Annotated in this window: 50 protein-coding genes and 2 tRNA genes (2 of these 52 only partly in view); 31 read left to right on the forward strand and 21 right to left on the reverse strand. The window is 58.5% G+C overall.

Annotated features, from left to right (window positions below):
- On the reverse strand, window positions 1-278 hold the start of the coding sequence (locus BLR63_RS27660; protein WP_010562655.1) for a lactate permease LctP family transporter. 1,417 nt of this gene lie to the left of the window's left edge; 278 of the gene's 1,695 nt are visible here — the first part of the coding sequence; its start codon is at window positions 276-278; the stop codon falls past the left edge of the window.
- Between the two features lie 260 nt (window positions 279-538).
- Here BLR63_RS27660 and BLR63_RS27665 point away from each other — a divergent pair, with 260 nt between their 5' ends.
- The gene (locus BLR63_RS27665; protein ID WP_010562656.1) at window positions 539-1,306 is read left to right on the forward strand and encodes an FCD domain-containing protein; all 768 of its coding nucleotides are present in this window, start codon (window positions 539-541) and stop codon (window positions 1,304-1,306) included.
- Window positions 1,307-1,341: 35 nt separating this feature from the next.
- Here the strand turns inward: BLR63_RS27665 and smpB are convergent, their stop codons facing one another.
- Window positions 1,342-1,824 (reverse strand): SsrA-binding protein SmpB, encoded by a 483-nt coding sequence (gene smpB, locus BLR63_RS27670; protein ID WP_010562657.1) that lies wholly within the window; start codon window positions 1,822-1,824, stop codon window positions 1,342-1,344.
- 168 nt (window positions 1,825-1,992) lie between these two features.
- Here smpB and BLR63_RS27675 point away from each other — a divergent pair, with 168 nt between their 5' ends.
- Together BLR63_RS27675 and BLR63_RS27680 are read left to right on the forward strand one after the other, a co-directional pair.
- Window positions 1,993-2,427, forward strand: coding sequence for a type II toxin-antitoxin system RatA family toxin (locus tag BLR63_RS27675; protein WP_010562658.1), 435 nt, complete (start codon window positions 1,993-1,995; stop codon window positions 2,425-2,427).
- Entirely contained in the window at window positions 2,420-2,722 is a 303-nt protein-coding gene (locus BLR63_RS27680; protein ID WP_010562659.1) for an RnfH family protein, read from the forward strand. The genes BLR63_RS27675 and BLR63_RS27680 overlap by 8 nt, the downstream gene beginning before the upstream one ends.
- 281 nt (window positions 2,723-3,003) lie before the next feature.
- Here BLR63_RS27680 and BLR63_RS27685 read toward each other — a convergent pair whose 3' ends face one another.
- Both BLR63_RS27685 and BLR63_RS27690 read right to left on the reverse strand, forming a co-directional pair.
- On the reverse strand, window positions 3,004-4,029 hold the full coding sequence (locus BLR63_RS27685; RefSeq protein ID WP_010562660.1) for an IS110 family RNA-guided transposase: 1,026 nt from the start codon (window positions 4,027-4,029) through the stop codon (window positions 3,004-3,006).
- A gap of 112 nt (window positions 4,030-4,141) precedes the next feature.
- Window positions 4,142-4,669: an outer membrane protein assembly factor BamE gene (locus BLR63_RS27690; RefSeq protein ID WP_010562661.1), complete on the reverse strand. Its 528-nt coding sequence runs from the start codon at window positions 4,667-4,669 to the stop codon at window positions 4,142-4,144.
- A gap of 98 nt (window positions 4,670-4,767) precedes the next feature.
- On the opposite strand from BLR63_RS27690, the gene fur reads away from it, so the two are divergent.
- Window positions 4,768-5,172, forward strand: a complete 405-nt coding sequence (gene fur / locus BLR63_RS27695; RefSeq protein ID WP_010562662.1) for a ferric iron uptake transcriptional regulator — start codon at window positions 4,768-4,770, stop codon at window positions 5,170-5,172.
- Between the two features lie 86 nt (window positions 5,173-5,258).
- Here fur and recN read toward each other — a convergent pair whose 3' ends face one another.
- Window positions 5,259-6,932: a DNA repair protein RecN gene (recN, locus tag BLR63_RS27700; RefSeq protein ID WP_010562663.1), complete on the reverse strand. Its 1,674-nt coding sequence runs from the start codon at window positions 6,930-6,932 to the stop codon at window positions 5,259-5,261.
- A 254-nt stretch (window positions 6,933-7,186) separates the two neighbouring features.
- Between recN and grpE the strand changes: the two genes are divergently transcribed.
- From grpE to BLR63_RS27740, 8 genes are all read left to right on the forward strand, one after another.
- On the forward strand, window positions 7,187-7,747 hold the full coding sequence (grpE, locus tag BLR63_RS27705; RefSeq protein WP_010562664.1) for a nucleotide exchange factor GrpE: 561 nt from the start codon (window positions 7,187-7,189) through the stop codon (window positions 7,745-7,747).
- 102 nt (window positions 7,748-7,849) lie between these two features.
- Window positions 7,850-9,766: a molecular chaperone DnaK gene (dnaK, locus tag BLR63_RS27710; protein WP_010562665.1), complete on the forward strand. Its 1,917-nt coding sequence runs from the start codon at window positions 7,850-7,852 to the stop codon at window positions 9,764-9,766.
- Window positions 9,767-10,082: 316 nt separating this feature from the next.
- Window positions 10,083-11,207, forward strand: a complete 1,125-nt coding sequence (gene dnaJ / locus BLR63_RS27715; protein ID WP_010562666.1) for a molecular chaperone DnaJ — start codon at window positions 10,083-10,085, stop codon at window positions 11,205-11,207.
- Window positions 11,208-11,217: 10 nt separating this feature from the next.
- Window positions 11,218-12,024: a 4-hydroxy-tetrahydrodipicolinate reductase gene (gene dapB / locus BLR63_RS27720; RefSeq protein WP_010562667.1), complete on the forward strand. Its 807-nt coding sequence runs from the start codon at window positions 11,218-11,220 to the stop codon at window positions 12,022-12,024.
- 259 nt (window positions 12,025-12,283) lie between these two features.
- Window positions 12,284-13,420 carry a glutamine-hydrolyzing carbamoyl-phosphate synthase small subunit gene (carA, locus tag BLR63_RS27725; protein ID WP_010562668.1) on the forward strand — a complete coding sequence of 379 codons (1,137 nt, stop codon included), beginning with the start codon at window positions 12,284-12,286 and terminating at the stop codon, window positions 13,418-13,420.
- 105 nt (window positions 13,421-13,525) lie between these two features.
- Window positions 13,526-16,747 (forward strand): carbamoyl-phosphate synthase large subunit, encoded by a 3,222-nt coding sequence (carB, locus tag BLR63_RS27730; RefSeq protein WP_010562669.1) that lies wholly within the window; start codon window positions 13,526-13,528, stop codon window positions 16,745-16,747.
- On the forward strand, window positions 16,744-17,220 hold the full coding sequence (gene greA / locus BLR63_RS27735; protein ID WP_010562670.1) for a transcription elongation factor GreA: 477 nt from the start codon (window positions 16,744-16,746) through the stop codon (window positions 17,218-17,220). The genes carB and greA overlap by 4 nt, the downstream gene beginning before the upstream one ends.
- A gap of 28 nt (window positions 17,221-17,248) precedes the next feature.
- On the forward strand, window positions 17,249-17,653 hold the full coding sequence (locus tag BLR63_RS27740) for a hypothetical protein (RefSeq protein ID WP_010562671.1): 405 nt from the start codon (window positions 17,249-17,251) through the stop codon (window positions 17,651-17,653).
- A gap of 9 nt (window positions 17,654-17,662) precedes the next feature.
- Here the strand turns inward: BLR63_RS27740 and BLR63_RS27745 are convergent, their stop codons facing one another.
- Window positions 17,663-17,971 (reverse strand): YhbY family RNA-binding protein, encoded by a 309-nt coding sequence (locus BLR63_RS27745; RefSeq protein WP_010562672.1) that lies wholly within the window; start codon window positions 17,969-17,971, stop codon window positions 17,663-17,665.
- Window positions 17,972-18,076: 105 nt separating this feature from the next.
- Between BLR63_RS27745 and rlmE the strand changes: the two genes are divergently transcribed.
- The 16 genes from rlmE (at window position 18,077) to BLR63_RS27825 (ending at window position 34,298) form a co-directional block, all read left to right on the forward strand.
- Complete coding sequence (gene rlmE, locus BLR63_RS27750) at window positions 18,077-18,727, forward strand: 23S rRNA (uridine(2552)-2'-O)-methyltransferase RlmE (RefSeq protein ID WP_010562673.1); 651 nt, start codon at window positions 18,077-18,079, stop codon at window positions 18,725-18,727.
- Between the two features lie 200 nt (window positions 18,728-18,927).
- On the forward strand, window positions 18,928-20,838 hold the full coding sequence (ftsH, locus tag BLR63_RS27755; protein ID WP_010562674.1) for an ATP-dependent zinc metalloprotease FtsH: 1,911 nt from the start codon (window positions 18,928-18,930) through the stop codon (window positions 20,836-20,838).
- A gap of 8 nt (window positions 20,839-20,846) precedes the next feature.
- A complete protein-coding gene (gene folP, locus BLR63_RS27760; protein WP_010562675.1) occupies window positions 20,847-21,698 on the forward strand; it encodes a dihydropteroate synthase in 852 nt (283 codons plus the stop codon).
- A 16-nt stretch (window positions 21,699-21,714) separates the two neighbouring features.
- Complete coding sequence (gene glmM / locus BLR63_RS27765) at window positions 21,715-23,052, forward strand: phosphoglucosamine mutase (RefSeq protein ID WP_010562676.1); 1,338 nt, start codon at window positions 21,715-21,717, stop codon at window positions 23,050-23,052.
- A gap of 66 nt (window positions 23,053-23,118) precedes the next feature.
- A complete protein-coding gene (gene tpiA / locus BLR63_RS27770; RefSeq protein ID WP_010562677.1) occupies window positions 23,119-23,874 on the forward strand; it encodes a triose-phosphate isomerase in 756 nt (251 codons plus the stop codon).
- Window positions 23,875-23,878: 4 nt separating this feature from the next.
- The gene (gene secG, locus BLR63_RS27775; RefSeq protein ID WP_010206600.1) at window positions 23,879-24,262 is read left to right on the forward strand and encodes a preprotein translocase subunit SecG; all 384 of its coding nucleotides are present in this window, start codon (window positions 23,879-23,881) and stop codon (window positions 24,260-24,262) included.
- A 22-nt stretch (window positions 24,263-24,284) separates the two neighbouring features.
- Window positions 24,285-24,370 (forward strand) — tRNA-Leu (locus tag BLR63_RS27780).
- Between the two features lie 96 nt (window positions 24,371-24,466).
- Window positions 24,467-24,543 (forward strand) — tRNA-Met (locus BLR63_RS27785).
- A 140-nt stretch (window positions 24,544-24,683) separates the two neighbouring features.
- Window positions 24,684-25,142 carry a ribosome maturation factor RimP gene (rimP, locus tag BLR63_RS27790; protein ID WP_010562679.1) on the forward strand — a complete coding sequence of 153 codons (459 nt, stop codon included), beginning with the start codon at window positions 24,684-24,686 and terminating at the stop codon, window positions 25,140-25,142.
- Between the two features lie 47 nt (window positions 25,143-25,189).
- Entirely contained in the window at window positions 25,190-26,671 is a 1,482-nt protein-coding gene (nusA, locus tag BLR63_RS27795; RefSeq protein WP_008057419.1) for a transcription termination factor NusA, read from the forward strand.
- Window positions 26,672-26,698: 27 nt separating this feature from the next.
- Complete coding sequence (gene infB / locus BLR63_RS27800) at window positions 26,699-29,224, forward strand: translation initiation factor IF-2 (RefSeq protein ID WP_010562680.1); 2,526 nt, start codon at window positions 26,699-26,701, stop codon at window positions 29,222-29,224.
- 159 nt (window positions 29,225-29,383) lie between these two features.
- Window positions 29,384-29,779, forward strand: a complete 396-nt coding sequence (gene rbfA / locus BLR63_RS27805; protein ID WP_010562681.1) for a 30S ribosome-binding factor RbfA — start codon at window positions 29,384-29,386, stop codon at window positions 29,777-29,779.
- Between the two features lie 3 nt (window positions 29,780-29,782).
- Complete coding sequence (gene truB / locus BLR63_RS27810) at window positions 29,783-30,700, forward strand: tRNA pseudouridine(55) synthase TruB (protein ID WP_010562682.1); 918 nt, start codon at window positions 29,783-29,785, stop codon at window positions 30,698-30,700.
- Between the two features lie 115 nt (window positions 30,701-30,815).
- A complete protein-coding gene (rpsO, locus tag BLR63_RS27815; RefSeq protein WP_003176135.1) occupies window positions 30,816-31,085 on the forward strand; it encodes a 30S ribosomal protein S15 in 270 nt (89 codons plus the stop codon).
- Window positions 31,086-31,280: 195 nt separating this feature from the next.
- Window positions 31,281-33,386 (forward strand): polyribonucleotide nucleotidyltransferase, encoded by a 2,106-nt coding sequence (gene pnp, locus BLR63_RS27820; RefSeq protein ID WP_010562683.1) that lies wholly within the window; start codon window positions 31,281-31,283, stop codon window positions 33,384-33,386.
- Window positions 33,387-33,680: 294 nt separating this feature from the next.
- Window positions 33,681-34,298 (forward strand): BON domain-containing protein, encoded by a 618-nt coding sequence (locus BLR63_RS27825; protein WP_010562684.1) that lies wholly within the window; start codon window positions 33,681-33,683, stop codon window positions 34,296-34,298.
- 147 nt (window positions 34,299-34,445) lie between these two features.
- Here BLR63_RS27825 and BLR63_RS27830 read toward each other — a convergent pair whose 3' ends face one another.
- The 14 genes from BLR63_RS27830 to dksA all read right to left on the reverse strand — a co-directional run bounded on the left by BLR63_RS27830 (window position 34,446) and on the right by dksA (window position 53,852).
- Entirely contained in the window at window positions 34,446-37,376 is a 2,931-nt protein-coding gene (locus tag BLR63_RS27830; RefSeq protein ID WP_010562685.1) for a DUF748 domain-containing protein, read from the reverse strand.
- Between the two features lie 89 nt (window positions 37,377-37,465).
- The gene (locus BLR63_RS27835; protein WP_010562686.1) at window positions 37,466-38,482 is read right to left on the reverse strand and encodes a class I SAM-dependent rRNA methyltransferase; all 1,017 of its coding nucleotides are present in this window, start codon (window positions 38,480-38,482) and stop codon (window positions 37,466-37,468) included.
- 57 nt (window positions 38,483-38,539) lie between these two features.
- On the reverse strand, window positions 38,540-39,409 hold the full coding sequence (locus tag BLR63_RS27840) for an oxygenase MpaB family protein (RefSeq protein ID WP_010562687.1): 870 nt from the start codon (window positions 39,407-39,409) through the stop codon (window positions 38,540-38,542).
- 17 nt (window positions 39,410-39,426) lie between these two features.
- Complete coding sequence (gene acs, locus BLR63_RS27845; RefSeq protein WP_010562688.1) at window positions 39,427-41,364, reverse strand: acetate--CoA ligase; 1,938 nt, start codon at window positions 41,362-41,364, stop codon at window positions 39,427-39,429.
- Window positions 41,365-41,469: 105 nt separating this feature from the next.
- Window positions 41,470-43,134, reverse strand: coding sequence for a glucose-6-phosphate isomerase (gene pgi / locus BLR63_RS27850; RefSeq protein ID WP_010562689.1), 1,665 nt, complete (start codon window positions 43,132-43,134; stop codon window positions 41,470-41,472).
- A gap of 212 nt (window positions 43,135-43,346) precedes the next feature.
- Window positions 43,347-44,198 (reverse strand): pantoate--beta-alanine ligase, encoded by an 852-nt coding sequence (gene panC, locus BLR63_RS27855; RefSeq protein WP_010562690.1) that lies wholly within the window; start codon window positions 44,196-44,198, stop codon window positions 43,347-43,349.
- Window positions 44,195-44,995 (reverse strand): 3-methyl-2-oxobutanoate hydroxymethyltransferase, encoded by an 801-nt coding sequence (gene panB / locus BLR63_RS27860; RefSeq protein ID WP_010562691.1) that lies wholly within the window; start codon window positions 44,993-44,995, stop codon window positions 44,195-44,197. Before panB ends, panC begins: the two co-directional genes overlap by 4 nt.
- A 214-nt stretch (window positions 44,996-45,209) precedes the next feature.
- Window positions 45,210-45,704 carry a 2-amino-4-hydroxy-6-hydroxymethyldihydropteridine diphosphokinase gene (folK, locus tag BLR63_RS27865; protein WP_042946332.1) on the reverse strand — a complete coding sequence of 165 codons (495 nt, stop codon included), beginning with the start codon at window positions 45,702-45,704 and terminating at the stop codon, window positions 45,210-45,212.
- Window positions 45,705-45,706: 2 nt separating this feature from the next.
- Window positions 45,707-47,110 carry a polynucleotide adenylyltransferase PcnB gene (locus BLR63_RS27870; protein WP_078835327.1) on the reverse strand — a complete coding sequence of 468 codons (1,404 nt, stop codon included), beginning with the start codon at window positions 47,108-47,110 and terminating at the stop codon, window positions 45,707-45,709.
- 697 nt (window positions 47,111-47,807) lie between these two features.
- Entirely contained in the window at window positions 47,808-49,238 is a 1,431-nt protein-coding gene (locus BLR63_RS27875; RefSeq protein ID WP_010562693.1) for a sigma-54-dependent transcriptional regulator, read from the reverse strand.
- Window positions 49,239-49,260: 22 nt separating this feature from the next.
- The gene (locus BLR63_RS27880) at window positions 49,261-52,215 is read right to left on the reverse strand and encodes a sensor histidine kinase (RefSeq protein ID WP_162097522.1); all 2,955 of its coding nucleotides are present in this window, start codon (window positions 52,213-52,215) and stop codon (window positions 49,261-49,263) included.
- Window positions 52,199-52,375 (reverse strand): hypothetical protein, encoded by a 177-nt coding sequence (locus BLR63_RS31410; protein WP_003176118.1) that lies wholly within the window; start codon window positions 52,373-52,375, stop codon window positions 52,199-52,201. The genes BLR63_RS27880 and BLR63_RS31410 overlap by 17 nt, the downstream gene beginning before the upstream one ends.
- Window positions 52,376-52,437: 62 nt before the next feature.
- Window positions 52,438-53,325 (reverse strand): tRNA glutamyl-Q(34) synthetase GluQRS, encoded by an 888-nt coding sequence (gluQRS, locus tag BLR63_RS27885; RefSeq protein WP_010562695.1) that lies wholly within the window; start codon window positions 53,323-53,325, stop codon window positions 52,438-52,440.
- Between the two features lie 83 nt (window positions 53,326-53,408).
- Window positions 53,409-53,852 carry an RNA polymerase-binding protein DksA gene (dksA, locus tag BLR63_RS27890; protein ID WP_010562696.1) on the reverse strand — a complete coding sequence of 148 codons (444 nt, stop codon included), beginning with the start codon at window positions 53,850-53,852 and terminating at the stop codon, window positions 53,409-53,411.
- A 319-nt stretch (window positions 53,853-54,171) separates the two neighbouring features.
- Here dksA and BLR63_RS27895 point away from each other — a divergent pair, with 319 nt between their 5' ends.
- Window positions 54,172-55,344, forward strand: coding sequence for a pyridoxal phosphate-dependent aminotransferase (locus BLR63_RS27895; protein WP_010562697.1), 1,173 nt, complete (start codon window positions 54,172-54,174; stop codon window positions 55,342-55,344).
- Window positions 55,344-56,057, forward strand: coding sequence for a DNA/RNA nuclease SfsA (sfsA, locus tag BLR63_RS27900; RefSeq protein WP_010562698.1), 714 nt, complete (start codon window positions 55,344-55,346; stop codon window positions 56,055-56,057). Before BLR63_RS27895 ends, sfsA begins: the two co-directional genes overlap by 1 nt.
- Here the strand turns inward: sfsA and BLR63_RS27905 are convergent.
- On the reverse strand, window positions 56,054-56,371 hold the full coding sequence (locus tag BLR63_RS27905) for a Rieske (2Fe-2S) protein (RefSeq protein ID WP_010562699.1): 318 nt from the start codon (window positions 56,369-56,371) through the stop codon (window positions 56,054-56,056). The two genes, sfsA and BLR63_RS27905, sit on opposite strands and share 4 nt — an antisense overlap.
- Before the next feature lie 155 nt (window positions 56,372-56,526).
- Between BLR63_RS27905 and BLR63_RS27910 the strand changes: the two genes are divergently transcribed.
- Window positions 56,527-57,205, forward strand: partial view of a heme/hemin ABC transporter substrate-binding protein gene (locus tag BLR63_RS27910; protein WP_010562700.1) — the 5' portion only. Its footprint extends 200 nt past the window's final position; 679 of the gene's 879 nt are visible here — the first part of the coding sequence; the start codon lies at window positions 56,527-56,529; its stop codon lies beyond the right edge, outside the window.

Consider the following 57,205-nt stretch of genomic DNA (forward strand, 5'->3'; position numbering starts at 1 on the left):
AGTTTGTAGAGGAACACCGCCGCGACGATGATCCACGCGATAGGCCATAGGCCATAGGCAAAGCCGTAGCCGGCAGCGGCCAGCGCCATGTCTACCGGCATCTGGAAGGCGAAGATCGCCACCAGAATCGACAGCGCCAGGGTGATGCTCCCGGCCACATGACCTTTAAGGCGAAACACCGCCAGGGCCAGGAAGAAGAATACGATCGGAATAACGGCGGCCAGTGCGGACAGGCCGAGGCTGCCGAGCGGGCTATAGAGCTGTTGCCAGGTTTGCATATGGGGTGGCCCCTAATTGTTGTTGGTCAGGCACTGCGAGTCGATTTGGATAATTGGTAATACCAATTTACAATCGATGTGGGCTAGGTTAAAAGCGTTCGGGGTGGTGTGTCAATTTGCCGCTCGCGAAACTTTGGTCTAGGCAGGTGATAGGTCAGTGCTGATCGGGTGAATCGAAGGCGTTCTGATAGGTGCTGCAAGCGCGTCGATACGCCAGAATAGAAGGCCCGGCGAGTTGTCGGGATCGTGGAGAGTGAGTTATGGGGTTTGATCAGGTGCGTCAGCGCCGTTTGTCTGACGATATTGTCGAGCAACTTGAGGGCATGATCCTTGAGGGCACGCTGAAGTCGGGCGAGCGTTTGCCGGCTGAGCGGGCTTTGGCGGAGCGCTTTGGGGTGTCGCGTCCTTCGTTACGCGAAGCGATCCAGAAATTGGCGGCCAAAGGGTTGCTCGTCAGTCGCCAGGGCGGCGGTAACTATGTGGTGGAGTCCCTGGGGTCGACTTTCAGTGATCCGCTGTTGCACTTGTTGGAAAACAACCCGGAAGCACAACGCGATCTCCTGGAGTTTCGTCAAACCCTTGAAGCATCTTGTGCCTACTACGCGGCGTTGCGCGCGACTGAGGTTGATCGTGAGCGGCTGACGGCGGCATTCGAAGCGCTCCAGGATTGCTACACCCGCGATGATGAGGTGAGTCGGGTAGAGGAAGGGGCTGCGGACGCGCGGTTTCACCTGGCAATTGCCGAGGCCAGCCACAACGCGGTGTTGCTGCACACCATTCGCGGCCTGTTCGATCTGCTCAAGCGTAACGTGGTGACCAACATCGGCGGCATGTACCAGCAGCGCACGGAAACCCGCGACATGCTGATCAGTCAGCACCGGGATTTGTACTTGGCGATTATCGAAGGGCGCGCGGAGCAGGCGCGAGACGTTTCAACACGTCACCTGCTGTATGTGCAGGAAGTGTTGGAAGAAGTGCGTCAGGAGGTTCAGCGCGTTGCGCGTGCGCAGCGGCGCCAAGGGATGTAGCCGAGGGCGATCCCCTGGCTACACCGCTACAAGGGCTACTCTTCCTTGCCTTTGTTGCGCACAGCGCGATGCAGTTCCCGATCGGAATCGCGTTCGCGCTCGGTATCACGCTTGTCGTATTCCTTCTTGCCCTTGCCCAGTGCAATCTCGCACTTGACCAGGTGCTTGCTCCAATACCAGGACAGGCAGACGCAGGCATAGCCCTTCTGCTGTACGGCAGCGGCGAGCTTGTCGAGTTCGCGGGCATTGAGCAGCAATTTGCGCGTGCGCACCGGGTCGGCAATCACATGGGTGCTCGCGGTGGTTAGCGGAGTGATATGACTGCCGAGCAGCCAAGCCTCGCCGTCCTTGAGCAGCACATAGCTGTCGACCAGTTGCAGCTTGCTGGCACGCAGACTCTTTACTTCCCAGCCGGCCAGGACCAGACCAGCCTCGAACCGTTGTTCGATGAAGTAATCGTGTCGCGCTTTTTTATTTTGCGCGATGGTCCCTGTGGGGTGTTTCTTTTGTTTAGCCATAGGGGCGGCATTATAGGGAGTTGCGAGCGTGTCGGCTACGGTCAACCTGCGTGCTTGAGCGTGTTGGACGAATCCCGGACAATGCCGGCAGTTCTTTGCTTTTTTTCTTTCGCGAATTGGGCTGTTCTTTCGCGATGTTTGCCGCTCAGCTGTGGAAATAACGCACACATGACGACGCATATTCAACGTTCGGCGCTGTTGCCCTATCCGGCACAGGCTCTCTATGACCTGGTCAACGACGTGGCGCGTTACCCGGAATTTTTGCCTTGGTGTTCAACGGCCGAGGTGCTGGAAGGCAGTGATGAGTATATGGTCGCCAGTGTCGGTGTGGCGAAGGGGGGGCTTAGCCAGCACTTTGTCACGCGCAATGTGTTGGTGCCGGGGAAATCCATCGAAATGAATTTGCAGGAAGGGCCATTTACCCAATTGCATGGCGTTTGGATGTTCAAGGCCCTGACCGACAAGGCTTGCAAGATCAGCCTCGATCTTTCGTTCGATTACGCTGGGCCGATTGTGCGAGCGACGTTGGGGCCTTTATTCAACCAGGCGGCCAATACACTGGTGGATGCGTTTTGCCAGCGAGCCAAACAACTGCATGGTTGAGATTGAGGTGGTGCATGCCGCTCCGGACCGGCAGGTTTTACTGACAGTGGCGGTGCCTGTGGGCACCAGTTTGCGGGCAGCGCTGCAAATGTCAGGGATGGCTGCGCAATTTCCTGAGCTGAATCTTGCTGATTGTCCCTTAGGGATATTCGGTAAGGTGATCACTGCCCCTGAAGTGAGGGCCGTGCAGCCGGGGGACCGTATTGAAATCTACCGGCCCCTGCTGGCAGACCCTAAAGAGGTGCGCAGGTTGCGTGCGGCCAAGGCGGCTCGGGCGCGGCAACAGGATTCATAAGCTTGCCGAATCGCAGGCAATAAATCTATGGTCACCCCCATTTTTGCAATACTGATTAACGGGTGGTGTGGTTGGCTTGCTTAAATCTATCCGGCGTCTGTTTGGGGCATGCCCCAGCGCCACGATGAGAGTCGCGCCTGACGATCCTTAAAAACCCGTCGGCTTCTGAAGCCGATTTTTATGTCAGGATCTTCGCCAGGCCGGTGTGCCGTTCACATCATCTGTTGTTCAGCTATCGCAAAACCTGAAGGGTGAATCGTGGTACTGCAACAACTGCAGGGTCAGGCGTTCAAAGCGTCTGGCCCTGCTTCATATTGCGTATGGCGAGCGGCTATCGCCCAAGCGATACGCGCCAGTTTGTTAGCCAGGGCACAGGCCACGACATTTGAATGTCGTCGACTGAGCAAGGTTTTAACCCAGCCAGCCAGAGCGCCTTTCTGGTGATCCAGCCTCTGCATATAGACCCTGGAACATTGCACCAACAGTTGTCGCAGGTGCTTGTCCCCCCGCTTGCTGATCCCCAGCAGATTGGCCTTGCCGCCCGTGCTGTACTGCCTGGGCACTAAGCCAACGGAGGCAGCAAAGTCCCGACTGCATCGGTACTGCTTGCCATCGCCCATCTCCACAGCCAGCAGGCTGGCGGTGATCGGGCCGACACACGGCATGCTCAGCAAACGACTGCCCAGATCATCGTCGGCCAGTTGGCCCGCCAGTTCTTTATCCAGCGCTTTGATTTGCTCATCCAGATAGACGAAGTGATCGTGCAGGCGCTGCAATAAGACCGTCAGGCGAACGGGTAATTCGTGCTCGGCCCAAACGCTCGCCAAACGCTTCATGATGGCCAATCCCTTGGGCAGGCTGACCCCAAACTCCAGCAGAAAGCCGTGCATCTGATTAGCCGTTTTGGTGCGGTCATGCACCCATGATTCGCGCATCCGATGCAGCACAGACAGGGTTTGCTGGGATTCGGTTTTAGGCGTAACGAAGCGCATGGATGGGCGGGAAGCGGCTTCGCAGATTGCCTCAGCGTCGACGAAGTCATTTTTGTTGCCCTTGACGAAGGGCTTAACGAACTGCGGGGAAATCAGCTTGGCCGTGTGTCCCATTGCCGCCAACTGGCGAGCAACGTAGTGCGACCCCGCACAGGCCTCCATCACCACAACACAGCTCGGCACATTGCCGAAAAACTGCATCATCTGCGCCCGTGAGCATTTTTTGCGAAACACCTCGCGGCCCGACTTATCCTGGCCGTGCAGGTGGAAAGTATGTTTGCCGAGATCGATACCGATCAGTGCTGACTCGCTCATGATGATGGCCTCCGAAAACAAAACACCCCGTGAAAGCGTAGCCCTCACAGGGTGTTGGGGGTGACCATCTCATTAACCCGGCATACCGGGTTTTTTATCAGGCGCTGCATGCTTACTGCGGACTGGTGTCCAGAGGCTGCGGCGTTGGGACAGGAACAGTTTTCACGTCGTCGACGTCTCGCTGGATCTTGTCGAGCAAGGAGCCAGGCTTGGCCGGCACTTCGGACTTGGGCTTTTCGCTTTCCTGCGCAGGTGCAGTTACGTTGGCGCCGTTGTCCTTGCCGAGTAAGGCTTCATCGCGGCTCACGCCGGGCATGAAATCACCGGACAAGCTGACGAGCTGGTCATTGCCATTAAAAATGACGCTGACACGCTCCTGCTGGCGTTCACCGCCACCAGGCTGGATGCTGTAGAGGTAATCCCAGCGATCGGCATGGAAAGTGTCGGTCAGCAGGGGATTACCCATGATAAACCGTACTTGCCGTCGGGTCATTCCCGGGCGTAACTGGTCTATCATGTTCTGCGTGACGACATTGCCCTGTTGGATGTCGATTTTGTAAACCCCGGGGAATGAACAACCGGCGAGTGCGAGCAGTCCCACAAAGGTGAAACTGGTTAGCAAGAGCTTGGTGTTTTGCATCGGTGGGCGACTTCCACTATCTTGGCTGGGACAACGTAAACGCCGATCATACCCGTATTAAGAGAAGCTGCGAAGCAGCATCCGCGAGAAAGCTAACCATGGTTGAAAATAGCGAACTACGCAAGGCAGGTCTTAAAGTGACTCTGCCACGAGTCAAGATTCTACAAATGCTCGATTCTGCTGAGCAGCGTCACATGAGTGCCGAGGATGTTTACAAGGCGCTGATGGAGTCTAACGAGGACGTCGGCCTGGCCACGGTCTACCGCGTGCTGACCCAGTTTGAAGCCGCAGGGCTGGTGGTTCGTCATAATTTCGACGGCGGTCATGCAGTGTTTGAACTGGCGGATGGTGGTCATCACGACCACATGGTGGACCTGGATACCAATGAGGTTATCGAGTTCACCAGCCCCGCAATCGAAAAGCTCCAGCATGAAATCGCTGAGGAGCATGGATTCGATTTGGTCGACCACAATCTGGTGCTGTACATCCGTAAGAAAAAGTAAAAAAGCGACGCAGATCAATGCTGCAGAACGAGCGAAGGCGACCCTAGGGTCGCCTTCATGCTTTCTATCAGCAGGGAGTTTTCAGTTTAGGCCTTCGTTGCCACCACCATTTTTTTCGCGTGGGCTAGGGACTCTTTGGTCAAATCGATACCGCCGAGCATCCGTGCCACTTCCTCCACACGTTCCGACTTGTTCAGCTTGGACACAGCTGTGTGCGTCGCATCGCTGCCTCTTACTTTATGTACAAATAAATGCTGGTGACCTTGTGCGGCCACTTGCGGTAAGTGAGTCACCGTCAGCACCTGGCCGCGCTCCCCGAGACGGCGCAGTAATTGGCCAACAATCTCCGCTGTGGGGCCGCCAATACCCACGTCCACTTCGTCGAATACCAGTGTAGGTACCCGAGAGGTTTGGGCGGTAATGACTTGGATCGCCAGGCTGATTCGCGACAGTTCGCCCCCGGACGCCACTTTTGCCAGTGCCTTGAGCGGTTGCCCAGGGTTGGCGCTGACCAGCAGTTCTACGTGCTCCAGTCCATGGGGTTGCAGTTCATTACTGGTGTTGGCGTGCAGCTCAATGGTGAAGCGCCCGCCCGGCATGCCCAGGCGCTGAATTTCCAGCTCTACGGCGCTGGCCAGGCTGACGGCTGCTTGCTGACGCAAGTCGCTCAGTTCGCGGGCTTTCTCTTGATAATGACGGGCGAAAGATGCGAGCTCATCACCTAGCCGCTCGATGGATTCATCGTTTGCATTCAGGGTTTCGATTTCATCCAGCAGTTTTTGCTGCATCGTTGCCACTTCGGTGGGCTGGATTCGGTGTTTGCGCGCCAGGGTATAGATGGTGTCCAAGCGCTCTTCTATTTCCTGCAAGCGTGAGGGGTCGGCGTCGAAGTGGTCCAGAAAGCGATTCAGCTCGCCGACGGCTTCTTCCACCTGGATCTGGGCGCTGGTCAACAGGGTGGTGGCTTCACTCAGTGATCCTGAAGCGTTGTTCACGCTGGACAGCCGATTGAGGCTGGCTGTGAGTGCGTTAAGCACATTGCCCGAGTCGCTCTCGCTGCATTGTTCCACCACCTGGCGACAGATGCTCAGTAGGGTTTCGGCATTGGTGAGGTTCTTGTGTTCCTGCTCCAATTGCTCCAGTTCTGTCTCGCCAAGGGCCAGGCTTTCCAGCTCTTCTAGTTGATAGCTGAGTAGTTGGTGGCGAGCGCGTTGCTCGTCACCGGAGTTGGAGAGTCGCTCTAGCTCCTGGCGGGTCTGGCGCCAGCGCTGAGCGGCAAGCTGAACCTGGCGGGCAAGGTCGGTAGCGCCGGCGTACTCATCTAGCAGGCGGCGGTGAGTGTCGGTTTTCAGCAGGGACTGGTGTTCATGCTGGCTGTGGATGTCGATCAGCAGCTCACCCAGGGCTTTCAGGTCGCCAAGGGGGCAGGGCGTGCCGTTGATATAGCCGCGGGAGCGTCCTTCGGCGGTGATCACCCGGCGCAGGATGCACGGCCCGTCATTGTTCAAGTCGCGCTCGGCCAGCCAGGCTTCAGCTTCGGGAATATCCGCCAGGTCGAACGTCGCGAGGATGTCGGCCTTGTCTGCGCCAGGGCGCACTACGCCGCTGTCGGCACGGTCGCCAAGGGTCAGGCCCAGCGCGTCAAGCATGATCGACTTGCCGGCGCCGGTTTCGCCTGTGATTACGCTCATCCCGCGATCCAGTTCGAGATCCAGGTGTTCAACGATGGCGTAGTTATGTACGGACAGGTGCACCAGCATGAAGGCCGCTCCCAGGCTTTAGGTCTGGTTATTTATACAGTGTTTTGTTTAGCGCTGACAATCCTGATGCTTAGCTCGATTTGCTTGAACGGCTGTTTTTTTTAGCGCAACAAGGAATGAATAGGCAGGAATTGATCCTGATCATGGGAAAGACTTTTGGTAACGCCTGAGCCCTTGAAGCTTGAAATTGTGGCCCCATATACGGGAACAGAAGCGCGAGTTGAGTTCGCGCATGATTTTGAAAGGAGAAATCTATGGCTGACGAACAGACGCAGGATACGCAAACTCCAGACGCCAATTCGGCTGCCGGTGATGAGCTGGCGACCCGCGTGCAAGTGCTTGAAGAGCAATTGGCCGCAGCGCAGGACCAGTCTTTGCGTGTTGCCGCCGATCTGCAGAACGTCCGCCGCCGTGCCGAGCAGGATGTTGAGAAGGCCCATAAGTTCGCACTGGAAAAATTTGCCGGTGATCTGCTACCGATCATCGATAGCCTGGAGCGTGGCCTTGAGTTGTCCAACCCGGACGACGAAAACATCCGCCCAATGCGCGAAGGGATTGAGCTGACCCTGAAAATGTTCCAGGACACTCTGAAGCGTTATCAGTTGGAGGCGATCGATCCGCAAGGCGGCGAGCCGTTCAGTGCAGAGCACCATCAGGCCATGGCCATGCAGGAAAGTCCTGACCTTGAGCCTAACAGCGTGTTGAAAGTGTTCCAGAAGGGTTATCAGCTCAACGGTCGCTTGTTGCGCCCGGCGATGGTGGTGGTGAGCAAGGCTCCATCACCGGTTTCACCTTCGATCGATGAGCAGGCTTGAAATTCGTTGCAAGGCCCCCATCTATAAGTCAAGCGTTTAAGTGCTACCGCAGTTAGCCACCACTGCTGCGGCATCCAAATTCAAGTTTCGGGAGAGTAAATCATGGGCAAAATTATCGGTATCGACCTGGGGACCACCAACTCGTGCGTCTCTGTTCTGGAAAACGGCGTAGCAAAAGTTATCGAGAACGCCGAAGGCGCGCGTACTACGCCGTCGATCATTGCATACGCCAACGATGGTGAGATCCTCGTCGGTCAGTCGGCCAAGCGCCAGGCTGTAACCAACCCGCATAACACCCTGTACGCGGTAAAGCGTCTGATCGGTCGTAAGTTCGAAGAAGAAGTCGTACAGAAAGATATCAAGATGGTCCCTTACAAAATCGCCAAGGCTGACAACGGTGACGCCTGGGTTGAAGTAAATGGCCAGAAAATGTCGCCGCCACAAATCTCGGCTGAAATCTTGAAAAAGATGAAGAAAACCGCCGAAGACTACCTCGGTGAAGCCGTGACTGAAGCGGTGATCACCGTTCCGGCCTACTTCAACGACAGCCAGCGCCAGGCGACGAAAGACGCCGGCCGCATCGCGGGCCTGGACGTAAAACGTATCATCAACGAACCGACCGCAGCCGCTCTGGCTTACGGTATGGATAAAGCCAAAGGCGACCACACCGTCATCGTTTATGACCTGGGTGGCGGTACCTTCGACGTGTCCGTGATCGAAATCGCTGAAGTTGACGGCGAGCACCAGTTCGAAGTGTTGGCCACCAACGGTGACACCTTCCTGGGTGGTGAAGACTTTGACATTCGTCTGATCGATTACCTCGTTGATGAATTCAAGAAAGAAAGCGGCATGAACCTCAAAGGTGACCCGCTGGCAATGCAGCGTCTGAAAGAGGCAGCTGAGAAAGCCAAGATCGAGCTGTCTTCCGCTCAGTCGACCGATGTGAACCTGCCGTACATCACAGCAGATGCGACCGGTCCTAAGCACTTGAACGTGAAAATCTCGCGCGCCAAGCTGGAAGCGCTGGTTGAAGACCTGGTTCAGCGCACCATCGAGCCTTGCCGTATCGCGCTGAAAGACTCCGGTATCGATGTTGGCGCGATCAACGACGTGATCCTGGTCGGCGGTCAGACCCGTATGCCACTGGTTCAGAAATTGGTGACCGAGTTCTTCGGCAAAGAAGCACGTAAAGACGTTAACCCGGACGAAGCGGTTGCCATGGGTGCTGCTATTCAGGGCGCGGTACTGGCCGGCGACGTGAAAGACGTGTTGCTGCTGGACGTCAGCCCACTGACCCTGGGTATCGAAACCATGGGCGGCGTGATGACTGCGCTGATCGAGAAAAACACCACGATTCCTACCAAGAAGTCGCAAGTGTTCTCGACTGCCGATGATAACCAGGGCGCGGTGACCATTCACGTGCTGCAAGGTGAGCGCAAGCAAGCGGCGCAGAACAAGTCCCTGGGCAAGTTCGACCTGTCCGATATCCCGCCAGCACCACGTGGCGTGCCGCAAATCGAAGTGACCTTCGACATCGATGCCAACGGCATCCTGCACGTAGGCGCCAAGGACAAGGCCACCGGCAAGGCTCAGTCCATTGTGATCAAGGCTAACTCGGGTCTGTCGGATGAAGAAATTCAGCAGATGATCCGTGATGCTGAAGCCAACGCTGATGCTGATAAGAAGTTTGAAGAGCTGGCTGCTGCCCGTAACCAGGGTGATGCACTTGTTCACTCGACGCGCAAAATGGTCACTGAAGCTGGTGACAAAGTGACTGCCGAAGAGAAGGCTGCGATCGAAGCTGCCGTGGTTGCTCTGGAAGCCGCTGTTAAAGGCGACGACAAGGCTGCCATCGAAGCCAAGGTTGAGGAGCTGTCGAAAGTCTCCGCTCCGGTCGCTCAGAAAATGTACGCCGAACAAGGTCAGCCAGCTGACGGTGCCGCACATCAGGCAGAGCCTGAAGCCAAGCATGACGACGTTGTCGATGCTGAGTTCGAAGAAGTCAAAGAGCAGAAGTAATCTGCTCGACCGGTTGACCGCTATCAAGCGGTGACTGGTAGGATGTCGCCGCGCGGGAGCTTGCTCCCGCGTTGGCGTGTCTGGGGTATGCGAATTTTTACAGCATGCGACAACGCTCGGATGCTGGCGGTGTGATCGGGAATGCTCCTGCTTCCTGACTGGCAATCACCGCGTTTTTGGCTGGGTCTCGGCTGAAAGCAGTAATGACCAGGATCGTTGAATCGACGTGAGTTGGGTCCGGGCCTGTATTGGGGCTCAACGAGTTTGGCAAGGCTCAGGAGGGTCTGGCTGAACGTCCTTAAGAGTGCAAAGACTTATGGCAAAGCGTGACTATTACGAAGTATTGGGTGTGGAACGCAGCTCCACCGAGGTAGAGCTGAAAAAGGCTTACCGTCGCCTGGCGATGAAGCACCACCCGGACCGTAATCCGGATAACAAAGAATCCGAAGAAATGTTCAAAGAGGCCAACGAGGCCTACGAATGCCTGTGTGATCCCAACAAGCGTGCGGCCTACGATCAGTATGGCCATGCCGGCGTCGACCCGAGCATGGGGGGCGGCGGTGCTGGTTTTGGTGGTCAGAACTTCTCCGATATTTTTGGCGACGTATTCAGCGACTTCTTTGGCGGTGGTCGTGGTGGCCAGCGTGGAGGCGCCCAACGGGGCAGCGACCTGCGCTACACCTTGGAGCTGAACCTGGAAGACGCTGTGCGCGGCACCAGCGTCAACATCCGTGTGCCGACGCTGGTCAATTGCAAGCCTTGCGACGGTTCGGGTGCCAAGAAAGGCTCCGCACCGATCACCTGTCCGACCTGCGGCGGCATTGGCCAGGTTCGCATGCAGCAGGGTTTCTTCTCGGTGCAGCAAACCTGCCCGCGTTGCCATGGCCAGGGAAAAATCATTTCCGATCCGTGCGATGCGTGCCATGGCGAAGGTCGCGTAGAAGAGTACAAAACCCTATCGGTGAAAGTGCCGGCGGGTGTTGATACCGGTGATCGTATTCGTCTGTCAGGCGAAGGCGAGGCGGGAACTCAGGGTGGCCCGACTGGCGATTTGTATGTGGTGATCTCGGTGCGTGAGCACTCGATCTTCCAGCGTGATGGCAAGCATCTGTTCTGCGAAGTGCCGATCAGCTTTGTCGATGCGGCGCTTGGCGGTGAGTTGGATATTCCGACCCTTGACGGTCGGGTCAAGCTCAAGATCCCTGAGGGTACCCAGACCGGCAAGCAATTCCGGATTCGTGGTAAGGGTGTTGCGCCAGTGCGTGGTGGTGGTGCAGGTGACCTGATGTGCCGCGTTGTGGTGGAGACGCCGGTCAACCTGGGGCGTCGTCAGCGAGAATTGCTCGAAGAGTTCCGCAGTTCGCTGGAGGGGGATGACTCCCATTCGCCGAAAACTACTGGCTTCTTCGATGGCGTGAAGCGCTTCTTCGGTGACCTGTAAGGAGTTGAATATGCGACGTATAGCCGTAATGGGCGCTGCCGGGCGCATGGGCAAGGCACTTGTCGAGGCGGTGCAGCAGCGCTCACCGGCCTCCGGGCTGACGGCGGCGATCGTGCGCCCTGGCAGCACCTTGGTCGGTGCGGATGCCGGTGAGCTGGCTTCGCTCGGGCGTATCGGTGTGTCGTTGTCGAGCAGCCTGGAGCAGGTGGCTGATGAATTTGACGTGTTGATCGACTTCACTCTGCCGGACGTGATGCTGAAGAATCTCGCCTTCTGCCGCAAGGCTGGAAAGGCCATGGTGATCGGTACCACGGGCTTGAGTGTTGAGCAGAAGCAGTTGCTGGTCGAGGTGGGCAAGGATATTCCCATTGTGTTCGCCGCCAACTTCAGTGTGGGTGTCAACCTGTCGCTCAAGCTGCTGGATCTCGCTGCTCGGGTGCTGGGTGATGAGGCCGATATCGAAATCATCGAGACGCATCATCGTCACAAGATTGATGCGCCGTCGGGCACGGCTCTGCGCATGGGTGAGGCTATCGCTGATGCGTTGGGGCGTGATCTGTCGAAAGTGGCTGTGTACGGCCGCGAAGGGCATACCGGTGCGCGTGCGCGGGACACAATCGGCTTTGCCACCGTGCGCGGTGGCGACGTCGTCGGTGATCACACCGTGCTGTTCGCCACTGAAGGCGAGCGCCTTGAGATCACGCACAAAGCCTCCAGCCGCATGACGTTCGCCAAGGGGGCGGTACGTGCTGCTCTTTGGCTGGACGGTCGCGCGCCGGGGCTGTATGACATGCGCGATGTGCTGGATTTGCACTAGTCAGTAGCTAAAGTGGGGTCTCTGGATTATCCTAAGGCCCCGTTTTTAACCGCTCAGCGACGTCCTGTCGCATTCTCCTGCCTTTAAGGCTCATTAGCGGTGGACCAAAATAGCCTTTTTCTGTAAGCTACAGCTTTAGTGTGTCCACTAAAAGCGCGCAGAATTATTCAGTGAAGAAGCGGGGTGACGTGTCCATACGTCACTCCGCTTTTTTACAACCTGCGATCGCCCTTTCAGGCTTTATTTACGGGAGGTCTTCTTGACTAAGCCAGCCATACTCGCCCTTGCTGATGGCAGCATTTTTCGCGGCGAAGCCATTGGAGCCGACGGTCAAACCGTTGGAGAGGTGGTGTTTAACACTGCCATGACCGGCTATCAGGAAATCCTTACCGATCCTTCCTACGCCCAACAGATCGTTACCCTGACTTATCCACATATCGGCAACACCGGTACTACGCCGGAAGACGTCGAGTCTGATCGTGTCTGGTCGGCTGGTCTGGTCATTCGCGACCTGCCATTGGTGGCGAGCAACTGGCGTAATACCCTGTCGCTGTCCGACTACCTGAAAGCCAACAACGTTGTGGCAATCGCAGGTATCGATACTCGCCGCCTCACGCGCATCCTGCGTGAAAAAGGTTCGCAGAACGGCTGCATCATGGCCGGTGACAATATTTCCGAAGAGGCTGCGATCGCCGCCGCGCAAGGCTTCCCAGGCCTGAAAGGCATGGACCTGGCGAAAGTTGTCAGCGTCAAGGAACAATACGAGTGGCGTTCCACTGTCTGGGACTTGAAGACCGACAGTCACGCAACCATCGATGCGGCTGAGCTGCCGTACCACGTAGTCGCCTACGACTACGGCATCAAGTACAACATCCTGCGCATGCTGGTCGAGCGTGGTTGCCGTGTGACCGTGGTGCCGGCGCAAACTCCTGCCAGCGACGTGCTGGCGCTGCAGCCGGACGGTGTGTTCCTGTCCAACGGCCCGGGTGATCCGGAGCCATGCGACTACGCCATCAAGGCAATCAAGGAAGTGCTGGAAACCGATATCCCGGTATTCGGTATCTGCCTCGGGCATCAACTGCTTGCCCTGGCCTCCGGCGCCAAGACCCTGAAAATGGGGCACGGCCACCACGGCGCCAACCACCCGGTGCAGGACCTGGACACTGGCGTGGTGATGATCACCAGCCAGAACCACGGTTTCGCGGTGGATGAAGTGACCTTGCCAGCCAACGTCCGCGCGACTCACAAGTCGCTGTTCGACGGCTCCCTGCAGGGCATCGAGCGTACGGATAAAAGCGCGTTCAGCTTCCAGGGCCACCCTGAGGCCAGCCCGGGCCCGAACGACGTAGCGCCGCTGTTCGACCGTTTCATCAATGAGATGGCCAAGCGACGCTGACTGAGTGGCCCGCGGGCGGCCCCGATCCTCGGTGGCCCCCGCCGGCTCTTCAAAGATTGTTCAAGACGGCTTGCCGACTGACCTGCGGATTTGAGTGACAAACCCATGCCAAAACGTACAGACATAAAAAGCATCCTGATTCTCGGCGCTGGCCCGATCGTTATCGGCCAGGCCTGCGAATTCGATTACTCCGGCGCCCAGGCGTGCAAGGCCCTGCGTGAAGAGGGCTACCGCGTCATCCTGGTGAACTCCAACCCGGCCACCATCATGACCGACCCGGCCATGGCCGATGCCACCTACATCGAACCGATCAAGTGGCAGACCGTTGCCAAGATCATCGAGAAAGAGCGTCCGGACGCACTGCTGCCGACCATGGGTGGCCAGACCGCTTTGAACTGCGCCCTGGACCTGGAGCGCGAAGGCATCCTGGAAAAATTCGGCGTAGAGATGATCGGCGCCAACGCCGACACCATCGACAAGGCTGAAGACCGCTCGCGTTTCGACAAGGCCATGAAGTCCATCGGCCTGGCGTGCCCGCGTTCCGGTATCGCCCACAGCATGGAAGAAGCCAACGCGGTCCTGGAAACCCTGGGTTTTCCGTGCATCATCCGTCCGTCCTTCACCATGGGCGGCACCGGTGGCGGTATTGCGTACAACCGTGAAGAGTTCGAAGAAATCTGCGCCCGTGGCCTGGACCTGTCTCCGACCAAAGAGCTGTTGATCGACGAATCCCTGATCGGCTGGAAAGAGTATGAGATGGAGGTTGTCCGCGATAAGAAGGACAACTGCATCATCGTCTGCTCCATCGAGAACTTCGATCCGATGGGCGTACACACCGGTGACTCGATCACCGTTGCGCCTGCACAGACCCTGACCGACAAGGAATACCAGATCCTGCGTAACGCCTCACTGGCGGTACTGCGCGAGATCGGCGTGGAGACCGGCGGTTCCAACGTACAGTTCGGCATCTGCCCGACCACTGGCCGCATGGTCGTGATCGAAATGAACCCGCGGGTATCCCGTTCGTCGGCCCTGGCCTCGAAAGCTACCGGTTTCCCGATCGCCAAAGTCGCGGCCAAGCTGGCTGTGGGTTACACCTTGGACGAACTGTCGAACGATATCACTGGCGGCAAGACCCCAGCGTCCTTCGAGCCGTCCATCGACTACGTCGTGACCAAGCTGCCACGTTTTGCCTTCGAGAAGTTCCCCAAGGCTGACGCACGCCTGACCACGCAGATGAAGTCGGTCGGTGAAGTCATGGCTATTGGCCGGACCTTCCAGGAATCCCTGCAGAAGGCCCTGCGCGGCCTCGAAGTCGGTGTTTGCGGTCTCGACGAGAAACTTGATCTGAGCAACCCGGAAAGCATGAGTGTGCTCAAGCGCGAGCTGACCGTGCCGGGCGCCGAGCGTATCTGGTACGTTGCTGACGCGTTCCGTGCCGGCATGACCGTCGAAGACATCTTCGGCATGAACATGATCGATCCGTGGTTCCTAGTGCAGATCGAAGATCTGATCAAGGAGGAAGAGAAGGTCAAGACCCTGGGGTTGGCCAGCATTGATCGCGACACGATGTTCCGCCTCAAGCGCAAAGGCTTCTCCGACCAGCGTCTGGCCAAGCTGCTGGGTGTGACCGAGAAAAATCTGCGGACTCATCGTCACAAGCTGGAAATCTTCCCGGTCTACAAGCGCGTTGATACTTGCGCCGCCGAGTTCTCCACCGACACTGCCTACCTGTACTCCACTTACGAGGAAGAGTGCGAAGCCGCGCCGTCGGGTCGCGACAAAATCATGATCCTGGGCGGCGGTCCCAACCGTATCGGCCAGGGCATCGAGTTCGACTACTGCTGCGTACACGCCGCTCTCGCCCTGCGCGAAGATGGGTACGAGACCATCATGGTCAACTGCAACCCGGAAACTGTGTCCACCGACTACGATACCTCTGACCGCCTGTACTTCGAGCCAGTGACCCTGGAAGACGTACTGGAAATCGTGCGAGTCGAGAAGCCCAAAGGTGTGATCGTCCAATATGGCGGTCAGACCCCGCTGAAACTGGCGCGTGCCCTGGAAGCAGCCGGCGTACCGATCATCGGTACCAGCCCTGACGCTATCGACCGTGCCGAAGACCGTGAACGCTTCCAGCAAATGGTCGAGCGCCTGAACCTGCGTCAGCCACCAAACGCCACCGTGCGCAGCGAGGACGAAGCCATTCGTGCCGCCGCCAAGATCGGCTACCCCTTGGTGGTGCGTCCTTCCTACGTGCTGGGCGGCCGTGCGATGGAGATCGTGTACGAAGAAGAAGAGCTCAAGCGCTACCTGCGTGATGCGGTGAAAGTGTCCAATGACAGCCCGGTGCTGCTGGACCACTTCCTCAACTGTGCCATCGAGATGGACGTGGATGCGGTCTGCGACGGTACTGATGTGGTTATCGGTGCGATCATGCAGCACATCGAACAGGCGGGCGTTCACTCCGGTGACTCCGCATGTTCGCTGCCACCCTACTCGCTACCGGCGCACATCCAAGACGAAATGCGCGACCAGGTCAAGAGAATGGCCCTGGAGCTGGGTGTGGTCGGTCTGATGAACGTGCAGTTGGCGCTGCAGGGCGAAGACATCTATGTCATCGAAGTCAACCCGCGCGCTTCGCGTACCGTGCCTTTTGTTTCCAAGTGCATCGGTGTGTCCCTGGCGATGATCGCTGCCCGTGTGATGGCGGGTAAGACCCTGAAGGAAATCGGTTTCACCAAGGAAATCATTCCGAACTTCTACAGTGTGAAAGAGGCGGTGTTCCCATTCGCCAAATTCCCTGGCGTGGACCCGATCCTGGGCCCAGAGATGAAGTCCACCGGTGAAGTGATGGGTGTAGGCGATACTTTCGGTGAGGCGTTCGCCAAGGCCCAGATGGGAGCCAGTGAAGTGCTGCCGACCGGCGGTACTGCGTTTATCAGTGTCCGTGATGACGACAAGCCACTGGTTGCAGGCGTGGCCCGTGATCTGATCAACTTGGGCTTCGAGATCGTGGCCACCGCTGGAACCGCCAAGCTGATTGAAGCGGCGGGTCTTAAAGTGCGTCGCGTGAACAAGGTGACGGAAGGCCGTCCACATGTGGTCGATATGATCAAGAATGACGAAGTCACCTTGATCATTAACACCACCGAAGGTCGCCAGTCGATCGCGGACTCTTACTCCATTCGTCGTAACGCCTTGCAGCACAAAATCTACTGCACCACCACCATTGCTGCTGGCGAAGCCGTCTGTGAAGCGCTCAAGTTCGGTCCGGAAAAGACCGTGCGTCGCTTGCAGGATTTACACGCAGGATTGAAGGCATGATCAAATACCCAATGACCGTCCAGGGCGCCAAGGCCCTGGAAGAGGAGCACGCCCATCTGACCAAGGTCGTACGTCCAAAGTTGAGCCAGGACATCGGTACGGCCCGCGAGCTGGGTGATTTGAAGGAAAACGCCGAATACCACGCTGCTCGCGAGCAGCAGGGTATGGTCGAGGCGCGTATTCGCGACATTGAAGGCCGCATGCAAAACGCGGTCATCATTGACGTGACAACCATTCCTCATACCGGCAAGGTGATCTTCGGCACCACCGTGGAAATCGCCAACGTTGAGACTGATGAAAGCGTGACTTACCACATCGTGGGTGAGGACGAAGCTGATATCAAGAAAGGCAAGATTTCCGTAGGGTCTCCTATCGCTCGCGCCTTGATCGCCAAGGAAGAGGGTGATGTGGTGGTGGTCAAAACGCCCGGTGGCGTGATCGAGTACGAGATTGTTGAAGTTCGTCACGTCTGAAAGAAGGCGCCCGCTTCATGCGGGCGCCATGCTGTGGCAGCTCTCCCAGATGCTTTGGGTTGGCGGCCTGTGGCTGTTGCACATCGGTGTATTGCCGGTGTTGGGCTTGATTGGGCTGGCGCCGTTACTGATCGATGAGATCGATGGATTACTGAGTGTGCTGCTGGTGGGTTTTGCGGCGGCGTGCGTAACGCTTCAGGCGTTGGTGCTGGTCAAGGCCGAAGGTTTGGAGAGTTTATGGCGGGATATTCGTGGGCAACTGCTGTTGATGGCGCTGTATGCGTGTGCGATGTATTACGTCGTGCATGCCTGGCTGCCGGAAGCGTTGCGCTGGCAGCTATTCAGCTATCTTGTGCTAGGGTTTTCCGGCTTGGTGCTTGTTCTGCAGCCTGCACCGGGATGGAGTGGCGGGGCGCGCGAAGCACGCCCGTGACCCTTGCTGTTATTTGAAACGATGAACGTTCGACAGTTGTTTATTGACGCTGAAGTTCTTGCGATACAGCAACGCCATCTTGCCGATGACCTGGACCAGGTCCGCTTTGCCCACTTTGCACAATTCTGCAATGGCGGTCAGGCGCGCTTCGCGGTCAAGGATGTTGACCTTGATTTTGATCAGTTCATGATCGTTCAGTGCGCGTTCAAATTCGGCTAACACACCTTCAGTCAAACCGTTGTCTGCCACAATCAAAACTGGTTTCAGATGGTGGCCAATGGATTTGTACTGTTTCTTCTGCTCTTGAGTGAGCGGCATAATCTGACCCCTGCGTCTGATCTTGTAAAAAGCGGCGGCCAGTTTACCCGAGCGAGTCCGGGACCGCCCAGTTAATCACGACCCGTTTTATTTTCGAGGTGGCCCGTGGCCCGTTCCAAAACTAGCCTTAAGTGGCTGCAAGAGCATTTCAACGATCCTTATGTCAAAAAGGCGCAAAAGGACGGTTACCGTTCCCGGGCCAGCTACAAGCTGCTGGAGCTCCAAGACAAGGACAAATTGTTCCGCCCTGGCATGAGCGTGATCGACTTGGGTGCCGCTCCAGGTGGCTGGTCCCAGGTGGCCAGTCGTCTGATTGGCGGGCAGGGCCGGTTGATCGCTTCCGACATCCTGGAGATGGACAGCATCCCGGATGTGACCTTCGTCCATGGTGACTTTACCCAGGATGCGGTGTTAGCTGAGATCCTGCAGGCTGTGGGAAATTCGCAGGTGGACCTTGTGATTTCCGACATGGCCCCCAATATGAGTGGATTACCGGCGGTTGATATGCCGCGAGCCATGTTTCTGTGCGAGTTGGCGCTGGATCTGGCAGGACGCGTATTGCGCCCGGGTGGTGATTTCCTGGTCAAAGTCTTCCAGGGTGAGGGCTTCGACGAGTACCACAAGAACATCCGCAAGCTGTTCGACAAGGTACAGATGCGTAAACCGGACTCATCCCGGGACCGGTCCCGCGAGCAATACCTGTTGGCACGAGGCTTCCGCGGGATCGACGGCGCAGCGAGCGATGAGCGTCTTTGAAGGTTTTAAGGGAGTCGATAGGTTTTTTTATATCGCTTTCGTCACGAAGCTTTACGAATATTGTGTAGTCAAAGTTTCACAAAGGGTTACAGACGGCGCCTGCCAGAGTCGTAGGTAATGTAGTAAGTTAGGCCGGTGAATATCATGCGAAGCGCGCGCCAGTAGCGGAGCTTGCTTCAGAGGGTAGTTAATTGAACGATATGGCAAAGAATCTGATCCTGTGGTTGATCATCGCGGCTGTCCTGGTGACGGTGATGAACAACTTCTCCAGCCCTAACGAGCCGCAGACCCTCAACTATTCCGACTTCATCCAGCAAGTTAAGGATGGCAAGGTCGAGCGCGTAGCGGTTGATGGCTACGTGATCACCGGCAAGCGCAACGATGGCGACAGCTTCAAGACCATTCGTCCGGCAATCCAGGACAACGGTCTGATAGGCGATCTGGTTGATAACCATGTGGTTGTCGAGGGCAAGCAGCCTGAGCAGCAGAGCATCTGGACTCAACTCCTGGTGGCGAGCTTCCCGATCCTAGTGATCATCGCCGTATTCATGTTCTTCATGCGTCAGATGCAAGGCGGTGCGGGAGGCAAGGGTGGACCGATGAGCTTCGGCAAGAGCAAGGCACGCCTGCTCTCCGAGGATCAAGTGAAAACCACATTGGCTGACGTTGCCGGTTGCGACGAAGCCAAGGAAGAAGTGGGGGAGTTGGTCGAGTTCCTGCGCGACCCGGGCAAATTCCAGCGTCTAGGCGGTCGTATTCCGCGCGGCGTATTGATGGTCGGTCCTCCGGGTACCGGTAAAACCTTGCTCGCCAAGGCGATCGCCGGTGAAGCCAAGGTGCCTTTCTTCACCATTTCCGGTTCTGACTTCGTCGAAATGTTCGTCGGCGTCGGTGCCAGCCGCGTCCGCGATATGTTTGAGCAGGCCAAGAAACACGCGCCATGCATCATCTTCATCGATGAAATCGACGCCGTTGGTCGCCATCGTGGCGCCGGCATGGGCGGTGGTCATGATGAGCGTGAACAGACTCTTAACCAATTGCTGGTCGAGATGGATGGTTTCGAGATGAATGACGGCATCATCGTCATTGCCGCTACCAACCGTCCGGACGTACTGGATCCTGCGCTGTTGCGTCCGGGCCGGTTTGACCGCCAGGTTGTAGTGGGGTTGCCGGATATTCGTGGTCGTGAACAGATTCTGAAAGTACATATGCGCAAAGTGCCAATGGGTGACGACGTTGCTCCGGCCGTTATCGCCCGTGGTACTCCGGGCTTCTCCGGCGCTGACCTGGCGAACCTGGTGAATGAGGCTTCGTTGTTTGCGGCGCGTACTGGCAAGCGCATCGTTGAAATGAAAGAGTTTGAGCTGGCAAAAGACAAGATCATGATGGGCGCTGAGCGCAAATCGATGGTCATGTCCGAAAAAGAGAAGCAGAACACTGCGTACCACGAAGCCGGCCACGCAATTGTTGGTCGGGTCGTACCTGAGCATGACCCTGTCTACAAGGTGTCGATCATTCCTCGCGGTCGAGCACTTGGTGTCACCATGTTTCTGCCGGAAGAGGATCGTTACAGTCTCTCCAAGCGCGCGTTGATCAGCCAGATCTGTTCGCTGTATGGCGGCCGGATTGCTGAAGAAATGACCCTAGGCTTCGATGGTGTGACCACGGGTGCCTCCAACGACATCATGCGGGCCAGCCAGATTGCACGGAACATGGTGACTAAGTGGGGGTTGTCGGAAAAGCTCGGTCCTTTGATGTATGCTGAAGAAGAAGGTGAAGTTTTCCTGGGGCGTGGTGGTGGCGGTCAAAACGCCAGCTTCTCCGGTGAGACGGCCAAGCTTATCGACTCCGAGGTGCGCAGTATCATTGACCAGTGCTACGGCACAGCCAAGCAGATATTGACGGATAATCGCGACAAGCTGGATGCCATGGCTGATGCACTGATGAAGTACGAAACCATTGATGCCGACCAGATCGATGACATCATGGCTGGTCGTACGCCGCGTGAGCCTCGCGACTGGGAAGGTGGTTCGGGTACTTCGGGTACGCCACCGGTGGTTCAGAATGAACGCCCTGAAACCCCGATCGGCGGCCCGGCAGCTGACCACTAAGGTTTGAAATGACTTTTATGTCGTCCTCTACCCGGTTGCTTTGCGGCAACCGGGTCCTTGATTTGGCCCATACGCATGTCATGGGCATTCTTAACGTAACTCCAGACTCCTTTTCCGATGGTGGCCGCTTCAGTCAGTCGGACGCCGCGTTGCGTCATGCCGAAGCGATGGTTGCGGCGGGAGCAACGCTTATAGATGTTGGGGGGGAATCCACCCGGCCTGGTGCTCGCGTTGTTTCTCCACTTGAAGAGCTCGAGCGCGTTGCGCCAATTGTCGAGCGCATCGCTCGTGAACTGGATGTGATCATTTCTGTCGATACGTCGACTCCGGCGGTGATGCGTGAAACCGCTAGCCTGGGTGCGGGCCTCATCAATGATGTCCGCTCGCTGCAGCGTGAAGGGGCTCTGGATGCGGCTGCGGCCACTGGTCTGCCGGTATGCCTGATGCATATGCGAGGCGAGCCCGGCAATATGCAGGACAATCCGCACTATCACGACCTGGTTGGCGAGGTGAGCGATTTTCTTGCTGAGCGGATCGCTCAATGTGCTTCGGTGGGGATTGCCGCTGAAAAGATCATTCTTGATCCCGGGTTTGGCTTTGCCAAAACACTGCAGCACAACCTGAGCCTGTTCAAGCACATGGGCGCCCTGCATGCCCTGGGTCGGCCCTTGCTGGTCGGCGTTTCGCGCAAAAGTATGATAGGGCAGGCCCTGAATCGTCCTGTGGGTGAGCGACTATACGGTGGTCTTGCACTGGCGGCGCTTGCCGTGACTAAAGGCGCGCGTATATTGCGCGTGCATGACGTTGCTGAGACCGTGGATGTGGTGCGTATGATTGCCGCTGTAGAATTAGCCGAATAAGAATGATGGAGCACTTATGACTAAGAAATACTTTGGTACCGACGGTATCCGTGGTCGTGTCGGCGAATATCCGATTACTCCTGATTTCATGCTCAAGCTGGGCTGGGCGGCTGGTATGGCTTTCCGCAGTATGGGCGCATGCCGCATTCTGGTGGGCAAGGACACCCGGATTTCGGGATACATGTTTGAGTCCGCACTGGAGGCTGGCTTGTCCGCTGCAGGTGCCGATGTAATGCTCCTGGGGCCAATGCCAACGCCGGCTATCGCGTATCTGACGCGTACCTTCCACGCTGAAGCCGGTATTGTGATCAGTGCGTCTCATAACCCCCATGATGACAATGGCATCAAGTTCTTCTCGGGTCAGGGCACCAAGCTGCCAGACGAGATCGAGTTGATGATTGAAGAGTTGCTGGATGCGCCGATGACGGTGGTTGAGTCCAGCAAGCTGGGCAAAGTGTCGCGTATCAACGACGCGCCAGGCCGTTATATCGAATTCTGCAAAAGCAGCGTACCCAGCAGTACCAATTTTGCCGGGCTGAAAATTGTTGTCGACTGCGCTCATGGTGCGACCTACAAGGTGGCCCCAAGCGTATTCAAAGAGTTGGGCGCGGACGTGACAGTATTGTCGGCCCAGCCTAATGGCTTGAACATCAACGACAATTGCGGCTCTACCCATATGGGGCAATTGCAGGCCGCGGTCCTGGCTGAACATGCGGATTTGGGGATTGCCTTCGACGGCGACGGCGATCGCGTTCTAATGGTGGATCACACCGGTACTGTGGTCGATGGTGATGACCTGCTGTTCATCATTGCTCGTGATCTGCACGAGCGTAACAAGCTGCAAGGTGGTGTTGTTGGAACGCTGATGAGCAATCTGGGGCTTGAATTGGCCCTGGCGGATCTCGGGATTCCCTTCGTACGCGCCAACGTTGGTGACCGCTATGTAATCGCCGAACTGCTTGAGCGCAACTGGCAGGTGGGGGGTGAGAACTCCGGGCATATCGTTTGCTTCCAGCACACCACTACCGGCGATGCGATCATTGCCGCGCTGCAGGTGCTATTGGCCTTGCGCCGTCGTGACGAAAGTCTGGCTCAGGCGCGTCAGGCGCTACGTAAATGTCCCCAAGTATTGCTTAACGTGCGTTTTGCTGGCGGCGAAAATCCTATCGAGCACCCTGCTGTCAAAGAGGCCTGTGAGCGTGCAACCCTCGCCATGGCGGGGCGTGGGCGTGTATTGCTGCGTAAGTCCGGCACAGAGCCGTTAGTGCGTGTCATGGTCGAAGGCGACGATGAAACCCAGGTTCGCAGCCATGCCGAAAACCTGGCAAAACTGGTAACTGAAGTTTGCGCCTGAATTCGGCTTGCCAGTGATGGTGTGGTTGGGTAACATCTGCGCCCACTTTGACCGACGAGGTACAGCATGCGTCGCACTATGGTAGCTGGTAACTGGAAGATGCACGGTACCCGCGCCAGTGTCGCTGAGCTGATCAATGGCCTTCGTCACTTGGCCTTGCCGAGCGGTGTTGATGTTGCGGTTTTTCCGTCCTGCTTGCATATCAACCAAGTCGTTGATGGCTTGAAAGGTAAGTCGATTCAGGTCGGCGCGCAGAATTCCGCGATTGAACCCATGCAAGGTGCGCTGACAGGTGAGATTTCGCCAAGTCAGTTGGTTGATGCAGGTTGTGCCTATGTGCTTGTTGGGCATTCAGAGCGCCGTTTGTTGATGGAAGAGCGTGACGGGACGCTCAATCGCAAGTTCGCGGCAGCGCAGGCTTGTGGCTTGGTTCCAGTGTTGTGCATAGGGGAGACCCTTGAGCAGCGTGAATCGGGCAAGACTCTTGAAGTCGTCTCGCGTCAGCTGGGCAGCATCATCGAAGAGTTGGGTGTTGGTGCGTTTGCGAAGGCGGTCATAGCTTACGAGCCGGTCTGGGCCATTGGCACTGGACTGACTGCAACGCCGCAACAGGCGCAGGATGTGCATGCAGCCATCCGCGCGCAGTTGGCGGCAGAGAATTCTGAGGTCGCACAAGGTGTGCGTCTTCTATACGGCGGCAGCGTGAAGGCGGCCAATGCGGTCGAACTGTTCGGCATGCCGGATATCGATGGGGGGCTCATTGGTGGAGCTTCCCTGAATGCAGATGAGTTCGGTGCGATTTGTCGTGCCGCGGGAAACTGAAAAAATGCTGGAAACAGTCGTAGTCGTTTTTCATCTGTTGGCTGCCCTGGGCGTAGTTGCCTTGGTTTTGTTGCAACAGGGTAAAGGTGCGGATGCTGGTGCGTCTTTCGGTGCAGGTGCTTCAAATACTGTATTCGGAAGCCAAGGTTCCTCTACCTTTCTTAGTAAGTTTACTGCTATACTTGCCGCCGGTTTCTTCATAACCAGCTTGGGGTTAGGTTACTTTGCTAAAGAGAAGGCTCATGTGCTGACTCAAGTAGGTTTGCCAAACCCAGCAGTGTTGGAAGTACCAAAAGCAAAACCGGCTTCTGATGATGTCCCGGTGCTTCAAGAGCAAAAGTCGGCTACTCCAGCGACTGACGTACCTCCAGCTCAAGAGCAGAAGTAAGAAGGGTTGTAAACGCTGTATTGCCGAGGTGGTGGAATTGGTAGACACGCAACCTTGAGGTGGTTGTGCCCATAGGGTGTAGGGGTTCGAGTCCCCTTCTCGGTACCAATTATCAGGAGAGCCCGCTGTTGCGGGCTTTCTTGTAGGTGGAAGGTTACATTGACCCTGTAAGGGATCGGTCGTATACTTCCGCCCCAGCTTTGTCGCGGGGTGGAGCAGTCTGGTAGCTCGTCGGGCTCATAACCCGAAGGTCGTCGGTTCAAATCCGGCCCCCGCAACCAGTTTTAGCGGAGCCCCTTTTAAGGGGCTTTTTGTTAGCTGGACACTTTCAACGCCGCTGTTCGACGGCGTTTCAAGGATGGGCGTTTAGCCCATTTTTTTATTTTGCACAGCATGCACATACATGCACGAGGGGGTTCAGGTGTCGAGCAAGCTAGAAGAGTTGCAGGCCTTGCTGGCCCCGGTGGTCGTGGCCCTAGGCTATGAATGCTGGGGTGTTGAGTTTTCGGCTCAAGGTCGCCACTCAATGTTGCGCGTTTATATCGATAAAGAGGGCGGTGTGCTGGTGGACGATTGTGCCATTGTCAGCCGTCAGGTCAGTGGTGTCTTGGATGTTGAAGATCCGATCTCCGTTGAATACACCCTCGAAGTTTCCTCGCCAGGCATGGAACGCCCACTGTTCACTATTGATCAGTTTGCAAAATTTGCCGGTGAACAAGTGAAGATCAAGCTGCGATCCCCGTTCGAAGGGCGACGCAATTTTCAGGGCCTTCTGCGCGGTGTAGAAGAGCAGGATGTCGTGGTGCAGGTAGACGACCACGAGTTCCTGTTGCCGATCGATACGATCGACAAGGCCAACATTATTCCCAGTTTTGACTGAGACGCGGATCCCGCGGATCCAATGGCTTGCGAAAGGCGAGGCGTACGATGAGCAAAGAAGTACTGCTGGTTGTTGAGTCGGTATCCAATGAAAAGGGCGTACCGGCAAACGTGATTTTTGAAGCGCTGGAGTTGGCCCTGGCCACTGCTACCAAAAAGCGTTTTGAAGACGAAGTTGATCTGCGTGTGGAAATCAACCGCCACACCGGTGCCTATGAGACTTTCCGTCGCTGGACGGTAGTAGAAGAAGCCGATCTTGATGATCCGGCCATCGAAACCTGGCCGAGCAAGGTTGCTGAGACGCACCCTGGCGCCAAGGTCGGTGATGTCGTTGAAGAAAAAATCGAATCGATCGAATTCGGCCGTATTGCTGCACAGACCGCAAAGCAGGTCATCGTGCAGAAAGTTCGTGAAGCCGAACGCGCTCAAGTCGTTGACGCCTATCGCGAGCGCCTGGGTGAAATCATCTCCGGCACCGTGAAAAAAGTTACCCGTGACAATGTGATCGTCGACCTGGGCAACAACGCTGAAGCATTGCTGGCTCGGGAAGACATCATCTCTCGCGAAACCTTCCGTGTTGGCGTGCGTCTGCGTGCGCTGCTCAAGGAAATCCGCACCGAGAACCGCGGCCCTCAGTTGATCCTGTCGCGAACTGCGCCGGAAATGCTGATCGAGTTGTTCCGTATCGAAGTGCCGGAAATCGCCGAAGGTCTGATCGAAGTCATGGCTGCGTCCCGCGACCCGGGTTCGCGCGCCAAGATTGCGGTCCGCTCCAAGGACAAACGCATCGATCCGCAGGGCGCTTGCATTGGTATGCGCGGCTCGCGCGTCCAGGCAGTGTCGGGCGAGTTGGGCGGTGAGCGTGTGGACATTGTCCTGTGGGACGATAACCCGGCGCAGTTCGTGATCAACGCCATGTCGCCAGCTGAAGTGGCGGCTATTATCGTTGACGAAGATGCCCATGCGATGGACATCGCCGTTGGCGCAGACAATCTGGCTCAGGCCATTGGTCGTGGTGGTCAGAACGTGCGTCTGGCCAGCCAACTGACCGGCTGGACCCTGAACGTGATGACCGAATCGGACATCCAGGCTAAGCAGCAAGCTGAAACCGGTGACATTCTGCGCAACTTCATCGACGAGTTGGAAGTCGACGAAGACCTGGCGCAGGTGCTGGTAGATGAAGGCTTCACCAGCCTGGAAGAGATTGCCTACGTACCGTTGGAAGAAATGCTCAACATCGACGGCTTTGACGAAGACACCGTCAACGAGCTTCGCGCTCGGGCCAAGGATCGTTTGTTGACTAAAGCCATCGCTACTGAGGAAAAGCTGGCAGACGCCCATCCGGCCGAAGACCTGCTCTCGCTTGAGGGTATGGACAAGGATTTGGCGATGGAACTGGCGGTGCGCGGCGTAATTACCCGCGAAGACCTGGCCGAGCAGTCTATTGACGATCTGCTCGACATCGACGGCATTGACGATGATCGTGCCGGCAAGTTGATCATGGCCGCCCGAGCCCATTGGTTCGAGTAATTAGGCGCGGCCTGAGGAGAGAAGTGCATGACGCAAGTCACGGTGAAACAACTGGCCGATGAGGTCAAAACACCGGTAGAGCGCCTGTTGCAGCAGATGCGTGAGGCAGGTCTGCCGCACACCGCCGCCGATGAAGGTGTGAGCGATAGTGAGAAGCAGTCTTTGCTGACTCACTTGAAGAGCAGCCACAAGGCGAAAGTGGAAGAACCGCGCAAGATTACATTGCAGCGCAAAACCACCAGCACCCTGCGTGTTGCTGGTAGCAAGAGCATCAGCGTTGAAGTGCGCAAGAAGAAAGTCTTCGTGCAGCGCAGCCCGGAAGAAATCGAAGCCGAGCGTAAACGCGAACTGGAAGAACGTCGCGCAGTAGAAAATGCTGCTCGTCAGAAGGCTGAAGAAGAAGCCAAGCGTCGCGCCGAAGAAGAAGCGCGTCGCCAGCCTGCTGCTGCGCAACCTGCTGCCACTGAAGCGGTCGCCGCGCCTAGCGCTCCTGTTGAAGCTGTGCGTGAGGCCGCTCCGGTTGCCGCTGCACCAGCTCCTGCGGCGGATGCTCGCAAGCGCGACGAACCTCGCCGTCCGGACAAACCTCGTGCCGACGATGCCAATCGTCGTGGCGGTGGTGGCGATGGTGAGCGTAAAAACGCTCCGCATCGTGCTTCGGTCAAAGAGAAAGCGCCTGCTCCACGCGTTGCTCCGCGCACTACCGACGAAGAAAGCGACAGCTTCCGTCGTGGCGGTCGCGGCAAGGCCAAGCTGAAAAAACGCAACGCCCACGGTTTCCAGAGCCCAACCGGCCCTGTCGTGCGTGAAGTGAAGATCGGCGAGACCATCACTGTGGGCGATCTGGCCCAGCAGATGTCGGTCAAGGCTGCTGAAATCATCAAGTTCATGTTCAAGCTGGGCACGCCGGCCACCATCAACCAGGTACTGGATCAGGAAACTGCCCAACTGGTTGCCGAAGAGCTGGGCCACAAAGTGACCCTGGTCAGCGACACCGCCCTGGAAGATTCCCTGGCCGAGTCCCTGAAGTTTGAAGGCGAGGCGGTTTCCCGTGCTCCGGTCGTGACCGTAATGGGCCACGTTGACCACGGTAAGACGTCCCTGCTCGACTACATCCGTCGTGCCAAGGTAGCTGCAGGCGAAGCCGGCGGTATCACCCAGCACATCGGTGCTTACCACGTTGAAACCGACCGCGGCATGGTGACGTTCCTCGACACCCCAGGTCACGCCGCGTTTACCGCGATGCGTGCCCGTGGTGCCAAGGCGACCGACATCGTGATCCTGGTCGTTGCAGCGGACGACGGCGTGATGCCACAAACCATCGAAGCCGTTCAGCATGCCAAGGCAGCTGGCGTACCGTTGGTGGTTGCGGTGAACAAGATCGACAAACCGGGCGCCGACCTCGATCGCATCCGTAGCGAACTGTCGGTTCACGGCGTGACCTCCGAAGAATGGGGTGGCGACACTCCATTCGTACCGGTCTCCGCGAAGATGGGTACCGGCGTTGACGAACTGCTTGAAGCCGTTCTGTTGCAAGCCGAAGTCCTGGAACTGACCGCTACCCCATCGGCCCCTGGCCGTGGTGTTGTGGTTGAGTCCCGCCTCGACAAGGGCCGTGGCCCGGTGGCGACCGTTCTGGTTCAAGACGGTACCCTGCGCCAAGGCGACATGGTGCTGGTCGGTTCGAACTACGGCCGTGTACGTGCCATGCTCGATGAAAACGGCAAGTCCATCAAGGAAGCCGGTCCGGCCATCCCTGTCGAGATTCTCGGCCTGGACGGTACCCCGGACGCTGGCGACGAGATGAGCGTGGTTGCCGACGAGAAGAAAGCCCGTGAAGTGGCTCTATTCCGTCAAGGCAAGTTCCGCGAAGTCAAGTTGGCCCGTGCTCACGCCGGCAAGCTCGAAAACATCTTCGAGAACATGGGTCAGGAAGAGAAGAAGACGCTTAACATCGTCCTCAAATCTGACGTCCGTGGTTCCCTCGAAGCGTTGAACGGCGCCTTGAACGGCCTGGGTAACGACGAAGTGCAAGTGCGCGTTGTCGGTGGCGGTGTCGGTGGTATCACCGAGTCCGACGCGAACCTGGCACTGGCTTCCAACGCTGTACTGTTCGGCTTCAACGTGCGTGCCGATGCTGGCGCTCGCAAGATCGTCGAGCAGGAAGGCCTGGACATGCGTTACTACAACGTCATCTACGACATCATCGAAGACGTCAAGAAAGCCCTTACCGGTATGCTTGGCAGCGACGTCCGGGAGAATATCCTGGGTATCGCCGAGGTGCGTGACGTGTTCCGCTCGCCGAAATTCGGCGCGATCGCCGGCTGCATGGTTATCGAAGGCACCGTCCACCGTAACCGTCCGATCCGTGTACTGCGTGAAGACATCGTTATCTTCGAAGGCGAGCTGGAATCCCTGCGCCGCTTCAAGGATGACGCTTCCGAAGTACGTGCCGGCATGGAATGCGGTATCGGCGTCAAGAGCTACAACGACGTCAAGGTTGGCGACAAGATCGAAGTCTTCGAGAAGGTTCAGGTTGCTCGCAGCCTCTGACTCGCGCACTTCAGGAGCCACGCCGCGTGTGGGCATGCAGATGCCCCACGCAGCGTTTGGACTCTAAACGCAACGCCCGGTCTGGCTTTTGTCAGGCCGGGCGTTTGCCGCTTTCAGACCCCACGGGTTTCACCGTGTGGCAGTAACAGGTAACAAGACATGGCAAAAGAATACAGCCGTACCCAGCGTATCGGCGATCAGATGCAGCGCGAGTTGGCCCAACTGATCCGCCGCGAAGTCAAAGACCCTCGTGTTGGCCTGGTCACCATCACCGCCGTTGAAGTGAGCCGTGACGTGGGTCACGCCAAGATCTTCATCACGGTGATGGGTGAGGACAGCAGCGAGGAAATCGCACAAAGCATCAAGGTGCTCAACGCTGCCGCGGGCTTCCTGCGCATGCAGTTGGCTCGCGAAATGAAGCTGCGCAGCGTGCCTCAGTTGCACTTCCACTACGACGAAAGCGTCGTGCGTGGTGCGCACCTGTCGGCGCTGATCGAGCGCGCCGTGGCTGAGGATAATCAGCACCCGTCCACACCTGAAGACGCCAAGGAGTAAGCGGTGGCTCAGGTCAAACGTATCCGTCGCAACGTCAGCGGCATCATTCTGCTCGACAAGCCCATTGGCTTTACCTCCAATGCCGCCTTGCAGAAGGTCCGCTGGCTGCTCAATGCCGAGAAAGCCGGGCACACCGGCAGCCTCGACCCACTGGCCACCGGCGTGTTGCCATTGTGCTTTGGTGAGGCCACCAAGTTCTCGCAATACCTGCTCGATTCCGACAAGGGTTACGAAACCCTGATGCAACTGGGCAAGACCACCACCACGGCCGATGCCGAAGGTGATGTTTTGCAGGTTCGCGACGTGACCGTTGGTCGTGCTGATATCGAGGCTGTCTTACCTGCTTTTCGTGGGCAAATCAGTCAGATACCGCCGATGTACTCGGCGCTCAAGCGGGATGGGCAGCCACTTTACAAGCTGGCACGTGCGGGCGAAGTAGTGGAGCGCGAACCGCGTTCTGTTACTATTGCGCGCTTGGAATTGCTCGCCTGTGAAGGCGACACCGCACGACTGGCAGTGGACTGCAGCAAAGGCACCTATATCCGTACCCTGGTGGAAGATATTGGTGAAAAGCTTGGTTGCGGTGCATACGTTGCAGAACTGCGACGCACCCAGGCCGGCCCTTTCAGCCTGGCCCAGACGGTTACGCTGGAGGAGTTGGAAGCGGTACATGCCGAAGGCGGTAATGAAGCGGTCGATCGCTTCCTGATGCCATCGGACAGCGGTTTGCTCGATTGGCCATTGCTGCACTTCTCGGAGCACAGCGCGTTCTACTGGCTCAACGGCCAGCCGGTACGCGCGCCGGATGCTCCGAAGTTCGGCATGGTGCGGGTACAGGATCATAACGGTCGCTTTATCGGTATCGGTGAAGTGAGCGAAGACGGGCGCATCGCGCCGCGTCGACTGATTCGGTCAGAATGACCGAACGAGGGTGGCTGTTAACAGGCATGGTCACTTCTCATTTTTAGATACAGGGATTTGTCCCTGGCCTGTTGAAACTGCCCTTTGGGTGGTTTCCTGAAAAAAGGATTGCCTCATGGCTCTCGACGTTCAAGAAAAAGCACAAATCGTAGCTGACTATCAGCAAGCTGTTGGTGACACTGGTTCGCCAGAAGTGCAAGTTGCACTGCTGACCCACAACATCAACAAGCTGCAAGGTCACTTCAAGGCCAACGGTAAAGATCACCACTCCCGTCGTGGTCTGATCCGCATGGTAAACCAGCGCCGTAAGCTGCTGGACTACCTGAAAGGCAAGGATCTGGGTCGTTATCAGGCTCTGATCGGTCGCCTGGGTCTGCGTCGCTAATCAGCGATTGCGCTAGAGGTTGGTTGTCTGCCGTGTGTCAGTGGAGTTTCCGCTGGCCCATGGCAGGCTCCCAGCCTCAAGTTTTATCTGGATACACGTTTTACCCCTGGACAAGGGTTGGGCCGATTCCCGACATTGCCCAAGAATTTCGCAAGAAGACAAGTTCCCCAAGAGCCACAAAGAAGGTAGGACACCGTGAACCCGGTTATCAAAAAATTCCAGTTCGGTCAGTCGACCGTTACCCTCGAGACAGGCCGTATCGCCCGTCAAGCTTCCGGCGCAGTGCTGGTTACCGTTGACGACGACGTCACCGTATTGGTGACCGTTGTAGGTGCCAAACAAGCCGATCCAGGCAAGGGCTTTTTCCCTCTGTCTGTTCACTACCAGGAAAAAACTTACGCAGCCGGTAAGATCCCTGGCGGTTTCTTCAAGCGCGAAGGTCGTCCTTCCGAGAAAGAAACCCTGACTTCCCGACTGATCGACCGTCCGATCCGTCCGCTGTTCCCAGAAGGTTTCATGAACGAAGTGCAGGTTGTCTGCACCGTCGTTTCCACCAGCAAGAAGACCGATCCGGACATCGCTGCGATGATCGGTACCTCGGCTGCCCTGGCCATCTCCGGTATTCCTTTCGATGGCCCGATCGGCGCTGCTCGCGTGGCTTTCCACGAAAGCACCGGCTACCTGCTGAACCCGACTTACGAGCAACTGAAAGCTTCGAGCCTGGACATGGTCGTTGCCGGTACCTCGGAAGCCGTACTGATGGTTGAATCGGAAGCCAAAGAGCTGACCGAAGACCAGATGCTGGGCGCGGTACTGTTCGCTCACGACGAGTTCCAGGTTGTGATCAACGCCGTCAAAGAACTGGCTGCCGAAGCCGCCAAGCCAACCTGGGCCTGGGCTCCGCAAGCCGAAGCCACCGAACTGCTGGGCGCGATCCGTGCCGAGTTCGGCGAAGCGATCTCCCAGGCCTACACCATCACCGTCAAGGCCGACCGTTACGCTCGCCTGGGCGAGCTGAAGGATCAGGTCGTTGCCAAGCTGTCCGGCGAAGAAGGCCAGCCTTCTGCCAGCGACGTCAAGGCAGCGTTCGGCGAAATCGAATACCGCACCGTTCGCGAAAACATCGTTAACGGCAAGCCACGTATCGACGGTCGCGACACCCGCACCGTACGTCCGCTGAACATTGAAGTCGGCGTTCTGCCGAAGACTCACGGTTCCGCGCTGTTCACCCGTGGCGAAACCCAGGCCCTGGTCGTTGCGACCCTGGGTACTGCCCGTGACGCACAACTGCTGGACACTCTGGAAGGCGAGAAAAAAGACCCGTTCATGCTGCACTACAACTTCCCTCCGTTCTCGGTGGGCGAGTGCGGTCGCATGGGCGGTGCTGGTCGTCGTGAAATCGGCCACGGCCGTCTGGCCCGTCGTTCGGTTCAGGCCATGCTGCCAGCTGCCGACGTGTTCCCGTACACCATCCGTGTGGTGTCGGAAATCACTGAGTCCAACGGTTCCAGCTCCATGGCTTCGGTCTGCGGTGCTTCCCTGGCACTGATGGACGCTGGTGTACCGATGAAGGCACCGGTTGCCGGTATCGCCATGGGTCTGGTTAAAGAAGGCGAGAAGTTCGCCGTCCTGACCGACATCCTGGGTGACGAAGACCACCTGGGCGACATGGACTTCAAAGTAGCCGGTACCGCCAAAGGTGTGACCGCGCTGCAGATGGACATCAAGATCAAGGGCATCACCGAAGAGATCATGGAAATCGCCCTGGGCCAAGCCCTGGAAGCGCGCCTGAACATCCTCGGTCAAATGAACCAGATCATTGGTCAGTCCCGCACTGAACTGTCGGAAAATGCTCCGACCATGATCGCGATGAAAATCGACACCGACAAAATCCGTGATGTCATCGGTAAAGGCGGCGCGACCATCCGTGCGATCTGTGAAGAGACCAAGGCTTCGATCGATATCGAAGACGACGGTTCGATCAAGATCTTCGGCGAAACCAAGGAAGCTGCAGAAGCGGCGCGTCAGCGCGTTCTGGGCATCACTGCCGAAGCCGAGATCGGCAAGATCTACGTCGGTAAGGTTGAGCGCATCGTCGACTTCGGCGCATTCGTCAACATCCTGCCGGGCAAAGACGGTCTGGTACACATCTCCATGCTGAGCGATGCTCGTGTTGAGAAAGTGACCGACATTCTGAAAGAAGGCCAGGAAGTGGAAGTGCTGGTACTGGACGTGGACAACCGCGGCCGTATCAAGCTCTCCATCAAAGACGTAGCAGCAGCCAAGGCTTCGGGCGTTTAATTACCCGCAGGCTTCACGCTGAAAAAGGACTCTTCGGAGTCCTTTTTTATGGGCGCGGGAAAATCCCGAAAAATCAGGCGCTTAATCCAATCTCAAAAGCCGCAACTTGCATGCAGGCACGACCCGCTTCATGCAAGTTGCACGATTACGAAAAAATGGATATTTGTTAACTTGTTGTTTTTAAAGGATTTATATCGAAAATTCGAGTTGGCACACTGCCTGCAATATCCCTGTTAACGCTGCAGCATCAAGGTCCACACGCTGCAGACTTTTAATAAAACAGGAGTTACTCGTATGAAGAAGTTCGCTCTCGCTACTGCTACCGCTCTGACGCTGGCTATGACCAACGTTGCTTTCGCTCAAACTTCTCAAGCGCCGATGACACTGGCTGCTGGCGAAGTCACTAAGGCCAAGGAGTCCACTTCGGATACCTGGATCACCACCAAAGTCAAAGCTGACCTGCTGACTGAAAAAGGCATCCCCGGTTCGGACATCAAGGTTGAGACCAACAAAGGTGTGGTTTCCCTGTCGTCGACTGTTGCCATCTCTGACTCGCAGAAAGCGACCGCTGTAGCGATCACCAAGAAAATCAAAGGCGTGACTGCCGTTTCGGCTGATGGCCTGATGGCTGGTGGCGCTACCAAGGCCGACAATATCGACAAAACCAAGAGCGCAGCCGCTGATGCAAAAGGCGCAACCAGCGACACTTGGATCACCACCAAAGTGAAAGCTGACTTGCTCACCGAGAAAGGTATTCCTGGTACCGACATCAAAGTCGAAACCAACAAGGGCGTAGTTTCCCTGTCGTCGAGCGTCGCAGTGACTGACGCTCAGAAAGCCACTGCTGTAGCGATCACCAAGAAAATCAAAGGCGTGCGAGCTGTATCGGCCGATGGTCTGAAAGCAGAGTAACGCTTGATCGATCGTCTGAACTAGGCGGCGGCGACGAGTGAGTCAGATATCCACTCAATGCACCTCACGGGTTCATGCGAACGGCCACAAGGAAGTGGTCATTACAGGCCCCGGCATTCGTGTCGGGGCCTGTTCTATTGTGGAGGGTTACTCGGCATCCAGGTGCATCTGTGTGATCACCCGACCGTCTTTCTCGGCCTGGCCGAGATTGGCGTCGATGAAGTACACGCGGTCGTCTTCCAGTTGTCCTTTGTCTACCAGGTAATCCTTGATGGTACTGGCCCGGTCCTGACCCAGTTGGCGTAGCAGCACATCACTGCTGCTCCAGAACTTGATCAGGCCGTCCTTCAGCTTAGCTGTGCGCTCGTCGCCGCCGAGGTCTTTCCATTCCGCCGGTTGCTGCTGTTTCAGGCGAGTGCGGTAGATACCTTCGAGCAGTGGGGCTTTCTCGCTTTCCGGAACTACCAGCAGGGAAGCCTGGGCCGGAACCTTCTCGCCGCGACGCTGAAGCATCTTGTAGTAGTTGTACTGGTATTCGCGCTCCAGCCGCTCTTGAGCCAGGAAAGGGCCGTCACTGCTGGCCGCTGCTGTTCCTTCGATTTCCAGACGCAGGTTCGGGCGTTCCTTGAGCGCCTTGGCCAGGGTGTTCAGTGCGCCCTCGGCTTCTTTGCTTAATTCGTTGGAGCCCGGCGCGAACGAGACGTTACCCAGGTCTTCCGACCCTCCACCGCTGATCAAGCCACCGATGAATTTGAACGGAGCTGACGCGGCGCGCACCACCAGGTTTCGCAAGGTCTGCCATACGATTGGCATGACGCTGAATTGTGGGTTGTTCAGGTCACCGCTTATGGGGAGTTCGATGGAAATCCTGCCATCGCTGTCTTTAAGGAGCGCAATCGCCAGGCGAATCGGCAAATCAACGGCATCGGCGCTGTCGACTTTCTCACCCAGTTGCAATTGTTCGACCACTACTTTGTTTTCCGCCTTCAACTGGCCCTTGGTGATCACGTAATGCAAGTCGAGGTTCAGGCGGCCCTTACGGATACGAAAGCCCGCGAATTTGCCCGAGTAAGGTGTGAGGGTGGTCAGTTCGACGCGTTTGAAGCTGGTGGCGATATCCAGCGCCGCGATCGGATCGAAGGGGTTTACGCTGCCTTTGATGGTGACGGGCGCGTAGCGGTCCACCTTACCCTTGATGTCGACGCTGGCCGGTTTGGCCTGGCGGCTGTCAATGGTGCCGATCTGCCCGTTGAGCTGTTGAATTGCAGTGGCGAAGTTGGGCGTGAGGCTGAAATCGGCAAAGTTGGCCGAACCGTCGTTGATCGCAATTTGCCCGATATGAATACCCAGAGGCTTTTCTTTGCTGGCCGGTTTTGGCGCTGACTTGGCGCCGCTGTTCGCCGGCTGTGGAATCAGCAGGTCGTCAACGTTGGTGGTGCGGTCATCGTTGATCATGAAGCGCACGTAGGGCTGCAGCAGGTTGACCTTGTCGATCGACAGGCTTTCGCCGTGCTGGTAGTTCACGCCCTCCAGCACCAGGCGCTGCCACTTGAGGAAGTCGCGGGTCTTGAGCGTGTCCAGGGTATGCAGTTGCTCAACCTGAGCACGGCCAGTGATCTGCAGCTTCAGCGGATCAGCGCTTTTCAGGTTCACATCCAGATTGCTGCCGAGCATACCGCTACGCAGTTCCAGGCGAATGAAGGGGCTGATGTAGGACTGGGCGACCCGCAGGTCAATATCCTGGGTGTTCACTTTCAGCTTGGCGCTGACCGGGTTGAGGTTGACCTCGCCGGCAGCCTGGATCTTGCCCTGCTTGCCCAGGCCGCTGTCGACCTTCAGGGTAAAGGGGCTCTGGTTGAGGCTGTCGAAGTTTTGCACATCGATATTCAGCGGGCCCAGTTCCAGTGCCACGGCCGGTTTGGCCTGGCGGTCGGCCAGGTGCACCTGATAATTGCGCAGTTGCACATCCTTGAGCAGCACTTGCCAGGGTTTGCTCGGCGCTGCCGGATCAGCCTTTGGCGAATCGGCGGTGGCCGGAGCCTTGGCGGGTTCGGGCGCCTTGCTTGGTTTGCTCGGTTGGCTGGCGAACAGTTTCTGCCAGTCCAGTTGCCCGTCCGCTTCCCGGGCAGCCCAGGTTTCCAGTTTGTTGCTGCGGATTTTGCCGATCACGACCTGTTGTTTGGCCAGGTCTACGGTGGTCTCGCTGACGTCCAGTCGCTCGAGGCGCACCAGTGGACGGCCATCGGGTGCCTTGATCGCAAACGGTGCGATGCTGGCGGCGGTGTTGGTCAGGTTCAGCTCGGTCTCTTTGGCCAGGCTGAACTTATATTCGGTACTGAAGTTGAGCACACCGTCTTCAAGCACCAGTGGCAGTGCTTCACGCACATACGGCCACCAGGCTTTCATCTTGCCGTCGGTGACTTTCAACGTACCTTGGGAGGTGATCGGCACCAGGCTGAAATTGCCTTTCCAGTCGATTTGCCCGCCTTCGGGGCCCGCCGCCACCAGGGTCATGTCGGCATTGTCCTCAGGCAACGTGCTGAGATTTTTCAGCTCGAAGTCGAGTTTGTCGTAGAGGAATTCAATCGGTTCGCTGGGGCGCAAGTCTTCGAAGTGCACGTAACCGCCGGCCAGCTTGATGCTGTCGATACGCAACGGGAACGGCTTGGCGTCGGGATTGGCCGGGGTTGGCTCGCTGGGCGGCAGCTTGAACAGTTGCGCCAGATTCAACTGGCCGGACTTGTCGAACAGCAGCTCGGTCTTGGGCTTGTCCAATTGCACATCGGCCAGGTGCAGCGCGCGCGTCCACAGGCTGTCGATCTGCAGGTTGGCGTAGAGACGCTCGAAAGCCACTTGTTCCTTGCCGGGTTCGCCGATCTTCAGGCCCCATGCCGTGACTTCCAGGCTGAACGGGTTGAGTTCGATGCGTTCGATCCGCGCCGGCAGCGTGGCGTAATTGGCCAGTTGTTGGTTGGCAATACGAAGGGCAATGCCCGGCAGAATCAGAAAGCCCAGCAAGCTGTACAGTGCAAGGGCGGTCAATAGGGCGCCAGCGGCGCGAAGCAATCCTTTGGGCATGGGGGCGGCGTCATCTATGTCGAACGGGTGTGCCTTGGAGTATGGCACGGGTTTTCGGTTCCGAAGAGCCACCCCTTTTGAGATAAGTCCTATAACTGCAGGATCAGCGTCTTCAGGGGGGGCTGTTGGTCTTGCGAAGGAAAGTCGGCGCCTGGCGCCATGATCTGCCATTCGCGTACCGGTCGGCCGGCTTTCTCGGCGCAACGCAGCACTTGCTCACGCCAATCATCCATGCTCACTTTTGCCAGGTTGTTACAGCAGATCAGGACGCCGTTATCGGCGGTTGCCAGCAATGCCGGCTTGAGCAGGCTCTGATAGTCACGTAACAGGTCGACGGTGCCGAAGGCGCTCTTGGCCCAGGCGGGCGGGTCAAGCAGCACCAGGTCGTATTGACGTTGTTCCAGGCGTGGATAGCTCGGCAGTTTTTGCCCGCGTCGCTGGCTGATCGGCAGGCCGGCCAGTTGGCGAATGGCCGGGAAATAATCGGACTGCACAAAATCCATGGCGGGCAATTGCGGATTGAGCACGCCGTTCTCACGGCCGACCGCCAGGTTGCCTTCGGCAAAATCCAGGTTGCACACCTCGCGTGCCCCGCCGGCGGCCGCGCTCAGGCCCACGCCGCAGGTGTAGGCGAACAGGTTCAGCACGCTTTTGCCGGCACTGTGGTCCTTGACCCAGCCACGGGTGTTGCGCAGGTCGAGGAACAACAGAGGGTCCTGCCCGGCGTGTCGCCCACGCACGCGGTAGTTAAGGCCCCATTCGTGACCGACCATATCCTCCAGCGCAGCCGGTTCGGCGCGGTATACCGTGTCTTCTCGGTCGATTCGTGAGTTGCCACGGGAACGGTCGTTGTACACCAGCAGCAGCTCCAGGCCCAGGCATCGGTCGACCTGTCGATGCAGGTCCAGCAGGTCAGCGGCTTCCAGGCTCTGGTGGAAGCTCTGCACCAGCAGTTGCGGACCGTAGCGGTCGATGGTCAGGCCGCCTGCGCCTTCCTGGCTGCCGTGGAACAGCCGATAGCAATCGGTGCCTTGGGTGTGCAGCTCGTTGATCAGGTCTTGGCGTTGATCGAGGGCGGCGCGCAGCGCCTGGTTCAAAGAAGACATGGAGCGCGCCTTGCTGGGTCAATGTGGGCGCGGAGTTTAGCAGTTATGGGCCGCCGCCTACATCAGCCCCATCCGCCGATGGGCACGTTGCACCGAGCCATTGCGCATGGCCCAGCGCAGCAACGGGGCACTGCGCTTGACCCCGGCGCGGATGATCTGGCGTTGCAGCGGGCTCTGGTGTTGCTCGAGCAGGGCGCTGGCCCACTCTGGCAGCAGGTCAATTGCAGCTTGCATCATCAGGGCGCCAAACGGCTTGGCCATGGGGCTGGGGGCGGGCGCATTGAGCAGCAGGCGCAGCACCTCACGGCTGCGCTCGTCGCACAGTAGTTGCGGACGAATGCGCGCGAGGTAATCCGATACTTCCTGCCGTGAACGCGGAACATGTTGCGCGCCGAGCCTCTCGGCAACCAGGGCGATCTCACTGTAGTAACGATCCTGGTCCTCCCCCGAGAGGTGCGGGTTGCGATAACGCAGGTGGGCGGCGAGGAAATTGCTGACCTCCGCCACATGCACCCAGGTCAGTAGCTCTGGATCGCTGGCCGCGTAAGGTCGGCCATCCGGCGCATGACCCACCACTTGCAGGTGAATGGTGCGTACTTTTTCGATCAGCCATTCGGCATCCTTGCGCGAGCCGAAGGTGGTACCGGAGATGAACTGCGAGGTGCGCCGCAGACGCCCAAGCATGTCCTGGCGAAAATTCGAATGGTCCCACACACCGGCAAGGGCCAGTGGATGCAGGGCTTGCAGCATCAAGGCGCTGATGCCGCCGATGAGCATGCTGCTGAAATCGCCATGGACCTGCCAACTGATCGAGTCCGGCCCGAACAGGCCTGGCTCGCCCTTGGGGTTTTCCAGGTCCAACTGACCCAGTGACAGGCCCGTGAGGCTCATCAGTTGGGTTTCGATACGGCTGCGGATAAATTCCATGGCGACTTGAGGGGTTCCTAGCGGTTAAGGCGTTTGTCGATCAGGCCATCGACCACGCTCGGGTCGGCCAGCGTCGAGGTATCGCCGAGGCTGTCCAGTTCGTTGCAGGCGATCTTGCGCAAAATCCGCCGCATGATCTTGCCGGAGCGGGTTTTCGGCAAGGCGGGTGCCCATTGGATCAGTTCCGGCTTGGCAAAGCTGCCGATTTCCTGGCTGACCAACTCCAGCAGGTGCTTTTTCAGTGCATCGCTGGGCTCGACCCCATTCATGGGCGTGACGAACGCATAGATACCCTGGCCTTTGACGTCATGGGGGTAACCCACTACGGCGGCTTCCGCGACCTGATCATGCAGCACCAGGGCGCTCTCCACCTCGGCAGTACCGATACGGTGGCCGGACACGTTGATCACATCGTCGATGCGCCCGGTGATCCAGTAATCGCCGTCTTCATCGCGACGCGCGCCGTCACCGGTGAAGTAATAGCCGGGGTAGGGTTTGAAATAGGTGTCGACCATGCGCTGCGGATCGCCATAGACACTGCGGATCTGTCCCGGCCAGCTGGCTTTGATCGCCAATACGCCGCTGCCGGCGCCGTTGAACGCCTTGCCGTGTTCATCCAGCAGCACGGGTTGTACGCCAAACATCGGTTGGGTCGCGCAACCGGGCTTGATCCGCTGGGCGCTGACCAGCGGGCTGAGCATGATGCCGCCGGTTTCGGTCTGCCACCAGGTATCCACGATCGGGCAGCGTTGTTCACCGACCGCGTTGAAGTACCAGTCCCAGGCTTCGGGGTTGATCGGTTCGCCGACGCTGCCGAGCAGGCGCAGGCTGGCGCGGGATGTATTCTCCAGCGGCCTATGGCCCTCACGCATCAAGGCGCGCAAGGCGGTTGGCGCGGTGTAGAAGATGTTGACCTTGTGCTTGTCGATGACCTGCCAGAAGCGCGAGCTGTCCGGGTAACTCGGCACGCCCTCGAACATCAACGAGGTTGCGCCATTGGCCAGCGGACCGTACACGATGTAGCTGTGGCCGGTGACCCAGCCCACGTCGGCGGTGCACCAGAACACCTCGCCGTCACGGTAGTCGAGCACATACTTGAAGGTCATCGCCGCTTGCAGCAGGTAGCCGCCGGTGGTGTGCAGCACGCCCTTGGGTTTGCCGGTGCTGCCGGAGGTGTAGAGGATGAACAGCGGGTCTTCGGCGTCCATCGGCTCGGGTGGGCAATCGTCGCTGGCTGCATTCAGCGCCTGTTGATAGTTGAGGTCGCGGCCTTCGTTCCAGTTCACGGCCGCGCCGGTGCGTTCAACCACCACCACAGTGCTGACGTTCGGGCAACTGGCCAAGGCTTTGTCGACATTCTGCTTGAGTGCCACGGCCTTGCCGCCGCGCACGCCTTCGTCGGCCGTGATCACGGTGCGGCAGTCGGCATCCAGGATCCGGTCGCGCAGAGCGTCCGGCGAGAAGCCGCCGAACACTACCGAATGCACCGCGCCAATTCGTGTGCAGGCCAGCATGGCGTAGGCCGCTTCCGGGATCATCGGCATGTAGATACACACGCGGTCGCCTTTTTTCACGCCACGGCTTTTCAGCACATTGGCCAGGCGGCTGACGTTCTGGTGCAGTTGGCGGTAGGTGATTTTGGCGGACTTTGTCGGATCATCGCCCTCCCAGATAAAGGCCGGCTGATCGGCGCGCTGGGTCAGGTGACGGTCGATGCAGTTGTAGCTGACGTTCAATTGGCCGCCGGCAAACCACTGGGCGGTGCCGGTCTTGATGTCTGAATGCTGGACGGTGTGCCAGGGTGTTATCCAGTCGAGAAAGCGTTTGGCCTGTTCAGCCCAGAAAGTGTCCGGTTGTTCGATGGATTGGCGATAGAGACGCTGGTAGTCGTCTTGACTGAGTTGTGCAGCCCGGCGGACGGCATCGGCGATGGGGAATCTGCTGATATCGAACATGAGCGGTCCTTATTCTTGTTTTCGGGACAAGTCATAAAGATGCACGCAGTAGGAGGAGGGTTCAAGGCCAACGTCCAAACGGACGTTGGCCTTGTTGTGCCTGGATCAGCCGCGGTGACGACCGCGGAAGTAGTTGATCAGGCCCTGGGTCGAAGCATCCTCGGCGGAGGCTTCTTCGGCCCCGGTCAGGCGGTTGTACACGCCTTTGCCCAGTTCTTTGCCCAGCTCAACGCCCCATTGGTCGAAGGCATTGATGCCCCAGATCACGCTCTGTACGAACACCTTGTGCTCATACATGGCCACCAGTGCGCCCAGACGACGCGGGCTGATGCGCTCGACCACGAGGGTGTTGCTTGGGCGGTTGCCCGGAATGACCTTGTGCGGCGCCAACTTCTGCACCTGGTCTTCCGGCAGGCCTTTGTCGCGCAGTTCGCTTTCGGCTTCGCCACGGGTCTTGCCGAGCATCAGCGCCTGGCTCTGGGACAGGCAGTTGGCGTACAGCCATTGATGGTGATCGGACACCGGGTTGAAGCTGACGATCGGCACGATGAAGTCGGCCGGAATCAGCTGGGTCCCTTGGTGCAGCAACTGGTGATACGCGTGCTGACCGTTGCAGCCCACGCCGCCCCAGATCACCGGGCCGGTATCGGTGGACACGGGCGTGCCGTCCTGGCGCACGCTCTTGCCGTTGGATTCCATGTCCAACTGTTGCAAGTGTTTGGTGATGTTACGCAGGTAGTGGTCGTAGGGCAGGATCGCATGGCTCTGCGCACCCCAGAAGTTGCCATACCACACGCCCAGCAGGCCGAGCAGAACCGGCATGTTCTGTTCGAATGGGGCGTTCTGGAAATGCTGGTCCATGGTGTAGGCACCGGACAGCAGTTCCTTGAAGTTGGACATGCCGATGGCCAGGGCGATGGGCAAACCGATGGCCGACCACAGCGAGTAACGACCGCCGACCCAGTCCCACATCGGGAAGATATTTTCTTCGCGGATGCCGAAGGCCACGGCTGCCGCGTTGTTGCTCGACACGGCGATGAAGTGACGGTACAGCTCGGCTTCCGAGCCACCCTGGGCCAGGTACCAGGCGCGGGCGGCCTGGGCGTTTTTCAGGGTTTCGAGGGTGTTGAAGGATTTCGACGAGACGATGAACAGCGTGGTCTCGGCGCGCAGTTTCATAGTCAGTTCGTGGAACTCGCTGCCGTCGATATTCGCCAGGTAGTGGCAGCGCACGCCTTTATGGGCGTAGGCCAACAGCGCTTCGGAGACCAGCTCCGGGCCGAGGAACGAGCCACCGATGCCGATGTTCACCACGTCGGTGATTGGCTTTTCGGTGTAGCCACGCCACAGGCCGTCGTGGATGCGGCCTACGAGGTCGGTGATCTGGTTCAGCACCTTGTGGACGTCCGGCATGATGTTCACGCCGTTGACCGACAACTTGTCGCCGACGGGACGGCGCAGCGCGGTATGCAGGGCCGGGCGACCCTCGGAGGAGTTCACCGGTTCGCCGGCATACAGCGCGTCGATCGCCGCTTTAAGGTCGACTTCCTTGGCCAGGTTCACGAGCAGGTCGCGGGTTTCGCGGGTGATCAGGTTTTTCGAGTAATCGAGGAAAAGTCCGCAGCTGCTCAAGGTGAATTGGGAAAAACGCTGAGGATCGGCAGTGAACGCTTCGCGCATGCTGAAATCCTGCATGGCTTGGCGATGTTGATTGAGCGCTTGCCAGGCGGGCAGAGCGGTAACGTCATGAGGGGTGCGGTAGTACGCCATCGCTGCGGGTTTCCTTTTATTACGGGGACTGCCTTTAGGACACTTCAAAGCCCGAAACATCCAGTCTTTCATCAAGCAATGGGTTCCGGATAGCGCTAACCATAGCGCAGGGCGAATACATTAAACCTAGCGTGTCGATATGTCTTGGCTTTGTCTGCGCTGTGGCCGGTACTTTTTTGTACCGGCGCATCAGGCTGGGCAACGGGCGGGGGTCAGGCGAGGTTCAAATGCAGGTTGTCGATCAGGCGTGTCGCGCCCAGATAGGCGGCCACCAAGATGACCACATCGCGGTCCTCGGCCGTGGCCGGGCGCAGGTTTACGCCCTGGCGCACTTCGAGGTAATCCAGGCGCAACCCGGCGGCTTCGATCTGCTGGACGTGTTCGGCGCGCAGCTTGGTGAAGTCGCGGTCACCGCCTTTGATGGCGGCGGCAATCTGACTCAGGCTGCGGTAGAGCACGGGCGCGATCGCGCGTTGTTCCTGGGTGAGATAACCGTTGCGCGATGACAGCGCGAGGCCGTCCTCGGCGCGGACGGTGGGCTCACCGATGATCTGGATCGGCATGTTCAGGTCATGGACCATGGCGCGAATCACCGCCAGTTGCTGGTAATCCTTCTGGCCAAACACGGCCATGTCCGGCTGGACCATGTTGAACAATTTGGTGACCACCGTGGCGACGCCATCAAAGTGCCCGGGACGGCTGGCGCCGCATAGGCCTTCGGATAGCTGCGGGACGCTGACGCGGGTCTGGCCGGTCATTCCGCCGGGGTACATCTCTTCGACGGTGGGCGCAAACAGCAGGTTGCAGCCGGCCTGCAGGAGCTTTTCCTGGTCGGCGGCGAGGGTGCGGGGGTACTTGTCCAAGTCTTCGCCCGCGCCGAACTGCAGCGGGTTGACGAAGATGCTGGCAACCACGAAGTCCGCCTGCTGCGCCGCCTTGGCCACCAGGGTCGCGTGGCCGCTGTGCAGGTTGCCCATGGTGGGCACAAAGCCGATGCGTTTACCGGCACTGCGGGCATGGGCGACAGCGGCCCGCAGTTCACGTACGGTTTTTACGGTGTTCATGCAGAGAATCCGTGTTCGGCGCCGGGGAAGGTCACGCCTTTGACTTCGGCGACATAGGCGCTCAGCGCCGCGTGGATACTGTCCTGGCCAGCCATGAAGTTCTTCACGAACTTGGGCACGCGACCGGTCATCGACAGGCCGAGCATGTCGTGCAGCACCAGGACCTGGCCGTCGGTGGCCGACCCGGCACCAATGCCGATCACGGGCACTTTGACCGCATGGGTGATTTCCGCGGCCAGTTCGCTGGGCACGCATTCGAGCAGGATCATTGCCGCGCCGGCTTGTTCAAGGGCGATGGCATCGGCACGCATCTGGCGCGCCTGGGCTTCGTTGCGGCCTTGGACTTTATAGCCTCCAAGGATGTTCACGGACTGCGGCGTCAAGCCCATGTGCGCACACACCGGCACACCACGTTCAGCCAGCATGCGGATCGACTCGGCGAGCCAGGCGGCCCCTTCGATCTTGACCATGTGCGCTCCGGCTTGCATCAATTTCCCGGCGTTCTGGAAGGTCTGTTCGACGGTGGCGTACCCCATGAACGGCAGGTCCGCGATGATGAAGGCCCCATCGTTACCGCGCTTGACGCTGGCGGTATGGTAGGCGAGTTCATCGGTGGTGACGGGCAGTGTGCTGTCATTCCCTTGAAGAACCATGCCCAGGGAGTCGCCCACCAGCAACACTTCAACCCCGGCCTGGCAACTGGCGTGGGCGAAGGTGGCGTCATAGCAGGTCAGCATGGCGATTTTTTCACCCTTGAGCTTGAGGCTCTGCAAGGTGGTCAGGGTAATGTCTGGCATGAAAAGGGTCCTCGTTCAGGCGCTTGGAAACAGCGAGTAACGCGCGTGAGTCTTCGTTTATACAGGCGCACTGTCTTGAGAGCAGTGCTTATAAGGCCTGGATTGCGCCCTTTAGCGCCGCGTTGGCGGCAGCGGGACGCCTATAGTCGTGAGGAGGACACGGGAAGTCAATTGGATGTGTTACCGCGTTGTTACGAGGGGGGTGTTACCGCTGTTACTGATGCGATTCAGCAGGGTGAAGGCGCTCCAGGCCGACAAACGGGCACGTCGCCAGCAGGTCACTGAGGGGCTTGCCATCGGGTAGTCGCAGGGTCGGTGCCAGTTCAGCCAGGGGGTACAGCACAAAGGCCCGCAGATGCATCTGGTAATGGGGCACCTTGAGACGCGGCTCGTCGATCAGGCGATCGCCGAACAGGAGGATATCCAGATCCAGGGTGCGTGGGCCCCATCGTTCAAGTCGCTCGCGGCCTTGATCGTTTTCGATGCCTTGCAGTGCATCCAGCAATTGCAGCGGCGCCAGGCTGCTGTCCAGGGCCGCGACCGCATTGGTGTAGCGCGGTTGGCCGGGGAGCAGGGAGTCACTTTGATAGAAGGCCGAGACCCCAGCGACGGTGGTACCCGGCAATTGCGCCAGCGCTTCGATAGCGTTGCGCAATTGTCGCTGCGGGGCAGCCAGGTTGCTGCCCATGCCGATGTAGATACGTTCCACGGTTATTCGCCTGCGGCGCCTGGGGCATCGGTGGCGCTGCGTTTGCGCTTGCTGGTGCTGCGGCGGCGCTTTTTCGGGCCTTCGCTGGCGCCGTCGCCTTTGCTGCCAAGCTCGCGAATCATCTCGCGGCGCTCGCTGTCATTGGCGTCCTGATAGTCGGTCCACCATTCGCCCAGGCCGTCGGTCTGCTCGCCGGCGCTTTCACGCAGCAACAGGAAGTCGTAGCCGGCACGGAAGCGCGGGTTCTCCAGCAACAGGTCGGCGCGCTTGCCGCTGCGACGCGGCAGGCGTTCCTGCATGTCCCAGATCTCGCGGATCGGCATAGTGAAACGTTTCGGAATGGCGATGCGCTGGCACTGCTCGGTGATCAGCTCGTGAGCGGCTTCCTGCATGGCGGGAATCGGCGGCATGCCACGGTCTTGCAGGCGCAGTACGCGTTTGGGCAACGCCGGCCACAACAGGGCGGCAAACAGGAACGCCGGGGTTACCGGCTTGTTCTGCTTGATGCGCAGGTCGGTGTTGATCAACGCTTCGCTGATGAGGGTGTGGGTGTACGTCGGGTTGTATTCCAATGCCTCGGCGCTGGCCGGGAACAATGGATCGAACAACTGCAGGTCGACGAGCATCTCAAAGGTATCGGCTGCGTAACCCGAGAGGAACAGCTTGAGCACTTCCTCGAACAGGCGCGCCGAGGGGATTTCCCGCAGCATCGGCGCCAACTCGCGAATCGGCGCAGCGGTGTGCCTTTCGATGCCGAAGTTGAGCTTGGCAGCGAAGCGCACGGCTCGCAGCATACGCACCGGGTCTTCCTGGTAGCGCTGTGTCGGGTCGCCGATCAGGCGGATCAGGTTGTTACGGATATCGTGTACGCCATTGGCGTAATCGAGGATGCGCTCACTGACTGGGTCGTAATACAAGGCGTTGACGGTGAAGTCGCGGCGCTGCGCGTCTTCTTCCAGGGTGCCATAGACGTTGTCGCGCAGGATGCGCCCGCTTTCGTTGCGGGAAGACTGATTGGTGTCTTCCTCTTCATCGTTTTGCGGGTGACCGGCGCGGAAAGTCGCAACCTCGATGATTTCGCGGCCAAAGTGGATGTGCACGAGCTTGAAGCGGCGGCCGATGATGCGCGCATTGCGAAACTCGGCGCGTACTTGCTCGGGCGTTGCACTGGTGGCGACGTCGAAGTCCTTGGGCGTGATATTGAGCAACATGTCACGTACACACCCACCCACCAAGTAAGCCTGGTAGCCGGCGTTCTGCAAGCGTTCGACGATATTCACCGCATAACGGCTGAACTGAGCGCGTTGCAGCGAATGTTGGCTGCTGTTGAGCACTTCAGGCGTGCTGCGTTTTTGTTGCGTTCGACGCAAGGGAGAACGGAATGACTGGAACAACTTCTTCAGCATGGGATGCACTGTTTGAAGGAATGTTCGGCCATAACGAAGAATGACCGCATGATGGGCCGGGATTCTAGCATTTAGTCGGGGGATGGTGTAGGAACAAGCTTCAGGCCTTGCGCCATAAGCCTCAAAACGTCAAATACCGGAAACTACAAGGGGAGCCGAAGCTCCCCCAGAAGTAGTTGCGTGCTCTATTTTTATTATTGGTTTCGGGCTTCTTGTTTTTGTTGATCGCCCTCGCCATGAAGTATGACCTTCATGACACTCCCAATCGGGAGTCAAGAGCAAACGGATTGCTTTGGTCGCTGTGTTGCTGATCTACGATCCAACCAGTTCAGGCTCTGCCTTAGGGCAGTTTTTGTTGTTCTCGGCCTGGTTGCGGGGCAAGCCCCAAATGCAACGCCTCTCCAAAAGAATCAGTTAGCTGCGCCTCCGCCGTGTTGTTTTTATTGTGCGTGAGTCGATTCGTCTTATTTTTATTGTCTTGTACAAAGCTTGTTATTGTTTTTGTACTAAGCATATAGCAGGGTGCGTGCCAACTTTTGCGCCGCCCAGCAAAATCAGGGGTTTGGGGCGATTTCGGGTTTGTGATGGGCCAAAAAAAGCCGGGGCTTCGTTACCGTAAGCCCCGGCTTTTGTTACGCGAAAAATCAGCGGTAACAGTTTTTTCACGTCTGAGGGTGTTACCTCTGGGGGCGCACCCTCAACTCTCGCTGGCCACACCGGTCTTGCGTCGTGGAATGCCCAGGCGCTGGCGGCGTTCCCACAGGCATTTACGGCTTACGCCCAGTTTGCGTGCCAGTTCGGTCTCGGTCATGTGGTCCTGGTGCTCAAGGACAAAGTGCTGGAAGTAATCTTCCAGTGACAAATCTTCGGTCGGTTCATGGCTGGTATTGCTGGCGCCGCCCTGTTGCGGGGCGAGGCCGATGAAGTCGTCGTCCTCAAGGTCGCTGAGCTCGATATCGATGCCCAGCAGTTCGGCGGAAATCTCCGGGCTTTCCGACAGGATCACCGCACGCTCGACCGCATTCTCCAGCTCCCGTACGTTACCCGGCCAAGAGTAATGCCGAATCGCTTGCTCGGCATCGGGGGCAAACTTCAGGTCGGTACGGTTGATGCGCGCGCTCTGGCGCAGGAGGAACGCATTGGCGATCTCGTTGACGTCGGCACCACGCTCACGCAGGGCCGGCAGTTTCAGTGCGATCACATGCAGGCGGTAATACAAGTCTTCGCGGAACTGGCCGATCTTGGCCAGGCTCTTCAGGTCACGGTGGGTGGCCGCGATCAGGCGTACATCGACCTTTTGCGACTGCACCGAACCGACGCGGCGTATTTCGCCTTCCTGAAGCACACGCAGCAAGCGCGCCTGGGCTTCCAATGGCAATTCGCCGATTTCATCGAGGAACAATGTACCGCCATCCGCCGCTTCCACCAGGCCTGCACGCCCGGCACTGGCGCCGGTGAATGCGCCTTTCTCGTGGCCGAACAGTTCGGATTCGATCAAGGATTCGGGGATCGCTGCGCAGTTCACCGAGATCATCGGTGCCTTGGCGCGCTTGGACAGGTTGTGCAGGGCGCGGGCGACGAGTTCCTTACCGGTGCCTGACTCGCCCTGGATCAACACATTGGAGTCGGTGGGCGCCACTTTGCGGATCTTGCTGTACAGGTCCTGCATCGGTGGGCAGGAGCCGATGATGCCGATTTCGCCATTGCTGTTGTCCACGCCCGGCTTGTCGGCGCCCTTTGCGCTGGGGCGCTGTTCGACCGGTGCGCTGCTGGCCGACTGACGGTCCCGCAGGATACGGGCCACGGCCTGGAGCATTTCATCGTGGTCGAAAGGCTTGGCGATGTAGTCCACCGCGCCCATCTTCATGGAGTCCACTGCCGAGCGCAGGCTGGCGTAGCTGGTCATGATCAGCACCGGGGTGCCTTGACCAAGCTTGATCAACTCAGTGCCAGGCGCACCCGGCAGACGCAGGTCGCTGACAATCAGGTCGAACGTGGGAATGCTGAAACGCTCTTGGGCTTCCTGCACCGAGCCGGCTTCGCTGACCTGGTATTGGTTACGTTCAAGCAGGCGACGCAAGGCAGAGCGGATAATGGTTTCGTCTTCGACGATCAAAATGTGCGGCATTGATTCAATTCTCTCGACGGTCTCAGTTCACAGCGGACGTCGCTTCGACATGACGCGGCAAGGTCACCCGAATACGGGTGCCGCGTTGGCTTTCTGTGTCAGCCGGGCTGTCGATGGTGATTTGTCCATAATGCTCTTCAACGATGGAATAGACCAGTGCAAGGCCCAGACCGGTGCCTTCACCGGGGTCCTTGGTGGTGAAGAAGGGTTCGAACAAACGGTCCTTGATGTTCTGTGGAATGCCGCTGCCTTCGTCCTCCACGATCAAGTCGACCGTGTGCTCGAAAGCCTCGCTCTTGACGCGTACCGCACTGTGCGGCGGAGAGGCGTCGCGGGCGTTGGACAGCAAGTTGATCAGCACCTGGGCCAGGCGCTGTGAGTCGCCGTCGACCCAGTGGTCCGGGTCGCACAAGTTGAAAAACTGTACTTCGAAATTGCGCCGGTTCAAGGCCAGCAGCCCAATGGCATCCTGGGCCACTTCGGCCAGGCACACCGCTTCGTCGTGGTTCTGGTGGGCGCCGGCGTGGGCGAAGCTCATCAGCGACTGCACGATGCGCGACACGCGTTTGGTCTGTTCAAGGATCTGCCCGCTGATCTCGGTGATTTCGCCATCTTCCTCGCGCTCTTCGCGCAGGTTCTGCGCCAGGCAGGCGATACCGGTGATCGGGTTGCCGATTTCATGGGCCACGCCGGCCGCCAGGCGACCGATACTGGCCAGGCGTTCGGAATGCACCAGTTTGTCTTCGAGCATCTGGGTCTCGGTCAGGTCTTCCACCAGCAGCACCAGGCCGCTGTTACCCGGGGCCAGGGGTTCGTCGATCGCGGCTTTGTGCAGGTTGAGCCAGCGTGTCTGGCCGTCGAGGGCCAGGTGTTGCTTGTGCAAATGCTCGTCGGGCAGGTTGATAAAGCCCTGAAGCAATTCTTTCCACGGATCGCCGAGGGTATTCAGGCGTGAGCCCACCACTCGCTGAGCGGCGATGCCGGTGAGTTCTTCCATGGCCTTGTTCCACATCAGGATTTCCTGATCCTTGGCCAGGGAGCACACACCCATCGGCAGCTCCTGAAGCGTCTGGCGGTGGTAGCGGCGCAGGGCGTCGAGTTCGGCGGCGAGGCCGGTGAGGCGTGAGTGATAATCCTCCAGCCGGCTCTCGATGAAATGGATGTCTTCGGTGACGTAGTTTTCGCCGCTGGCCTTGTAGGGCAGGAAGGTTTCCACCATGTCCTGGGACACGCTGGGGCCCATCAGCCCGGACAGGTTGGCTTCGATCCGGTCGCGCAGGCGGCGCAGGGCGTAGGGCCGGCGCTCGTCGAACGGTAGATAGAGATCGCGCAGCGCCTGTTCGACTTCCTTTTGCGCGGCCTTGGCGCCCAGGGGCTTGGCCAGTTGCGTGGCGAATTCCTGAGGCGAGGCGGCATGCAGCTCGCGGCGTTGCGGGCGACGCACGTTATCCACCGCACAGGCTTCGGCGGCGCTGGTCTCTTCGGGGCTGGCGTTGGTGAACAGCGAGATCAGGGTGAACATCAGTACGTTGGCGGCCAGCGAGGCGATTGCGGCCATGTGCCAACTGGTGTCGTCCAGCACGTAGATCATATTCAGCAGAGGGATGTAGAAGCCCTGCAGGTTGCCGACCAGCGGCAGTAGCATGGTCACGAGCCAAACCAGTATCCCGGCCAGCAGCCCCGCAATAAAGCCGCGGCGATTGGCGGTCGGCCAGTACAGCACGGACAACACGCCCGGCAGGAACTGCAAGGTGGCGACAAACGCGACGATACCCAGGTTGGCCAGGTCTTGTCCGGCGCCCAGCAGCAGGTAGAAACCATAGCCGGCCATGATGATTGCGACGATCAGGGCGCGGCGGGTCCATTTCAGCCAGCGGTAGATATTGCCTTCGGCCGGCGGCTGGTACAGCGGTAGCACCAGGTGATTGAGCGCCATGCCCGACAAGGCCAGCGTCGTGACGATGATCAAGCCACTGGCTGCGGACAGACCGCCGACATAGGCCAGTAGCGCCAGGGCTGGGCTATTGGCGGCAATGCCGACGCCAAGGGTGAAGTATTCGGGGTTTGTGGTGGCGCCCAACTTGAGGCCGGCCCAGAGAATCAGCGGCACCGCCAGGCTCATCAACAGCAGGAACAGCGGCAAGCCCCAGCTGGCGCTGACCAGCGAGCGCGGATTGAGGTTCTCGGTGAACGTCATGTGGTACATGTGCGGCATCACGATGGCCGAGGCGAAGAACACCAGCAGCAGCGTGCGCCATGGGCCTTCCTGCAGCGGGGTGTGCAGCGCGGCGAGGGCGGTCTGGTTTTGCAGCAGCCACAGTTCCAGCTGTTGCGGGCCATCGAACACGCCATAGAGCGCGTAGAGGCCGACGCCGCCGATGGCGATCAGCTTGATCACCGACTCAAAGGCGATCGCGAAGACCAGGCCTTCGTGTTTCTCACGGGTAGCAATGTGGCGTGAGCCGAAGAAAATCGTGAACAGGCTGATCAGCGCGCAAAAGGCCAGGGCGACGCGATATTGCACCGGTTCACGGGTCAGGATGCTGATGGAGTCGGCCACTGCCTGCATTTGCAGAGCCAACAAGGGCAGCACGCCGATCAGCATGAAAATGGTGGTCAGCGCGCCGGCCCAGGTGCTGCGGAAGCGGAAGGCAAACAGGTCGGCCAGGGACGACAGCTGGTAGGTGCGCGTGATCTTGAGGATTGGGTACAGCAGCACTGGTGCCAGCAAAAATGCGCCGGACACGCCGAGGTAGCTGGACAGAAAGCCATAACCGTACTGGTAGGCCAGGCCCACCGTGCCATAGAACGCCCAGGCGCTGGCGTACACGCCCAGCGACAAAGTGTAGGTCAACGGGTGGCGAATGATCGCCCGCGGAATCATTCCCCGCTCACTGATCCAGGCAACCCCGAACAACGTAGCCAGGTAGGCGGCGCTGATCAGCAGCATCTGGGTGAGGCTAAAGCTCATCGGCATCTTTTTGGCTCTGCAGGATGAAGGTCACGACGATCAGGATCAGCCATAGCAGATAGGGGCGGTACCAGGCGCCAGTGGCGTCGATCCACCAATCCATGATGGCGGGAGAAAACAGGTAGATCCCGACGACCAGCAGCAGGACCAATCGATAGATGTACATGTTGGCCTCGGATTGGATAACTGCGGCGATGGTAACGGATGGTCAGCCAGCTGCAAGCGCCTTCAGCGCAATTGCGCTTCGGGCAGTGTGAGTGTGCGTGGGATCCGTGTCGCATCCCAGTGTGCAATGCCCCAATCCAGCAGTTCCCGTGGGCTGGCGTGGACCAGCTCATCGCCGGGTTGCTGGCCGAGGGCGCGCAGGGCTCTCAAGAGCAAAGGCGTGGCCTGGTCCGTCGTCAACGGCGGTGAGCGATAGGATTTGCCCAACTTGTTACCGTCCGGCTGGACGATCAACGGTACGTGCAGATAGCGCGGTTGGCGCAGGCCCAATAACTCTTGCAGGTACAACTGGCGCGGTGTGGAGTCGAGCAGATCGGCACCGCGCACGATATCGGTAACACCTTGCCAGGCATCGTCAAGTACCACGGCCAGTTGATAGGCATAGAGGCCATCGCGGCGACGGATGACGAAGTCGCCAACATCGCGACCCAGGTGTTGTCGGAATTCGCCCTGTACCCGGTCGGTAAAGTGGTATTCCAGCTCGGGAACCCGCAAGCGGATGGCGGCATCGTGCTGGTCGTGGCCGGCATTGCGGCACAGCCCTGGGTAAATCCCTGCGTAGGGTTCCAGTTGTTTACGTGAGCAGGTGCAAGCATAGGCCAGGCCATGATTGAACAGGTCGTTCAGCACTTTGGCGTAGGCATCATGCCGCTCGCTTTGTCGGACCAGTTCCCCATCCCACTCAAAGCCATAGCTTTCCAGTGCATGGAGGATCGCCGCCTGCGCGCCGGGCTCTTCACGGGGTGGGTCGAGGTCTTCCATGCGCATCAGCCAGCGGCCCTGGTGGGCTCGTGCGTCGAGGTAGGAGGCGAGGGCGGCGACCAGGGAGCCAAAGTGCAAATGGCCGCTGGGCGTGGGGGCGAATCGTCCGATATAGGTTGAGGCTGTCATGGGCCGGATACTACTGGAAAATCGGTAAATGACAGAAACAAAAATGGGGCGTTCGCACGCCCCATTCGTTCAGTTCGGCTGGATTACTTGCCGACCTGTTTTTCCTTGATTTCGGCCAAGGTCTTGCAGTCTATGCACAGGTCTGCGGTCGGGCGGGCTTCGAGTCGGCGAATACCGATCTCGATGCCACAAGAGTCGCACCAGCCATATTCTTCGTCTTCGATCAATTGCAGAGTCTTGTCGATTTTCTTGATCAGCTTTCGCTCACGATCACGGGCACGCAGTTCAAGGTTGAACTCTTCTTCCTGGCTTGCCCGGTCGGCTGGGTCAGGGAAGTTGGCGGCTTCATCCTTCATATGGTCAACAGTGCGGTCGACTTCATGCATCAACTCCTGCTTCCAATTCAGCAGGATTTTGGTGAAGTGCTTACGCATGGGCTCGCTCATGTACTCCTCACCCTTTGTCTCGACATAGGGTGTGAAGCCGCTGAGGCCTGGGGATAGCTGTTGCTTTGCTTGGGTGGACATGAATAGACCGCCTCTCACTCTTCTAATCCATTGCGCAGGATTGCAACGTCACCGACACCTGCCGGCCCTGCGGCTGCAAGCGGGCGAACTTACCAGATAGATTCAGGGTGCGCCACTCCCGGTTGTCGAGGGTCATCAAGCCGGGGTTGCAAACCACAGTAGTGCGCTATGACTGGGTATGGGGCGCCTCGGTTGTTGATTTTAGTCGTTTTGCAAGCGCTTGCCGGCTCATCTTGAATGGCCGAGCAGGCAATAGAGCATGTTTTACGTCAAGGGTTCGGTAGAATCCTGATTTTGTCCTCACCGTTAAGGAAGGCTAATGGCCCAGCCCTACAGTGCGCGCAGTCGCGCCATCGAACCTTTTCATGTCATGGCGTTGCTGGCTCGAGCCAATGAGCTGCAAGCGGCCGGTCATGATGTGATCCATCTGGAAATCGGCGAACCGGATTTCACCACTGCCGAGCCGATTATTCAGGCCGGCCAGGCGGCGCTGGCCAACGGCAAGACGCGTTATACCGCAGCCCGTGGCCTGCCGGAGTTGCGCGAGGCTATCAGTGGTTTCTACCAGCAACGCTATGGGCTGGGCATAGACCCCGAGCGCATCCTGATTACCCCCGGCGGGTCAGGCGCTTTGCTGTTGGCCAGCAGCCTGCTGGTAGACCCGGGCAAACATTGGTTGCTGGCCGATCCAGGTTATCCCTGTAACCGACACTTCCTGCGGCTGGTGGAAGGTGCAGCCCAGTTGGTGCCGGTGGGCCCTGAGGTACGTTACCAACTGACGGCCGATCTGGTCGCCAGGCACTGGGACCAGGACAGCGTGGGCGCACTCGTGGCCTCTCCGGCCAACCCGACCGGTACGATCCTCACGCGGGATGAATTGGCTGCGCTGTCGGGCGCTATCAAGGCACGTCAGGGGCACTTGGTGGTGGACGAGATTTATCATGGCCTCACCTATGGCACTGATGCCGCCAGCGTGCTGGAAGTCGACGACGAGGCCTTCGTTCTAAACAGTTTTTCCAAGTATTTCGGCATGACTGGCTGGCGCCTGGGTTGGTTGGTGGCACCTCCGGCGGCAGTGGGTGAATTGGAGAAATTGGCGCAAAACCTCTACATCAGCGCACCCAGCATGGCCCAGTACGCAGCGTTGGCCTGTTTTACCCCCCAGACCCTGAATATCCTGGAGGAGCGCCGTGCCGAGTTCGGTCGCCGGCGCGACTTTTTGCTGCCCGCTCTGCGCGAACTGGGTTTCAGGATCGCCGTCGAGCCGGAAGGGGCGTTTTATTTGTACGCCGATATCAGTGCGTTCGGCGGCGATGCCTTCGCGTTCTGCCGCCATTTCCTTGAAACCGAACATGTGGCGTTTACGCCCGGACTGGATTTTGGCCGTTATCAGGCCGGGCATCACGTGCGCTTTGCCTACACACAAAATCTGGATCGGCTTCAGGAAGCGGTGGAACGAATCGCGCGTGGCTTGCGGAGCTGGCAGGGCTGATGCGTTTTCATCCTCCCCTCGAAGAGGCGCGGTTGATTCGCCGCTACAAGCGTTTTCTCACCGATATCGAAACCGTTACCGGCGAGTTACTTACCATTCACTGCCCGAACACCGGCTCGATGCTCAATTGCATGGTGGAAGGTGGGCAGGTGTGGTTCAGCCGCTCCAATGGCCCCAAGCGCAAGTTGCCGGGTACGTGGGAAATCGCCGAGACCCCTCAGGGGCGATTGGCGTGCGTTAACACTGCGCGCGCTAACCCGTTGATCGAAGAGGCTCTGCGTGCCGGGGTGATCGTGGAACTCGACGGTTTCACCGCGTTGAAGCGCGAAGTGCCATATGGCCAGGAGAACAGCCGTATCGACTTTCGCCTGGATTACCCAAGCGGCACGGCTTATGTCGAAGTCAAAAGCGTCACCCTGGGCTTTGACGGTTCCAGCGTTGCTGCCTTCCCCGACGCGGTGACGCAGCGCGGCGCCAAGCATTTGCGGGAGTTGGCGCATCTGGCCCGTGACGGCGTGCGTGCGGTACAGCTGTATTGCGTCAATCTGTCTGGCATCGAGGCGGTGCGCCCTGCGATGGAGATTGACGCCGGATACGCCGCCGCCCTGCGGGAGGCCAAGGCAGCGGGCGTTGAGGTACTGGCCTATGGTGTGCGCGTCACACCCGAGGAAATGTATGTCGAGCGCCGACTGGATGTACTGCTCGGCGACTAGAGTTGCACCCACAGCCCCTGTTCGTCTTCGCGGCCGGGCAGGGCTTTGAGGCTTTGCCCCGCGCATGGGCCGGCGATGCACTCGCCGGTTTCAATCAGGAACAGCGCGCCGTGCGTCGCGCACTGGATCAGGCTGGCGCTGGTGTCGAGAAAACTGTCTGGCTGCCATTCCAGCGGGATGCCGCGATGGGGGCAGCGGTTGATATAGAAGTAGACGATACCGTCCCGGCGCACGGCCAACAGCTTGATGCCGTCGACCTCAAAACCGAGACTGCTATTGGGCGCCAGGGCGTCGGAGGGGCAGAGAAACTTCATTTCAATCCTTAAGTGCCTTGACGTTCAAATGCAAACAATTATCAAATGCTGGCTTCGCCTGTCAGCCGATGGGGGCTCAGTTCGATGTCCGGCAGGGGGTATCTGTCACATCGTTGAGCGCTCGGACGGCTCTGCCCTTGCAAGGAAACCTCGTTATGCGCCTGAGTGCCAGTGCTATCGCGCTTATTGTCGGACTGCTGTTCAACCCTGGGGTGCAAGCCGCTGAACTGCCTCAGCGCTGGGTGAGTGCCGGTGGGGCGCTTTCGGAATGGGTAGTGGCGTTGGGTGGTGAGTCGAAGCTGGTGGGCGTGGACACTACAAGCCAGCATCCGGCATCGCTCAAGAGGTTGCCGAGCATTGGTTATCAACGGCAATTGTCGGCTGAAGGCATCCTGAGCCTGCGTCCACAGGTGCTGGTGGGTACCGAGGAAATGGGGCCGCCAACGGTATTGGCTCAAATCCGTAGCGCGGGGGTACAGGTGGAGATCTTCTCGGCCCAACCGGAGTTGCCCACGTTGAAAAGCAATCTTCAGCACTTGGGGGCGTTGCTGGGCCATGAGGCCAAGGCCGACGAATTATTTACCGCGTATGAGCGGGCACTCGACCAACAAAAGGCTTGGGTTGCAAAGGCCCGGCCCCTGCAAAAGGCGCCCGGGGTATTACTGCTGATCGGCAACGCCGGTGGCAAACCGCTGATCGCCGGTAAGGACACTGCCGCCGACTGGATGGTGCAGCAGGCCGGCGGGAATAACCTGGCAACTCATAGTGGTTATAAGCCGTTTTCGGTGGAGTCGCTGGCGGGTTTGAGCCCTGCCGTGCTGGTGTTTGCCGATC

This window comes from Pseudomonas extremaustralis (genome assembly GCF_900102035.1).
Taxonomy (GTDB): domain Bacteria; phylum Pseudomonadota; class Gammaproteobacteria; order Pseudomonadales; family Pseudomonadaceae; genus Aquipseudomonas; species Aquipseudomonas extremaustralis.

What these genes read in the sequence shown, in the direction of transcription:
- BLR63_RS27745 (WP_010562672.1), bottom strand. Translation starts at nt 17,971, where the DNA reads ATGCCGCTCACTCAAGAGCAGAAGAAACAGTACAAATCCATTGGCCAC.
- folP (WP_010562675.1), top strand. Translation starts at nt 20,847, where the DNA reads ATGACTTTTATGTCGTCCTCTACCCGGTTGCTTTGCGGCAACCGGGTC.
- infB (WP_010562680.1), top strand. Translation starts at nt 26,699, where the DNA reads ATGACGCAAGTCACGGTGAAACAACTGGCCGATGAGGTCAAAACACCG.
- BLR63_RS27880 (WP_162097522.1), bottom strand. Translation starts at nt 52,215, where the DNA reads ATGCCGATGAGCTTTAGCCTCACCCAGATGCTGCTGATCAGCGCCGCC.
- BLR63_RS27905 (WP_010562699.1), bottom strand. Translation starts at nt 56,371, where the DNA reads ATGAAGTTTCTCTGCCCCTCCGACGCCCTGGCGCCCAATAGCAGTCTC.
- dnaK (WP_010562665.1), top strand. Translation starts at nt 7,850, where the DNA reads ATGGGCAAAATTATCGGTATCGACCTGGGGACCACCAACTCGTGCGTC.
- gluQRS (WP_010562695.1), bottom strand. Translation starts at nt 53,325, where the DNA reads ATGACAGCCTCAACCTATATCGGACGATTCGCCCCCACGCCCAGCGGC.
- fur (WP_010562662.1), top strand. Translation starts at nt 4,768, where the DNA reads ATGGTTGAAAATAGCGAACTACGCAAGGCAGGTCTTAAAGTGACTCTG.
- BLR63_RS27690 (WP_010562661.1), bottom strand. Translation starts at nt 4,669, where the DNA reads ATGCAAAACACCAAGCTCTTGCTAACCAGTTTCACCTTTGTGGGACTG.
- rpsO (WP_003176135.1), top strand. Translation starts at nt 30,816, where the DNA reads ATGGCTCTCGACGTTCAAGAAAAAGCACAAATCGTAGCTGACTATCAG.
- grpE (WP_010562664.1), top strand. Translation starts at nt 7,187, where the DNA reads ATGGCTGACGAACAGACGCAGGATACGCAAACTCCAGACGCCAATTCG.
- panC (WP_010562690.1), bottom strand. Translation starts at nt 44,198, where the DNA reads ATGAACACCGTAAAAACCGTACGTGAACTGCGGGCCGCTGTCGCCCAT.
- rbfA (WP_010562681.1), top strand. Translation starts at nt 29,384, where the DNA reads ATGGCAAAAGAATACAGCCGTACCCAGCGTATCGGCGATCAGATGCAG.
- BLR63_RS27870 (WP_078835327.1), bottom strand. Translation starts at nt 47,110, where the DNA reads ATGCTGAAGAAGTTGTTCCAGTCATTCCGTTCTCCCTTGCGTCGAACG.
- dnaJ (WP_010562666.1), top strand. Translation starts at nt 10,083, where the DNA reads ATGGCAAAGCGTGACTATTACGAAGTATTGGGTGTGGAACGCAGCTCC.
- sfsA (WP_010562698.1), top strand. Translation starts at nt 55,344, where the DNA reads ATGCGTTTTCATCCTCCCCTCGAAGAGGCGCGGTTGATTCGCCGCTAC.
- BLR63_RS27680 (WP_010562659.1), top strand. Translation starts at nt 2,420, where the DNA reads ATGGTTGAGATTGAGGTGGTGCATGCCGCTCCGGACCGGCAGGTTTTA.
- dksA (WP_010562696.1), bottom strand. Translation starts at nt 53,852, where the DNA reads ATGTCCACCCAAGCAAAGCAACAGCTATCCCCAGGCCTCAGCGGCTTC.
- BLR63_RS27875 (WP_010562693.1), bottom strand. Translation starts at nt 49,238, where the DNA reads ATGCCGCACATTTTGATCGTCGAAGACGAAACCATTATCCGCTCTGCC.
- recN (WP_010562663.1), bottom strand. Translation starts at nt 6,932, where the DNA reads ATGCTGGTGCACCTGTCCGTACATAACTACGCCATCGTTGAACACCTG.
- BLR63_RS27825 (WP_010562684.1), top strand. Translation starts at nt 33,681, where the DNA reads ATGAAGAAGTTCGCTCTCGCTACTGCTACCGCTCTGACGCTGGCTATG.
- BLR63_RS27840 (WP_010562687.1), bottom strand. Translation starts at nt 39,409, where the DNA reads ATGGAATTTATCCGCAGCCGTATCGAAACCCAACTGATGAGCCTCACG.
- glmM (WP_010562676.1), top strand. Translation starts at nt 21,715, where the DNA reads ATGACTAAGAAATACTTTGGTACCGACGGTATCCGTGGTCGTGTCGGC.
- BLR63_RS27665 (WP_010562656.1), top strand. Translation starts at nt 539, where the DNA reads ATGGGGTTTGATCAGGTGCGTCAGCGCCGTTTGTCTGACGATATTGTC.
- BLR63_RS27895 (WP_010562697.1), top strand. Translation starts at nt 54,172, where the DNA reads ATGGCCCAGCCCTACAGTGCGCGCAGTCGCGCCATCGAACCTTTTCAT.
- BLR63_RS27835 (WP_010562686.1), bottom strand. Translation starts at nt 38,482, where the DNA reads ATGTCTTCTTTGAACCAGGCGCTGCGCGCCGCCCTCGATCAACGCCAA.
- carB (WP_010562669.1), top strand. Translation starts at nt 13,526, where the DNA reads ATGCCAAAACGTACAGACATAAAAAGCATCCTGATTCTCGGCGCTGGC.
- nusA (WP_008057419.1), top strand. Translation starts at nt 25,190, where the DNA reads ATGAGCAAAGAAGTACTGCTGGTTGTTGAGTCGGTATCCAATGAAAAG.
- acs (WP_010562688.1), bottom strand. Translation starts at nt 41,364, where the DNA reads ATGTTCGATATCAGCAGATTCCCCATCGCCGATGCCGTCCGCCGGGCT.
- BLR63_RS31410 (WP_003176118.1), bottom strand. Translation starts at nt 52,375, where the DNA reads ATGTACATCTATCGATTGGTCCTGCTGCTGGTCGTCGGGATCTACCTG.
- dapB (WP_010562667.1), top strand. Translation starts at nt 11,218, where the DNA reads ATGCGACGTATAGCCGTAATGGGCGCTGCCGGGCGCATGGGCAAGGCA.
- BLR63_RS27675 (WP_010562658.1), top strand. Translation starts at nt 1,993, where the DNA reads ATGACGACGCATATTCAACGTTCGGCGCTGTTGCCCTATCCGGCACAG.
- BLR63_RS27685 (WP_010562660.1), bottom strand. Translation starts at nt 4,029, where the DNA reads ATGAGCGAGTCAGCACTGATCGGTATCGATCTCGGCAAACATACTTTC.
- smpB (WP_010562657.1), bottom strand. Translation starts at nt 1,824, where the DNA reads ATGGCTAAACAAAAGAAACACCCCACAGGGACCATCGCGCAAAATAAA.
- greA (WP_010562670.1), top strand. Translation starts at nt 16,744, where the DNA reads ATGATCAAATACCCAATGACCGTCCAGGGCGCCAAGGCCCTGGAAGAG.
- pgi (WP_010562689.1), bottom strand. Translation starts at nt 43,134, where the DNA reads ATGGCGTACTACCGCACCCCTCATGACGTTACCGCTCTGCCCGCCTGG.
- ftsH (WP_010562674.1), top strand. Translation starts at nt 18,928, where the DNA reads ATGGCAAAGAATCTGATCCTGTGGTTGATCATCGCGGCTGTCCTGGTG.
- tpiA (WP_010562677.1), top strand. Translation starts at nt 23,119, where the DNA reads ATGCGTCGCACTATGGTAGCTGGTAACTGGAAGATGCACGGTACCCGC.
- panB (WP_010562691.1), bottom strand. Translation starts at nt 44,995, where the DNA reads ATGCCAGACATTACCCTGACCACCTTGCAGAGCCTCAAGCTCAAGGGT.
- secG (WP_010206600.1), top strand. Translation starts at nt 23,879, where the DNA reads ATGCTGGAAACAGTCGTAGTCGTTTTTCATCTGTTGGCTGCCCTGGGC.
- BLR63_RS27830 (WP_010562685.1), bottom strand. Translation starts at nt 37,376, where the DNA reads ATGCCCAAAGGATTGCTTCGCGCCGCTGGCGCCCTATTGACCGCCCTT.
- BLR63_RS27740 (WP_010562671.1), top strand. Translation starts at nt 17,249, where the DNA reads ATGCTGTGGCAGCTCTCCCAGATGCTTTGGGTTGGCGGCCTGTGGCTG.